53 protein-coding genes (2 of these 53 only partly in view) are annotated in these 56,854 nt (G+C 70.8%); 33 read left to right on the top strand and 20 right to left on the bottom strand.

Annotation, left to right across the window (positions count from 1 at the left end; translation table 11 throughout):
• The 5 genes from egtC to ABZ795_RS20570 form a co-directional block, all read left to right on the top strand.
• A protein-coding gene (gene egtC, locus ABZ795_RS20590; protein WP_357531527.1) for an ergothioneine biosynthesis protein EgtC crosses the window boundary here: on the top strand, positions 1-447 show its 3' portion. The gene continues 300 nt to the left of window position 1, outside the view; the window shows 447 of its 747 coding nt (coding positions 301-747); the start codon falls outside the window, past its left edge; it ends in the stop codon at positions 445-447.
• Positions 448-488: 41 nt separating this feature from the next.
• Positions 489-1,454 (top strand): L-histidine N(alpha)-methyltransferase, encoded by a 966-nt coding sequence (egtD, locus tag ABZ795_RS20585; protein ID WP_357531526.1) that lies wholly within the window; start codon positions 489-491, stop codon positions 1,452-1,454.
• 221 nt (positions 1,455-1,675) lie between these two features.
• Positions 1,676-2,263 (top strand): TMEM165/GDT1 family protein, encoded by a 588-nt coding sequence (locus tag ABZ795_RS20580; protein ID WP_357531525.1) that lies wholly within the window; start codon positions 1,676-1,678, stop codon positions 2,261-2,263.
• A 41-nt stretch (positions 2,264-2,304) separates the two neighbouring features.
• On the top strand, positions 2,305-2,670 hold the full coding sequence (locus tag ABZ795_RS20575; protein WP_357531524.1) for a DUF1622 domain-containing protein: 366 nt from the start codon (positions 2,305-2,307) through the stop codon (positions 2,668-2,670).
• Positions 2,667-2,948 (top strand): hypothetical protein, encoded by a 282-nt coding sequence (locus ABZ795_RS20570; RefSeq protein WP_357531523.1) that lies wholly within the window; start codon positions 2,667-2,669, stop codon positions 2,946-2,948. Before ABZ795_RS20575 ends, ABZ795_RS20570 begins: the two co-directional genes overlap by 4 nt.
• 4 nt (positions 2,949-2,952) lie before the next feature.
• On the opposite strand, the gene nhaA is transcribed toward ABZ795_RS20570, so the two are convergent.
• Positions 2,953-4,281, bottom strand: a complete 1,329-nt coding sequence (gene nhaA / locus ABZ795_RS20565; protein ID WP_357531522.1) for a Na+/H+ antiporter NhaA — start codon at positions 4,279-4,281, stop codon at positions 2,953-2,955.
• Positions 4,282-4,640: 359 nt separating this feature from the next.
• Between nhaA and ABZ795_RS20560 the strand changes: the two genes are divergently transcribed.
• A complete protein-coding gene (locus tag ABZ795_RS20560; protein WP_357531521.1) occupies positions 4,641-6,119 on the top strand; it encodes a polysaccharide biosynthesis tyrosine autokinase in 1,479 nt (492 codons plus the stop codon).
• Here the strand turns inward: ABZ795_RS20560 and ABZ795_RS20555 are convergent.
• Positions 6,100-6,654: a low molecular weight phosphatase family protein gene (locus tag ABZ795_RS20555; protein ID WP_357531520.1), complete on the bottom strand. Its 555-nt coding sequence runs from the start codon at positions 6,652-6,654 to the stop codon at positions 6,100-6,102. The genes ABZ795_RS20560 and ABZ795_RS20555 overlap by 20 nt on opposite strands.
• A gap of 159 nt (positions 6,655-6,813) precedes the next feature.
• On the opposite strand from ABZ795_RS20555, the gene ABZ795_RS20550 reads away from it, so the two are divergent.
• From ABZ795_RS20550 to ABZ795_RS20540, 3 genes are all read left to right on the top strand, one after another.
• The gene (locus tag ABZ795_RS20550) at positions 6,814-8,070 is read left to right on the top strand and encodes a glycosyltransferase family 4 protein (protein WP_357531519.1); all 1,257 of its coding nucleotides are present in this window, start codon (positions 6,814-6,816) and stop codon (positions 8,068-8,070) included.
• A gap of 291 nt (positions 8,071-8,361) precedes the next feature.
• Positions 8,362-9,255 carry a hypothetical protein gene (locus tag ABZ795_RS20545; protein WP_357531518.1) on the top strand — a complete coding sequence of 298 codons (894 nt, stop codon included), beginning with the start codon at positions 8,362-8,364 and terminating at the stop codon, positions 9,253-9,255.
• A 47-nt stretch (positions 9,256-9,302) separates the two neighbouring features.
• A complete protein-coding gene (locus ABZ795_RS20540; RefSeq protein ID WP_357531517.1) occupies positions 9,303-10,274 on the top strand; it encodes a pirin family protein in 972 nt (323 codons plus the stop codon).
• A gap of 229 nt (positions 10,275-10,503) precedes the next feature.
• Here the strand turns inward: ABZ795_RS20540 and ABZ795_RS20535 are convergent, their stop codons facing one another.
• A complete protein-coding gene (locus ABZ795_RS20535; protein ID WP_357531516.1) occupies positions 10,504-10,776 on the bottom strand; it encodes a DUF2795 domain-containing protein in 273 nt (90 codons plus the stop codon).
• Positions 10,777-10,920: 144 nt separating this feature from the next.
• Here ABZ795_RS20535 and ABZ795_RS20530 point away from each other — a divergent pair, with 144 nt between their 5' ends.
• The gene (locus tag ABZ795_RS20530) at positions 10,921-11,331 is read left to right on the top strand and encodes a DUF2267 domain-containing protein (RefSeq protein WP_327025443.1); all 411 of its coding nucleotides are present in this window, start codon (positions 10,921-10,923) and stop codon (positions 11,329-11,331) included.
• A 56-nt stretch (positions 11,332-11,387) separates the two neighbouring features.
• Here ABZ795_RS20530 and ABZ795_RS20525 read toward each other — a convergent pair whose 3' ends face one another.
• Positions 11,388-12,554, bottom strand: a complete 1,167-nt coding sequence (locus ABZ795_RS20525) for a CaiB/BaiF CoA-transferase family protein (RefSeq protein ID WP_357531515.1) — start codon at positions 12,552-12,554, stop codon at positions 11,388-11,390.
• 222 nt (positions 12,555-12,776) lie between these two features.
• Here ABZ795_RS20525 and ABZ795_RS20520 point away from each other — a divergent pair, with 222 nt between their 5' ends.
• Together ABZ795_RS20520 and ABZ795_RS20515 are read left to right on the top strand one after the other, a co-directional pair.
• Positions 12,777-13,793 carry a TerC/Alx family metal homeostasis membrane protein gene (locus ABZ795_RS20520; RefSeq protein ID WP_357531514.1) on the top strand — a complete coding sequence of 339 codons (1,017 nt, stop codon included), beginning with the start codon at positions 12,777-12,779 and terminating at the stop codon, positions 13,791-13,793.
• Between the two features lie 40 nt (positions 13,794-13,833).
• Complete coding sequence (locus ABZ795_RS20515) at positions 13,834-15,135, top strand: NAD(P)/FAD-dependent oxidoreductase (protein ID WP_357531513.1); 1,302 nt, start codon at positions 13,834-13,836, stop codon at positions 15,133-15,135.
• A gap of 194 nt (positions 15,136-15,329) precedes the next feature.
• Here ABZ795_RS20515 and ABZ795_RS20510 read toward each other — a convergent pair whose 3' ends face one another.
• Positions 15,330-16,310, bottom strand: a complete 981-nt coding sequence (locus ABZ795_RS20510) for a DUF2267 domain-containing protein (protein ID WP_327025447.1) — start codon at positions 16,308-16,310, stop codon at positions 15,330-15,332.
• 204 nt (positions 16,311-16,514) lie between these two features.
• Here ABZ795_RS20510 and ABZ795_RS20505 point away from each other — a divergent pair, with 204 nt between their 5' ends.
• Positions 16,515-16,808 carry a hypothetical protein gene (locus tag ABZ795_RS20505; RefSeq protein WP_327025448.1) on the top strand — a complete coding sequence of 98 codons (294 nt, stop codon included), beginning with the start codon at positions 16,515-16,517 and terminating at the stop codon, positions 16,806-16,808.
• A 67-nt stretch (positions 16,809-16,875) separates the two neighbouring features.
• On the opposite strand, the gene ABZ795_RS20500 is transcribed toward ABZ795_RS20505, so the two are convergent.
• Positions 16,876-17,220: an STAS domain-containing protein gene (locus ABZ795_RS20500; protein ID WP_327025449.1), complete on the bottom strand. Its 345-nt coding sequence runs from the start codon at positions 17,218-17,220 to the stop codon at positions 16,876-16,878.
• 106 nt (positions 17,221-17,326) lie between these two features.
• Positions 17,327-17,683 (bottom strand): STAS domain-containing protein, encoded by a 357-nt coding sequence (locus ABZ795_RS20495; protein WP_327025450.1) that lies wholly within the window; start codon positions 17,681-17,683, stop codon positions 17,327-17,329.
• A gap of 285 nt (positions 17,684-17,968) precedes the next feature.
• Between ABZ795_RS20495 and ABZ795_RS20490 the strand changes: the two genes are divergently transcribed.
• The 4 genes from ABZ795_RS20490 (at position 17,969) to ABZ795_RS20475 (ending at position 21,700) form a co-directional block, all read left to right on the top strand.
• On the top strand, positions 17,969-19,708 hold the full coding sequence (locus ABZ795_RS20490) for a GAF domain-containing SpoIIE family protein phosphatase (RefSeq protein WP_357531512.1): 1,740 nt from the start codon (positions 17,969-17,971) through the stop codon (positions 19,706-19,708).
• 2 nt (positions 19,709-19,710) lie between these two features.
• Entirely contained in the window at positions 19,711-20,763 is a 1,053-nt protein-coding gene (locus tag ABZ795_RS20485; protein WP_357531511.1) for a cobalamin-dependent protein, read from the top strand.
• 77 nt (positions 20,764-20,840) lie between these two features.
• Complete coding sequence (locus ABZ795_RS20480) at positions 20,841-21,194, top strand: STAS domain-containing protein (protein ID WP_327025453.1); 354 nt, start codon at positions 20,841-20,843, stop codon at positions 21,192-21,194.
• A 53-nt stretch (positions 21,195-21,247) separates the two neighbouring features.
• A complete protein-coding gene (locus ABZ795_RS20475; protein ID WP_357531510.1) occupies positions 21,248-21,700 on the top strand; it encodes a response regulator in 453 nt (150 codons plus the stop codon).
• Positions 21,701-21,707: 7 nt separating this feature from the next.
• Here the strand turns inward: ABZ795_RS20475 and ABZ795_RS20470 are convergent, their stop codons facing one another.
• The 3 genes from ABZ795_RS20470 to ABZ795_RS20460 form a co-directional block, all read right to left on the bottom strand.
• On the bottom strand, positions 21,708-22,568 hold the full coding sequence (locus ABZ795_RS20470; protein WP_357531509.1) for a hypothetical protein: 861 nt from the start codon (positions 22,566-22,568) through the stop codon (positions 21,708-21,710).
• Between the two features lie 348 nt (positions 22,569-22,916).
• A complete protein-coding gene (locus ABZ795_RS20465) occupies positions 22,917-23,336 on the bottom strand; it encodes an OsmC family protein (protein WP_327025456.1) in 420 nt (139 codons plus the stop codon).
• Between the two features lie 60 nt (positions 23,337-23,396).
• Entirely contained in the window at positions 23,397-24,344 is a 948-nt protein-coding gene (locus ABZ795_RS20460; protein ID WP_357531508.1) for a serine/threonine-protein kinase, read from the bottom strand.
• Between the two features lie 165 nt (positions 24,345-24,509).
• On the opposite strand from ABZ795_RS20460, the gene ABZ795_RS20455 reads away from it, so the two are divergent.
• The 4 genes from ABZ795_RS20455 to ABZ795_RS20440 all read left to right on the top strand — a co-directional run bounded on the left by ABZ795_RS20455 (position 24,510) and on the right by ABZ795_RS20440 (position 27,777).
• Positions 24,510-24,731 (top strand): hypothetical protein, encoded by a 222-nt coding sequence (locus ABZ795_RS20455; protein WP_357531507.1) that lies wholly within the window; start codon positions 24,510-24,512, stop codon positions 24,729-24,731.
• A 72-nt stretch (positions 24,732-24,803) separates the two neighbouring features.
• On the top strand, positions 24,804-25,550 hold the full coding sequence (locus tag ABZ795_RS20450; protein WP_327025459.1) for a response regulator transcription factor: 747 nt from the start codon (positions 24,804-24,806) through the stop codon (positions 25,548-25,550).
• A gap of 18 nt (positions 25,551-25,568) precedes the next feature.
• Positions 25,569-27,011 carry a HAMP domain-containing sensor histidine kinase gene (locus ABZ795_RS20445; protein WP_357531543.1) on the top strand — a complete coding sequence of 481 codons (1,443 nt, stop codon included), beginning with the start codon at positions 25,569-25,571 and terminating at the stop codon, positions 27,009-27,011.
• A 4-nt stretch (positions 27,012-27,015) separates the two neighbouring features.
• A complete protein-coding gene (locus tag ABZ795_RS20440) occupies positions 27,016-27,777 on the top strand; it encodes a helix-turn-helix domain-containing protein (RefSeq protein ID WP_357531506.1) in 762 nt (253 codons plus the stop codon).
• A 29-nt stretch (positions 27,778-27,806) separates the two neighbouring features.
• On the opposite strand, the gene ABZ795_RS20435 is transcribed toward ABZ795_RS20440, so the two are convergent.
• Entirely contained in the window at positions 27,807-28,211 is a 405-nt protein-coding gene (locus ABZ795_RS20435) for a VOC family protein (protein ID WP_357531505.1), read from the bottom strand.
• Positions 28,212-28,400: 189 nt separating this feature from the next.
• Between ABZ795_RS20435 and ABZ795_RS20430 the strand changes: the two genes are divergently transcribed.
• The 4 genes from ABZ795_RS20430 (at position 28,401) to ABZ795_RS20415 (ending at position 33,586) form a co-directional block, all read left to right on the top strand.
• The gene (locus ABZ795_RS20430) at positions 28,401-28,550 is read left to right on the top strand and encodes a hypothetical protein (RefSeq protein WP_171023063.1); all 150 of its coding nucleotides are present in this window, start codon (positions 28,401-28,403) and stop codon (positions 28,548-28,550) included.
• Between the two features lie 5 nt (positions 28,551-28,555).
• Entirely contained in the window at positions 28,556-30,034 is a 1,479-nt protein-coding gene (locus ABZ795_RS20425) for a class I SAM-dependent methyltransferase (RefSeq protein ID WP_357531504.1), read from the top strand.
• Positions 30,027-32,054 carry a sulfatase-like hydrolase/transferase gene (locus ABZ795_RS20420; RefSeq protein ID WP_357531503.1) on the top strand — a complete coding sequence of 676 codons (2,028 nt, stop codon included), beginning with the start codon at positions 30,027-30,029 and terminating at the stop codon, positions 32,052-32,054. Before ABZ795_RS20425 ends, ABZ795_RS20420 begins: the two co-directional genes overlap by 8 nt.
• A 248-nt stretch (positions 32,055-32,302) precedes the next feature.
• Complete coding sequence (locus tag ABZ795_RS20415; protein WP_357531502.1) at positions 32,303-33,586, top strand: citrate synthase; 1,284 nt, start codon at positions 32,303-32,305, stop codon at positions 33,584-33,586.
• 143 nt (positions 33,587-33,729) lie between these two features.
• Here ABZ795_RS20415 and ABZ795_RS20410 read toward each other — a convergent pair whose 3' ends face one another.
• The 4 genes from ABZ795_RS20410 to ABZ795_RS20395 form a co-directional block, all read right to left on the bottom strand.
• Positions 33,730-34,398 carry a fasciclin domain-containing protein gene (locus ABZ795_RS20410; RefSeq protein WP_357531501.1) on the bottom strand — a complete coding sequence of 223 codons (669 nt, stop codon included), beginning with the start codon at positions 34,396-34,398 and terminating at the stop codon, positions 33,730-33,732.
• Positions 34,399-34,487: 89 nt separating this feature from the next.
• The gene (locus tag ABZ795_RS20405) at positions 34,488-36,650 is read right to left on the bottom strand and encodes a M14 family metallocarboxypeptidase (protein ID WP_357531500.1); all 2,163 of its coding nucleotides are present in this window, start codon (positions 36,648-36,650) and stop codon (positions 34,488-34,490) included.
• Positions 36,651-36,774: 124 nt separating this feature from the next.
• Complete coding sequence (locus ABZ795_RS20400; RefSeq protein WP_327025467.1) at positions 36,775-37,437, bottom strand: response regulator transcription factor; 663 nt, start codon at positions 37,435-37,437, stop codon at positions 36,775-36,777.
• Between the two features lie 569 nt (positions 37,438-38,006).
• Positions 38,007-39,410, bottom strand: coding sequence for a glycosyltransferase family 4 protein (locus tag ABZ795_RS20395; protein WP_357531499.1), 1,404 nt, complete (start codon positions 39,408-39,410; stop codon positions 38,007-38,009).
• 309 nt (positions 39,411-39,719) lie between these two features.
• Here ABZ795_RS20395 and glgX point away from each other — a divergent pair, with 309 nt between their 5' ends.
• The 6 genes from glgX to ABZ795_RS20365 all read left to right on the top strand — a co-directional run bounded on the left by glgX (position 39,720) and on the right by ABZ795_RS20365 (position 50,103).
• Positions 39,720-41,837, top strand: a complete 2,118-nt coding sequence (gene glgX, locus ABZ795_RS20390) for a glycogen debranching protein GlgX (RefSeq protein WP_357531498.1) — start codon at positions 39,720-39,722, stop codon at positions 41,835-41,837.
• Position 41,838: 1 nt separating this feature from the next.
• Positions 41,839-44,124: a malto-oligosyltrehalose synthase gene (treY, locus tag ABZ795_RS20385; protein ID WP_357531497.1), complete on the top strand. Its 2,286-nt coding sequence runs from the start codon at positions 41,839-41,841 to the stop codon at positions 44,122-44,124.
• A 16-nt stretch (positions 44,125-44,140) separates the two neighbouring features.
• Positions 44,141-45,862: a malto-oligosyltrehalose trehalohydrolase gene (gene treZ / locus ABZ795_RS20380; RefSeq protein WP_357531496.1), complete on the top strand. Its 1,722-nt coding sequence runs from the start codon at positions 44,141-44,143 to the stop codon at positions 45,860-45,862.
• Between the two features lie 1,569 nt (positions 45,863-47,431).
• Positions 47,432-48,622, top strand: coding sequence for a helix-turn-helix domain-containing protein (locus ABZ795_RS20375; protein ID WP_357531542.1), 1,191 nt, complete (start codon positions 47,432-47,434; stop codon positions 48,620-48,622).
• 130 nt (positions 48,623-48,752) lie between these two features.
• Positions 48,753-48,923, top strand: coding sequence for a hypothetical protein (locus ABZ795_RS20370; protein ID WP_357531495.1), 171 nt, complete (start codon positions 48,753-48,755; stop codon positions 48,921-48,923).
• Complete coding sequence (locus ABZ795_RS20365) at positions 48,907-50,103, top strand: helix-turn-helix domain-containing protein (protein ID WP_357531494.1); 1,197 nt, start codon at positions 48,907-48,909, stop codon at positions 50,101-50,103. Before ABZ795_RS20370 ends, ABZ795_RS20365 begins: the two co-directional genes overlap by 17 nt.
• A gap of 155 nt (positions 50,104-50,258) precedes the next feature.
• Here ABZ795_RS20365 and ABZ795_RS20360 read toward each other — a convergent pair whose 3' ends face one another.
• The 3 genes from ABZ795_RS20360 to ABZ795_RS20350 all read right to left on the bottom strand — a co-directional run bounded on the left by ABZ795_RS20360 (position 50,259) and on the right by ABZ795_RS20350 (position 53,129).
• Complete coding sequence (locus ABZ795_RS20360) at positions 50,259-51,542, bottom strand: hypothetical protein (RefSeq protein WP_357531493.1); 1,284 nt, start codon at positions 51,540-51,542, stop codon at positions 50,259-50,261.
• Positions 51,488-52,366, bottom strand: a complete 879-nt coding sequence (locus tag ABZ795_RS20355; RefSeq protein ID WP_357531492.1) for an inositol monophosphatase family protein — start codon at positions 52,364-52,366, stop codon at positions 51,488-51,490. The genes ABZ795_RS20360 and ABZ795_RS20355 overlap by 55 nt, the downstream gene beginning before the upstream one ends.
• Before the next feature lie 211 nt (positions 52,367-52,577).
• Positions 52,578-53,129, bottom strand: a complete 552-nt coding sequence (locus tag ABZ795_RS20350) for a hypothetical protein (RefSeq protein ID WP_357531491.1) — start codon at positions 53,127-53,129, stop codon at positions 52,578-52,580.
• A gap of 100 nt (positions 53,130-53,229) precedes the next feature.
• On the opposite strand from ABZ795_RS20350, the gene ABZ795_RS20345 reads away from it, so the two are divergent.
• Positions 53,230-53,862, top strand: a complete 633-nt coding sequence (locus ABZ795_RS20345) for a hemerythrin domain-containing protein (RefSeq protein WP_357531490.1) — start codon at positions 53,230-53,232, stop codon at positions 53,860-53,862.
• A 118-nt stretch (positions 53,863-53,980) separates the two neighbouring features.
• Here ABZ795_RS20345 and ABZ795_RS20340 read toward each other — a convergent pair whose 3' ends face one another.
• Positions 53,981-54,979, bottom strand: coding sequence for a hypothetical protein (locus tag ABZ795_RS20340; protein WP_357531489.1), 999 nt, complete (start codon positions 54,977-54,979; stop codon positions 53,981-53,983).
• Between the two features lie 179 nt (positions 54,980-55,158).
• Between ABZ795_RS20340 and argG the strand changes: the two genes are divergently transcribed.
• Complete coding sequence (argG, locus tag ABZ795_RS20335; RefSeq protein ID WP_357531488.1) at positions 55,159-56,610, top strand: argininosuccinate synthase; 1,452 nt, start codon at positions 55,159-55,161, stop codon at positions 56,608-56,610.
• Positions 56,611-56,687: 77 nt separating this feature from the next.
• On the opposite strand, the gene ABZ795_RS20330 is transcribed toward argG, so the two are convergent.
• Positions 56,688-56,854, bottom strand: partial view of an NAD(P)-dependent alcohol dehydrogenase gene (locus ABZ795_RS20330; RefSeq protein ID WP_357531487.1) — the end only. Its footprint extends 811 nt past the window's final position; the window shows 167 of its 978 coding nt (coding positions 812-978); its start codon lies beyond the right edge, outside the window — the gene reads right to left on this strand; the stop codon is at positions 56,688-56,690.

Raw genomic sequence — 56,854 nt, 5'->3', positions numbered from 1 at the left:
GCCGCCGCCCCCTTCGCGGAGGGTCGGTGGCTGTTCAGCCACAACGGGGTGGTGCGCGGCTGGCCGGACTCGATGGTGCCCCTCGCCGCCGAACTGCCCGTACGTGACCTGCTGACCCTGGACGCGGCGACCGACTCGGCGCTGCTGTGGGCGCTGGTGCGTCACCGGCTGCGCGCCGGTGTAGCACCGGCGTCAGCGGTCGCCGAGACGGTCACCGCGGTGGCCGCCGCCGCCCCCGGGTCCCGGCTGAACCTGCTGCTCACCGACGGACACACCGCGGTCGCCACCACCACCGGGCACGCCCTGTCCCTGCGGGCCGGGCCCGACTCGGTGCTGCTGGCCTCCGAACCTCACGACGAGGACCCGGGCTGGCGGGAGGTGCCGGACGGTCACCTCGTGCAGGCCACCGCGACCAGCGTGCGGCAGTGGCCGCTGGCCGCCCCCTGAGCCGACCGCCGGCTTCGATCAGCACTAGCGAGAGGAAGCAGATGAGCGCGGAACCGCTGGAGATCCACCTGGACGAGCAGGACATCGCGGACAGTCTGCGTCGGGACGTACGGGTGGGCCTGAGCGCCGAGGCCAAGTGGCTGCCCCCGAAGTGGTTCTACGACGCCCGGGGCAGCGAGCTGTTCGACGAGATCACCCGGCTGCCGGAGTACTACCCCACCCGGGCGGAGCGGGCCGTCCTGGCCGCGCAGGCGGCCGAGATCGCCGAGGTGACCGGGGTGAAGACCCTCATCGAGCTGGGTTCCGGGTCCTCGGAGAAGACCCGGCTGCTGCTGGACGCCTTCGCCCGCCGGGGCGGTCTGGGCACCTTCGTCCCGCTGGACGTGTCCGTGAGCGCCCTGCGCGGATCCATCGCGGCCCTGGCCGCGGAGCACCCCGGTCTGCGGGTACGCGGCATCGTCGGTGACTTCACCCGGGACCTGCACCGGCTGCCCACCGGCGGACGGCGACTGGTGATCTTCCTGGGTGGCACCATCGGCAACCTGATGCCGGCCGAGCGGGCCGAGTTCCTGGCCCGGATGCGGGCCGCCCTGGAGGTGGGGGACTGGTTCCTGGTCGGCACCGACCTGGTCAAGGACCCCTCGGTGATCGTGCCCGCGTACGACGACGCGGCCGGGGTGACCGCGGAGTTCAACCGCAACGTGCTGCGGGTGCTCAACCGGGAACTCGGCGCGGACTTCGACCCGGAGGCCTTCGACCATGTCGCCGTCTGGGATCCGGCACAGGAGTGGATCGAGATGCGGCTGCGGGCGCGACGACCGATGCGGGTCCGGGTGCTGGACATGGCTGTCGATTTCGCCGCGGGTGAGCAGTTGCGCACCGAGGTGTCGGCGAAGTTCCGCCCCGAGGGGATCGCCGCCGAACTGGCCGCGGCCGGGTTGCCGGCGCAACGGTTCTGGACTGACCCGGACGGCCTGTTCGGGGTGACCCTGGCCCGAGCCGACTGACGGCCCCCTCCCCATCCGGTCGAGCCGGCCGTTCGGTGGTCGGCTAGGCTGGGCGCAGCGAAGGGGAGTAGCCCTCAACGTCGTGGTCGACATACTGGTGCCTCGCGCACCCGGCCACGAGGCCTCGTACTCCGAGGCGGGCGAGACCTTCGACCCAGGCTGTAGGCAGCCGGGTCGAGGGCACCCCCGTACCTCCTCCCGGCTTGATCCGGAAGGACGTCATGGAAGGGTTCCTCGTCGCGCTGGCCGTCAGCTTCGGCGTGATCTTCGTTGCGGAGCTGGGAGACAAATCCCAGCTCATGGCCCTGGCCTTCGCCACCAGATATCGCACCATGCCGATCCTGATCGGCATCACCGTGGCCACCGCCCTGGTGCACCTGGCCTCGGTGGCCATCGGGTACGGCCTGGGCTCCGCCCTGCCCACCGGCTGGATCTCGCTGCTGGCCGGGGTGGCCTTCATCGGTTTCGGACTGTGGACCCTGCGCGGTGACACCCTCACCGAGGATGAGAAGCGCAAGGCGGCCCGGGGCGGCAAGTCGGCCGTGCTCACCGTCGGTGTCGCCTTCTTCCTGGCCGAACTCGGCGACAAGACGATGCTCGCCACGATCACCCTGGCCACCCAGTACGGCTGGTTCGGCACCTGGATCGGTTCGACCATCGGCATGGTGGCCGCCGACGCGCTGGCCATCATCGTCGGCCGGCTGCTGGGCCGAAAACTGCCGGAGCGGACCATCAAGTACGGTGCCGCCGCACTGTTCGCGCTCAGCGGCATCTGGTTGATCGTGGACGCGGTCGCCGAACTGCTCTGAGCCGGCCGACTACCCGGAGGGTGGCCGGGTAAGGCGCCGGGGTGAACGTCGAGGAGGCCGTCGGCCGCGGTCACCAGCTGGTGGTGACCGCGGTCGAGCTGGTCGGTGTCGTGGTGATCGTCGCCGGGGTGGCCTGGGCGGTGCTGCGGTTCGTCGTCGACGGGCTGCGGTACCGCGACACCGCGGTGTTCACCCGGATCCGGCTGACCCTGGGCCGCTTCCTCGTGTTGGGCCTGGAGTTTCAACTGGCCGCGGACATCCTGCGGACCGCGCTGTCACCGACCTTCGCCCAGATCGGTCAGCTGGCCGCCGTCGCGGCCATCCGGACCGGCCTGAACTATGTCCTGCGCAAGGAGATCGAGCAGGAACAACGGCAGGTGGAGACGCCCCGGGAAGGGACGCGATGATCGAGACCCTGGCCGCGGTGGTCGGCGCCCTCGGGGTGTTCAGCGCCGGTATGGCGTTGCTGGCCACCCGGTCGGTGCCGACGGCTCTCGGGGTGCTGCTGGACCTGCTGGTCGCCGCCGGGTTGCTGCGGCTGGCCGCGGTGGCTTCCTGGTCGGCCCTGGTGGGGGTGGTCGTGATCGTGGCGGTACGGCAGATGCTGCGGGCCGGCCTGCTGGCCACCGAGCGCTGGCGGGCGTCGGCGAGCAGCAGCCCGGCCGGGCCGGCATCGAGCCGCTGAGACCTCAGCCGCCGGGCCGCTGGTAGACGTCCGGCACCCCGTCGCGGTCCAGGTCGACCTGTTCCTTCAACGCGATCAGCCGGTAGGCCCGATTGCGGCGGACCAGCACGAGGGTGGCCAGCAGCGCCGAGAGCAGCGAGCCGGTCAGCACGGCGGCCTTGACGTTGGCACCGGCCAGGCTGTCGGGGCCGAAGGCCAGTTCGCCGATCAGCAGGGAGACGGTGAACCCGATACCGGCCAGCAGCGACACCCCTACCAGGTCGGTCCAGGTGATGTCCTCGTCCAGCCGGGCGCGGGTGAACCGGGCCAGCAGGAAGGTGGAGCCGAAGATGCCGACGAACTTGCCGACCACCAGACCCAGCACGACACCGATGACGACCGGGTCGCTGACCACCGCACCCAGGTCGGCGCCGCGCAGCGAGACCCCGGCGGCGAAGAACGCGAAGACCGGTACGGCGAAGCCGGCCGAGATCGGCCGCCACTTGTGCTCCAGGTGCTCCGCCAGACCCGGCGCGGGGCGGCCGTCGCGACCCTTGCCGGCGAGCACCGGCACGGTGAAGCCGAGCAGCACCCCGGCCACGGTGGCGTGCACCCCGGAGGAGTGCACCAGGGTCCAGGCGACCAGCGCCAGCGGGATGAGCGCCCACCACCAGGTACGACGGCGCTGCACCAGCAGGCCGAACAGCGCGATCGGCACGACGGCTACCAGCAGCGGGAGCAGGGTGAAGTCGTCCGTGTAGAAGATCGCGATGATGGTGATCGCGAGCAGGTCGTCGACCACGGCCAGGGTGAGCAGGAAGGCGCGCAGCCCCTGCGGCAGGTACGCCCCGATGACCGCCAGGACGGCCAGGGCGAAGGCGATGTCCGTGGCGGTGGGGATGGCCCAGCCGCGTAGCCCCTCCCCGCCGGCGGACAGGTTGACGGCTACATAGATCAGCGCGGGTACTGCCATGCCGCCGACCGCCGCGACGACCGGCAGCACGGCCCGGCGGGGATCGCGCAGTTCCCCGGCGACGAACTCACGCTTGAGTTCCAGGCCGACCACGAAGAAGAAGATGGCCAGCAGTCCGTCGGCGGCCCAGGTGGCGAGATCCAGGTCCAGGTGCAGGGCCGAGCCGCCGGCCCAGGGCACCCATCGTCCCAGCTCGGTGTAGCCGTCCCCCCAGGGGGAGTTGGCCCAGATCAGGGCGATCACCGCACCGACCAGGAGGAGGGCGCCGCCGACGGTCTCCGTGCGCAGGACGTCGGCGAGGAAGCGGGCCTCCGGCCAGGAGGTGCGGGTGAAGAGGCGGCCTACCCCCCGGCGAGGTGGGGGCGGGTTGTGGTCGGTCATCGGCGGGTTCCACCTGTCGGTCGGATAGGAGCAGCGACATCGCCGACCAGACTTCCCGGCACACCGGCCATGACCTTATCCCCTGGCGGCGGTGGGCGCGAGGGCGGTGATCGGGCGGCGCCCGACCGGCATGGACTCCGCGACCTCCCGGTACGCCGAACCGCATCTTTCCGGCCGGAGGGCGATTCCGGCGGACGCCCGGTCCGGTTGGGCATTGCGGAGGCGCACCGCCCTCAGGAAACGCCTAACTCCGGACACAAGTCACATAAGCCGCTTTAATGGTTTCACGAGATTCAGTCGACCTTGGGGGTTTTCGTGAAGTTCTTTGGCGTTACCGGGTTGATCCGGAGGCGTGCCTGATGGACCTGTTGCGCCAGCTGCGTCTCGTGCGGCAGCACTGGTGGATCGTCCTGGTCACCGTCATGGTGGCCCTCGGCGTGACCGCCCTGATCACGGTCCGGGCGCAGCCTCGCTACGTCGCCTCGGTCACCTTCTTCGTCACCACCCCCAGCCAAGGGGTGACGGACGCCTACCAGGGTGGGCTCTTTCTCCAGCAACGGGTCAAGTCCTACGCCGAACTGCTGACCAGCGACCGGCTGGCCCAGAACGCCGCCGCCGATCGTGGGGTCGGGTTGACCGCGGAGGAGATTCAGCGTCGGGTCAGCACCTCCACCGAGAACGGCACCGTCCTGCTGCGGGCCTCGGTGACCGACACCGACCAGGCCCGCGCGCTGCGGGTCAGCGAGGCCCTGTCGGCGAACTTCGTGGAACTCGTGAAGAAGGTGGAGGCCAGACCGGACGGCAGCGCCGGGCCGATCAAGATCGAGGTGGTCAGTGGTCCGCGGGTGACCGCCAGCCCGGTCTCCCCCCAGCCGGTGCGCAACACCGTGATCGGGGCCCTGCTGGGCCTGCTGGCCGGGATCGGTCTGGCGGTGTTGCGCGGGATGGCCGATGTCCGGTTGCGTGACGCCGCCGCGCTGCGGCGGGTCACCGGCAGTCCGCTGCTCGGTGAGATCCCGCTGGACGGCAGCGCCCGGACGGCACCCCTGATCGTCGGGGAGGCCGCCACCTCGGCCCGCGCCGAGGCGATCCGCAAGCTGCGGACCAACCTGCGCTTCGTCGACGTGCACGAGCCGGCCCGGGTCATCGCCGTCACCAGTGCCCTCCAGGGAGAGGGCAAGACCACCCTGTCCTGCAACCTGGCGATCGCCCTGGCCGAGGCGGGCTGGCGGGTGCTGCTGGTCGACGCCGACCTGCGCCGCCCCAAGGTGGGCCACTACCTCGGTGTCGACTCCGGGGTGGGGCTGACCGACGTCCTCGTCGGCGACGTGCACGTCGGCGACGTGGTGCAGCGGTGGGGCGACAAGTCCCTGCTGGTGCTGCCCAGCGGATCGGCCCCGCCCAACCCGAGTGAGCTGCTCGGTTCCAAGGCCATGTCGGATCTGCTGCTGGCCCTACGGGAGTCCGCCGACATCGTGATCATCGACACCGCCCCGCTGCTGGCGGTCACCGACGGTGTGGTCGTCGCCGTGCAGGCCGACGGTGCGCTGCTGGTCAGCCAGCAGGGGCGGACCTCGCGTACCCAGGTGGCCACGGCCGCCCGGGCCCTGCACTCGGTCTCCGTCCGGCTGCTCGGGTGTGTGCTCAACATGGCGCGGGTGCCCAAGGCCGACGCCTACCAGTACGAGGCCTATCGGGTGGTGACCGAGACCGCCGCGGCCTCGGCGGGGCGGGCCGCTACCTCGGCGGGGCGGGCCGCGGCCGGCCGGCACGCCGACCGCGGCAGCACCGGAGCACCGGTCGACCACACCCAGGAACTCACCCGGCTGTCCCGATGAGCACCGCCAGGGGTCGCAGGGACCGTTCGATCTCCTCCGCACAGTGCCGGAAGTCCTCCGGGGTGCCCCCGACGGGGTCCGGCAGGTCGTCGGCGTCACCGAGGGCGGGCTGCAACCGGGCCCGAGCCAGGGTGGCGGCGGTGACCGCGGCGGCCAGCGGGTCCTCCTGCTCGGTCAGGGGCGGCTCGACGGCCGCGGCCAGCCGGCCGAACTGGCGCAGGGTGAAGGTCCGGTGCAGGGCCGCCGGGGCCAGCGCGGTGCAGACCGAGCGCTGGCGTCGGGTGGCGGTCAGCACCAGCACCGCCTCGGTGAGGTGCTCCGCCGCCAGCCGTCGGGTGCGGAAGGTCTCCGGATCGGCACCGGCCGCGGCGACGAGATCCGCCGCGTACGGGTGCATGGGCCGGCCGGCCACCGCGTCCGTGCCGGCGCTGGTCACGCTCACCGGACGCCCGGCGAGCATCCGACGCGCGGTGAACTCGGCCATCGGTGACCGGCACAGGTTGGCGTGGCAGACGAACAGAACTCCGTTGAGCATCGGGAACCCTCTCGACGAGGCGGCCGCCCACGGTGGCGCCGCGATCGGGGACGGTGCCCACCGGCGCCCGTCCCGCAAGGGGTTGGCGGCATCGTACGCGCACCCGGCGCCGGGTCAGGGTCACGCCGCGCCGGACCGGCCGAGGGTGGGGGTGTCCCGATGCGGGTCGGCATCCTGACGTATCACTTTCCGCCGGAGCCGGCCTTCATCCCCGGCAGCCTGGCCGAGGAGTTGGCCGCCCGGGGCCACGAGGTGCGGGTGCTGACCGGTTTTCCGGACTACCCCGGCGGACATGTCTACCCGGGCTGGCGGCAGCGCTGGCGGCACGAGACCCGCAGCCGAGGGTTGACGGTCCGCCGGGTGCCCCGATACAGCACCGGCGACGGGGCCGTGCGGCCCAGGATGGCCGCCTGGCTCTCCTTCGCCGCCAGCGCGGCCTTCGTCGGGCGGAGCTATCTGGCCGGTGTGGACGTGCTGTATGTCCATCAGCCGCCTGCGGCGGCCTTCGCCTCGGCGGCCCTGCTGCGGCTGCTCGGTCAGGTGCCGGTCGTGCTGCACGTGCCGGACGTCTGGGCGGAGCAGAGCGTGGAGGACACCGACGACGACCGGTGGGCCGCCCGGGTGCGGGCGGCGATGGCCAGGACCTACCGGTCCGCCAGCACGATCGCGGTCAGCGCACCCTCCCTGCGGGAGGCGGTGGTAGCCACCGGAGTGGAGGCCGACCGGGTGCCGGTGGTGCTCAACTGGACCGACGAGCGGATCTTCCGGCCCGCCCCGGCCGGGTCGGCCGCCCGGGGACTGGTCCGCCGCGACGATCGCTGTGTGGTGATGCACGCCGGCACCATCGGGGCACGCCAGGGTCTGGAGACGGCGGTACGCGCGGCGGCGGCCCTGGAGAACACCATGGACCTGGTCCTGGTGGGCTCGGGCGCCCAGGAGCGGCGGGTGCGGGGGCTCGCCGCCGAGTTGCGCGCCGACAACGTCCGGTTCGTCGAGCGACGGTCACCCCTGGACATGCCGGAGCTGTACGCCGCCGCCGACTACCAACTGGTCATGCTGCGGGATCTGCCCGCCCTGCGCGGCACCGTGCCGGGCAAGCTCCAGGCGGCCCTGTCCTGTGCGGCACCCGTGGTGGCCTCGACCGGCGGCGACACGGCCGCCCTGGTGGAACGAGCGCGGGCGGGGCTGTCCTGCCCGCCGGGGGACTGGGCCAGTCTGGCGGACCGGTTCTGGCTGGCCGCGCAGATACCCCCACCCGCGCGGGCCGAGATGGGCCGTCGGGGCCGCCAGGCGTACCTGCGGGAGATGTCGCTGTCGGCCGGGGTGGACCGGATCGAAGGGCTGCTGCGGGAGGCAGCGGCCAACCCACGCGAGAAGACGGACACCCCGGTACGGAAGTCCATATCCTCCGAATAGTTCTTCAAGCCCACAAAACAGCCCGTTGAAGGTCGGCGGCGGCCTGGTCGCCGCGGGTGCCGTGATGCTGCTCGGCACGATGCTCTGGCGGCGGCGCAACCGCTTCGGAGCGGGCCGGGCACGCTGATCCCGCCCCCGCGGGCCTGACCCGCACGCACCGCAGCCGGTGCGCGTCGGAACCCTCCGGCCGGCACCGGCATGCGCGCTGGCCGACATTCGAGGTACGGCGAACTGATCCGTCCCGCCTTCTGCTGCGTGTCTGCTGGTAGGGGACCATGGAAGGGACGTGGCATGGCTGATGCACCGCGGAGCGCTGACTGTCCGACAACCCCCCAGCCGGAGCCCGACCCGGCTCCCGAGGGATCCCCCACCGGCGGGCGGAGCTTCTCGGCCGGGGCGCGGTTGCTGGCCGCCGCCGCGGTGCTGGTACTGGGGTGCGGCGCGACCGCCGTGGTGGTGATCCTGTCCGACCCGCACCGCCTGGGTCGGGTCTTCACCGGCGAAGGCCCCCAGCCGCAGATCACCGCCGAGTCCAGCGGTGGGCTGGGGGGCGCGGCCCGGGCGGCTGCGGAGACCCCCCAGGAGGTACGGACCGCGCCGCTGGCCGGTCGGGAACGCGCCACCTTCGAGCTGATCGACGGGGTCACCCGGTTCGAGCTGCGGCTGGCGGACCTGGGGGAGCAGCTGTACCGGATCAGCAGCCCGGCCGACTCCGACGCCCGGCCCCGACCCGAGGTGGCCGCCGACCGGCTGCGGCTGCGGCTGGAACAGGTCGGGGACGGGCCCGGTGAGGTGGAGGTGCTGCTCAACGCCCGGGTGTCCTGGGACCTGCGGATCACCGGGGGAACCACCCAACGGCGACTCGATCTGACCGCCGGCCGAGTGTCCGGTCTGGAGTTCGCCGGTGGGGCCACCCGCACCGAGTTGCGGCTGCCGCGTACCCGGGGCGGGATGGTGGTCCGGGTGACCGGCGGGGTAAACGTCCTGGACGTCACCGTGGCCGGTGGGGCACCCGTGCGGGTGCGGGCCGCCGCCGGGGCCGGCGACGTGCGGGTGTACGACGAGCAGCACGGCGGAGTCCCCGCCGGCACGGTGCTCGGCTCCCCGGCCTGGGACCGCTCCGTCGATCGGATCTTCCTCGACCTGGTGGCCGGAGCGAACCTGGTAGCCGTACGTCGGGGATGACCTCCGGCGACGGCCACCGCCGGGCTGACGGCGCGTAGAGTCGGATCGTGGAGCGTACCGAGTCGATGCCGGCGCAGACCCGACCGCCCGGAGTGGCCACCACGGACCCCGGCAGTGTCCTGTTGCCCGGGCACGACGTGCCCCTGGGCCGCTACACCACCGTCCGGCGGTTGCTGCCCCAGCGCACCCGGCGGATGGTCGGGGCCTGGTGCTTCGTGGACCACTTCGGACCCGACGACGTGGCCCAGCGCCCCGGCATGGAGGTGCCGCCGCACCCGCACACCGGCCTGCAGACGGTGACCTGGCTGCTCGACGGGGAGATCCTGCACCGCGACAGCCTCGGCAACGTGCAGCCGATCCGTCCCGGCCAGCTCAACGTGATGACCTCGGGCCACGGCATCGCCCACTCCGAACGGTCACCGGCCGACCATCCGCCCCTGATGCACGGGGTGCAGCTGTGGGTGGCGCTACCGGATTCGGCTCGCGGCGGCCCGGCCGACTTCGCCCACCACGCGCAGCTGCCCCGCTGGGAAGAGGGGGCGCTGAGGGTGACCCTGCTGGTCGGGGAGTTGGGCGGGGAACGGTCCCCGGCCCGGGTGCACACCCCCCTGGTCGGCGCCCAGGTCGAGCTGACCGGTGCCGAGCAGGCGAGCCTGCCCCTGCGCCCCGACTTCGAGTACGCGCTGCTGGCCCTGGACGGCGGAGCGCAGGCCGACGGCGTACGGGTGGCACCCGGGGCGCTGCTCTGGCTGGGCACCGGACGCACCGGGCTCACCATCTCCGGGGAACCGGGCACCCGGCTGATGCTGCTCGGCGGCACCCCCTTCGAGGAGCCGTTGGTGATGTGGTGGAACTTCGTCGGGCGCAGCCACGAGGAGATCCTGACCGCCCGCGAGGACTGGATGGCCGGCCGGCGGTTCGGGACGGTAGCGGACGATCCGGATCCGCCGCTGCCCGCGCCGACCCTGCCGACGGTGCGCCTCAAGGCCCGCGACCGGGCCGGCCGCACCAGCTCCTAGGGACGGGTGTTGTCGACCACAATCGGTCGCCGGTTGACCCCCTGCTGACCGTTCGGACGATGGCCTGCCGTATGATCCTCGCGGTAGCAGCAGTCGCCCGGTTCGAGTGACTGTGGGCCGCCTGGTGGTCCCGACCGGTTCGGCGGTGCACCACCGGGGCAGGTGGCTACCCAGGGGCGCCTCCGGTCGCGGTTCGTGACCGGGGCGCCCTCCTGAAGGGGCCGACACCTCAGATGCTGCGCAGATGCTGCGAGACCCGCTGATGGCGCTTGTCGCGGCCGGCAGCGGCCCGCTGGGCGTCGTTCACCTCCGGAGCCGCCTCGATGCTCGCGGAGCGGGCCACCTCCCGGCCGTTGGCGTACTCGACCGGCGGCAGCGCCCGCAGGGCGTGCAGCACATCCGGCGGAGCCCCCTCGCGTTCCGCCTCGCGCACCACCTCGTCCCTGCCGGCGGGATAGTCCAAGCTGGACAGGTAGTGCAGTACCTCGGCGTAACTAGCCATGGTGTCGGCTCCTCCCGGCTTCGATCGGCCACGACCGGGCGCGGTTACCCATCCCGGCGGCGCTCACGCGCCGACGGCGGGAGAACCGGGGGAGGGGTTTTCGTCCCGGGACGGCGGGTAACCGCGCGCCGAGGGGGTACGCCGATGAACTACGACACCTTCGTCGACCAGGTGGCCCAGCGCACGGGCACCTCCACCCAGCGGGCGGTGGACCTGATCCAGGCCACCCTGGCGACCCTGGCCGACCGGTTGACCGGCGGTGAGGTGCTGGATCTGGCGGTGCAGCTGCCCGAGCCGCTGCGCCTGCCGCTGCGGCCGACACCGGACACCGAGGCCGCCGAGCGCTTCGGCGCCGGAGAGTTCGTCGCCCGGGTGGCCCGGCGTGCCCAGATCGAGGAACCGGCCGCCCGCGCCGTGATCGGCGCGGTGTTCACCACCATCCGCGAGGCGGTGACCGGCGGCGAGTTCGACGAACTGGTCGTCCAACTGCCCCGGGACTACCGGGACATCGTCGAGCCCGCGATGGCACCCGGCGCCACCCTGCGCCGCCGCTGACGGCGGTCTGGCGGCCCGGCGGGGCTGGACCGTGAGCCGTACACCGGGGGATTGCGCTAGGCCACCGTGCCGGCAGCCCGTAGCTCGGCCACCCGCTGCGCCGGGTAGCCGATCTCGTCGAGCACCTCGTCGGTGTGCTCGCCCGGCCAGGGCGGGGGGCGGCGCACCGAGGTCGGGCTGCCGGAGAAGCGGGGGGCCGGGGCCGGTTGGCGTACCCCCTCGTGGGTGACGAAACTCCGCCGCGCGGCCAGGTGCGGATGCTCGGGCGCCTCCTGCCAGTCGAGCACCGGGGCCAGGCAGGCGTCGGAGTCGGCCACCAGGGCCGCCCACTCGTCGCGGGTACGGGTGCGGAACAGCCGCGCCCAGGCCGCCCGCAGGGCCGGCCAGTTCGCCGGATCGTCACGGTCCAGGGCCTGGTCCGGCGGCAGCGGGAAACCGGTACGGCGCACCAGTTCCTCGTAGAACCTCGGCTCCAGGGCCCCGACGGCGACATACCGGCCGTCCGCGCACTCGTAGCTGTCGTAGAAGGGGGCACCCCCGTCCAGCAGGTTCACCCCCCGGGGGTCCTGCCACATGCCCAACCGGCGCAGGGCGTGGATCTGGGTGCTGAGCACGCTGACCCCGTCCACGATCGCCGCGTCGATCACCTGACCGGCCGCGCCGCCGCGCACCGCGTACAGGGCGGAGACCACCCCCAGGGCCAGCATCATGCCGCCACCTCCGAAGTCGCCCAGCAGGTTGAGCGGAGGCACCGGGGGCTGTCCGGCCCGGCCGATGCCGTGCAGGGCGCCGGTCAGGGCCAGGTAGTCGATGTCGTGCCCGGCGTACGGGGCGTTCGGGCCCTGCTGCCCCCAGCCGGTCATCCGGCCGTACACCAGCCGGGGGTTGATCTCCTGGCAGTCGGCCGGGCCGAGGCCCAGCCGTTCGGTCACCCCCGGGCGGAAGCCCTCGATCAGCACGTCGGCGTCGCGGACCAGGTCCAGGACCACCTGTCGGCCCTCGGCCGACTTGAGGTCCACCGCCAGGGAGCGGCGGCCCCGGTTGAGCAGGTCCGGATGCGGGGTGCCGAAACCGGTCGGATCCACCGCCTCGACCCGGTCCACCCGGATCACCTCGGCGCCCAGGTCGGCGAGCATCATCGCGGCGAAGGGGCAGGGTCCGATCCCGGCCAGTTCGATCACGCGTACGCCGGTCAGGGGGCCGCTCGACAGCTCTGCGCTCACCCCGGTCACGATAGGGGTACGCCCTGCGACCCGGTGAGACGAGACCGCATCCCCCCGCCTGGCGGGGTCCTGACGGCTGTCCTAACCTTGTCGGGACGAGGGGAGTACTTCCCACGAACCATACCGGTCAGTACGGCGCGCCCGGGGTGCGCCTCGGGTGGTTGCCCAGCGAATACTGGGTGAAGGAGACCTCGAACATGACACGGTGTTCGAGGAGGCCCCATGTCCGAAATGTCGTACGTAGCTGCCGGTTTTCAGTCCATCGGTACGCCCTCGCTCTGGGCGATCACCATCGCCGGGGTCATCGCGCTGCTGGTGCTCGACTTCGTGGTGACCCGACGCCCACATGAGGTGTCGCTGAAAGAGGCACTCGGCTGGTCGGCCTTCTACATAGCCCTGCCGTTGGCCTTCGGGGCCTGGGTCTGGTCCCGGTACGGCAGACAGGAGGGCATCGACTACCTGGCCGGCTACCTGGTCGAGAAGTCGCTGTCGGTCGACAACCTCTTCGTCTTCATGCTGCTGCTGGCCGCCTTCGCGGTGCCCAGCGTGCTCGCCCAGCGGGTGCTGCTGTTCGGCATCGCCGGTGCCCTGGTGCTGCGCGGCATCTTCATCGCCATCGGCGCCGCGGCCCTGCAGACCCTGGACTTCGCCTTCCTGATCTTCGCCCTGATCCTGCTGGTCACCGCCGCCAAGCTGATCCGGGACGCCTTCACCGGCCACGAACAGAGCGTCGACATCGCCAACATGCGCTCGGTTCGCCTGCTGCGCCGGTTCATGCCGGTGGTCAACGAGTACCACGGCACCAAGATGACCGTACGGGTCGACGGTCGACGGGCCCTGACCCCGCTGGCGCTGGTGGTGGTCGCCGTACTGGCCACCGACGTGGTCTTCGCGGTCGACTCCGTGCCGGCCGTCTACGGCATCACCGAGGACCCGTACCTGGTCTTCGCCACCAACGCCTTCGCCCTGCTGGGCCTGCGCGCTCTGTACTTCGTGCTGCACGCGGCGCTGAGCCGACTGGTGCACCTCACCTACGGGCTGGCGATCATCCTGGCCTTCATCGGGGTCAAGCTCGGCCTGCACTGGGCGCACGGCATCTGGGAGAGCGTCCCGGTGATCCCCACCGAGATCTCCCTGCTGGTCATCGTCGCCGTGCTGATCACCGTCACCATCACCAGCCTGCGGGCGACCCGCAATGTCGTACCGGGGTCGAAAGAGGTCATCACCGAACGGCGCTGACCTGACGTTTGTCCCGGCCGCCCACGGGAACCGGGCCAGGATGACGAAACCTCGTGTGGTGATCGTGGGAGCCGGGTTCGCCGGTTACCACGCGGCGAAGACATTGAGCCGGCTGGCCCGGGGCCGGGCCGAGATCGTCCTGCTCAACTCGACGGACTACTTCCTGTATCTGCCGCTGTTGCCCGAGGTGGCGGCGGGGGTGGTGGAGCCGGGCCGGATCGCCGTGCCGTTGACCGGCACCCTGGACGACGTCCGGGTGGTCGTCGGGGAGGCCGACCACGTCGACCTGCAAAATCGGTGGGTGGGCTTCACCCAGGCCGAGGGGGATCGCAACCGGCTGGCCTACGACCGGCTGGTCCTGTCCGTCGGCAGCGTCAACAAGCTGCTGCCCATCCCCGGGGTGACCGAGTACGCGCACGGCTTCCGTGGCCTGCCCGAGGCGGTCTACCTGCACGACCATGTGGTTCGGCAGGTGGAGTTGGCCGAGCAGGCGACCGACCCCACCGAGCAGCAGGCCCGGGCGACCTTCGTGGTGGTCGGCGCCGGCTACACCGGTACGGAGGTGGCCGCCCACGGCCAGCTGTTCACCGACGCCCTGGCCGCCCAACGCCCGCGACTGAAGATCCGCCCCAAGTGGATGCTGCTGGATGTCGCACCCCGGGTGCTGCCCGAGCTGGACCAGCGGATGTCCCGCACCGCGGACCGCGTGCTGCGCCGCCGCGGCGTGGACGTCCGGATGGGTACCTCCGTGGCGGTCGCCACCGCCGACGGGGTAAAACTCACCGACGGGGAGTACGTGCCCACCTGCTCCCTGGTCTGGTGCGTCGGGGTACGCCCCGACCCCTTCGTGGCACAGTTGGGTCTGCGTACCGAGAAGGGTCGGTTGGTCGTCGACGAGTACCTCAACGTCCCCGGCTTCCCCGAGGTGTACGCCTGCGGTGACGCCGCCGCCGTGCCCGACCTGACCCGGCCGGGCGAGATCTGCACCATGACCGCCCAGCACGCCCAACGGCAGGGCAGACTCGCCGCCCACAACATCGCCGCCTCCTACGGCCAGGGCCGGCGTCGCCCGTACAAGCACCACGACCTGGGCTGGGTGGTGGACCTCGGCGGCAAGCAGGCCGCCGCCAACCCGCTGAAGGTCCCGCTGTCCGGCCTGCCGGCCAAGGCGGTCACCCGCGGCTATCACCTGCTGGCCATCCCCGGCAACCGGGCCCGGATCGGCGCCGACTGGGCCCTGGACGCCGCCCTGCCCCGCTCGGCGGCCCAACTGGGCCTCGTCCCGGCCAACGCGGTACCACTGGAGAGCACGTCCCCGGAGATGCCGGCCTGGGCCCACTGACCACCCCGCTTGTCTCTTGCCCCAGGGCGGCCGGGCTGCCCCCTGATCCCGGGCCCGCTTGCTCTGCTTCAACCCACGCAACGGGAAGCAGATCCGACCCGTGCGCGGGGTGAAGCAGAGCAAAGGTGGTGTGGGCGCGGCGGGGGCCGCCCATCGTGCGGCTGGCCGACCGGTCGGCCCACACCCGGGTCGGCTCAGCCGGAGGACAGGCCCGCGCCCGCCTCGTCGATCGCGGCGTCCACCGCGTGGGCCAGGTCCACGTCCAGCTCGGTCACCCCACGGGCGCTGCCGGTGCTGACGCTGAGCACGGCCGTGCTCGGGTCCGCCCGGCCGATGCGGGGCCCTCGACCGATCTGGTCGCGGAGTTGATCGAGACGGTCCAGGACCCGGTCCAGGCTGTCCGCCGGTAGCACCAGGGTGCGGGTCAGGGCCTCGCCGTCGTCCGACCAGTACGGCAGGTCGGTCAGCGCGGCGCTACGTTGCGCACCGGTCAGGGGCGGCGTGGCGCTGCTGGCCCCGACCAGCCCACCACCGACGGCCGGCGGGTTGAGCAGTTCCCGCAGGTCGTCCGGCACGTGCAACGACTCGACCAGGTCGTGATCGTGTTCGGCGAGCGTCGCCAGGGTGGCCTCGACCTGGTAGCGGGCCTGCTCCGGGCTGCGGCCGCTGAGCCGTCCGACCTCGGACAGGAAGCCGGGCAGATCCGAGTGCCGTTCGACACCGTCGACCGGTACGACACTGTGCAGTGACGCCGGGACGGACTGGAGCAGGCGTTGTCGCTGTTCCGCGCCGAGGGCCCAGGCCAGGACCAGCACGGTGGACTCCACGCCCACCTTGGCGGTGCGGAAGTCGACGCCGGCCCGGCGACCGACCTCGGCGACGAGGTCCTGGTAGCCGATCGGCTCCACTCCGGCAGAGGTCGGGTCCATCTCGGGCAGGGGTCGCTGGGTCTGCGGGACAGCGGCCGGCGGCGGGGCCGGACCACCGCGTGTGGTGTTCGGTTTGTGCCGGCTACCGGCCGGCGGTGGGCCGTCGCGCCGGGCCTGGTCGAGATGGGTGAGCTGCTTTGACGAACTCAGGCTGGCCCCGGTGTCGGCGGCCTGGGTGCCGCGCTCGCGGGCCTGTCGGGCCAATGCCCGCCTACGTTGGTTGTCGCCCTCCATCTGCTTGCGCATGCTGACACCTCGCTTTCGCTGGTGTTCTGCTCCGGGCTCAGCGGTGGCCTTCCCGTCGCCGCCGGGCACGAAACGAGCGGCCGGACCGGGTCGGTGACGGTCGGCGACGCTTCATCCCCGCCGGGTGAGGGCCGCTCACCCGACCGGCGCAGATGATCGCCGTGGACCGGAGATCTTCCGATGGCATGCGGAGGGCAGGTCGTCATGAAGCGGATTGTCGAGATCGTCCCGGCCAGGCCCGGCTGGTACTCCCGATGGCTCCTGGCTCCGGAGAACACCCGCTGTTACCCGGTGAGCCTGTGGGCGCTGCTGGAGGAGACCGACGGCACCGGGCGGGAGGTGATCGGGGTCGACTGCGCGGGACAGTGGCCCGGCGACGACGACACGGATGCGGAGTTCGTCCGCTATCTGTTCCAGACGCCGGATTCCGGGGCCCCCGACGACGCGGAGTCGACCCCCGAGGCCCGCCGTGCCGGGCCGGTCGTCGCGGCCACCTGAGCATTCCTCCGGCCCCCGACCCCTGGTCCCAGGGTCGGGGGCACCCCCGAACCCGGTGGGCGCCCGGTCAGCCCGCCGCCTGCACGTCGTCGTCGCCGGCCGCGGACACCTGGAGCAGCTCGGCCAGACCGGTGCGGTCCAGCAGTTGGCGAAGGTTGGGGTTGACACCGGTCAGGCGGATCGGCACCGGGCTGCCCCGGTGGGCCACCACGAGAGCGCTGAGGCCCGAGGAGTCGCACAGACTCACTCCGGCCAGGTCGATGACCAGGTGCTGGTAGCCGTCCCGGCGTACCTGCTCGACGGCGGCGATCAGTTCCGGAGCGCTGTCGAAGTCCAGGTCACCGGTGAGCCGCAGCTCCGCATGTCCGACGTCGAACCGGCTGACCTCGATGACCAACAGCTGTGAGGACATGACTCCATGCTCCCAGCCCGACGAGGGAACGCAAGTCGCGGGGTACGTCTTTCGCGGTCCGCGCCACTGTCGACCCCCGTGCCGGGCCGCGGCGTAGGCCGGTCGCTCAGGCGGGGACGGTGGGTTGGCCGTCCGGTTCGGTGCTGACCGGCCCCTCGCCGCCGGTCGAGCGAGTCAGCAGGCCGGTCACCCCGGTCATGTCCAGGATGGTCGCCAGGAACCGGGGCACCGCGCGCAGCCGCAGGGTCACCCCGTCGCGCAGCCCTTCCCGCCAGGCGTGCACGATGATGCTGAGCCCGGTGCTGTCGATGAACTGAAGGTCGGCGAAGTCGAGTACGAGGGCGCGGGGACCGGCCCGCAGTTCCCGGTCGATCTCCGTACGCAGCGGCCCGGCCGTGGTGTAGGCGAGGTCGCCACCCACCCGGATCACCGGAATGTCGGGATCGGACCGGTCGACTGACACGCTCAACGGAGTGGTCTCGGGTCTTCGACCGTGGGACAGCAACGATCACGCCTTCCGCGGGGTGGCGGGCGGACGGGGGCGTCCGGATCGTAACAACCTTGACGGCGCCTCGCCTTACGGCAGTCGACCGGGCCGCTCACGGCCACCTGAGTGGCGGTCGAACGGGCTGCCCGACGGCCGCCTGGGTGGCGCGGCGACGACACCGGCGTACCCTGGGGGCGGGACAGCGACCAGGCACACCGCCGCTGCGTGGGTGCGGAATCGAGATGGAGTGGGGCTTATCTGGTGACTGGTGCCGACGTCAGGGACATCGACCCCGGCGACGGACGGTTCACGCCGAATGCCCCGCAGGAGCCGGCGTGGCGCACCGACCTGTCCGCAGCCGCACTGCCCGCCATCGATCCGTCGCTGAGCGCGGCCGACTGGCCGGTGGTCGTCGAGCACCTGCGGGAGGGCCTGGTGCTGTGCGGCCCGGACGGCATGGTGTGGCAGGTGAGCCCGGTCGCCGCGCGGTTGCTGCCGGAGATCGTCGTGGGCGGCAGCTGCGCCGAGTTCGAGGCCCTGCCCGGCCCGGTCGCCGAGATCACCCGGCACGGACGCCGGCTGCGGGTCCGCCGGGTGTCGTTATCCGCCGGGCGCAGCTGCTGGTACGTGGAAGACCTCAGCGAACACACGGGGCCGGTCGACGCCCTGGCGGCCGAGCGGGCCCGATCGGCCTTCCTGGCGATGGTGGGGGAGAAGCTCGGCAATCCGTTGCATCCCGACCGGGCCGCCGCCGCGGTGGTCCGGCTGGCCGTGCCGACCCTGGCCGAGACGGCGGTGCTGATTCTGGCCCCCCGCTCGGGACGCGCCCGGTGGTGGCGGGCCAGTCAGGCCGACGACGGGCAGTCCATCCTGGACCGAGGGGCGCTGCACACCGGTGAGATGCCCGCGGCCGTCGCCGAGAGCCTGCACGGGGTGCAGCCGCACACGGTCGACTGGTTGGCCGAGCAGGCGGTCGGGGCGGGCTGGCTGCCCGGGCACAACGCGGCCGAGGTCTGCGCCCGACTGGTGTCGTTGCCCGGTCGGGACGCCCCCGCAGGCGTACTGCTGGTGGCCCGTCCGGCGCCCCGGTGGTACACCGAGGACGATCTGGACCTGCTGCGGGCCTTCGCCGACCGGGCCGGGGCCGCGCTGACCACCGCCCTGCTCTACCGCAACCAGGCCGAGGTGGCCGACACCTTGCAGGCCAGCCTGCTGCCGGTGGAACCGGCGCAGGCGCCGGGGGTGCAGTGGGGCACGGCGTACCGGCCGGCGCAGGCCGGTCTGCGCATCGGTGGGGACTTCTACGGCGCACACCGGCTGCCCGACGGCGGCTCGGTGTTCTTCCTCGGTGACGTCTCCGGCAAGGGGGTCGAGGCTGCGGTCTTCACCGGTCAGCTGCGCCAGTGCCTGCACGCCCTGCACCGTATCGAGTCCCAACCGGCCCGGCTGCTGCGGCTGCTCAACGACGCGCTGCTGGAGACCACCCTGGCGCACGGGCAGGGCCGGTTCGCCACGATGGTCCTGGGAGTGGTCCGGCCGCACCGCGACGGTGGACTGTCGTTGACCCTGGCCGGCGGCGGTCATCTGCCTCCGCTGGTGGTGCGCGCCTCCGGCGAGGTGGAACAGCTCCCGCTCAGCGGGATGCTCATCGGGGTGGTCGCCGATCCCCGGGTCGATCAGGTCTCCACCCGACTGGCCCCCGGCGAGACCTGCCTGCTCTACAGCGACGGGGTGACCGAGGCCCGGGGTGGCCGGCGGGGAGTCGAGCAACTCGGCACCGACCGGTTGATGCAGGCGTTGACCGGCTGCCAGCGGATGCCGGCTCCGGCCCTGGCCGAACGAATCGAACAGGTCACCTGCGACTGGCTGGCCCAGCGTGACCACGACGACATCGCGGTGCTCGCGCTGCGTGCCGCCGGCGTCGGGGGCCGGCCGCACCGACACCTGCACGCGGTCCCCACTCCGACCGGGGTGGCTCGGGAAGGGGCGACGACACCGTGACCATGGCGACGACGGAAACCTCCCTCGCCGCACTCTATCCGCGGTACCTGCACTGCCTGGCCGAGGCCGACGAGTCGGCCGCCATCGAGGTGGCCCGGGAACTGCTCGAGGCGGGGGTGCCCGCCGACCGGGTGCTGCTGGACCTGGTCGCACCGGCCCAGGCCGAGGTGGGGGAGCGCTGGGCCCGCAACGAATGGAGTGTGGCCCAGGAACATGCGGCGACCCACGTCAGCGAGCGGGTGGTGGCGGCGGTAGCCGGGTACGCCAATGTCCGAGGCGACCGGGGTCGGATCGTGGTGGCCTGTATGGACGGTGAGTGGCACGCCCTGCCGGCCCGGTTGGTCGCCGAGGTGCTGCGGTTGCAGGGCTGGCAGGTGACCTTCCTGGGGGCCAGCGTGCCGGCCGCGCACCTGGTGTCGTACCTGCACCGGCATGACGCGTACGCGGTCGCCCTGGCCTGTGCGCTGCCGATGCGACTGCCGCAGGCGCATCGGATGATCGAGGCCTGCCGGCGTTCGGACGTGCCGGTAGTGGTCGGCGGCCGGGGTTTCGGCACGGACGGCCGGTGGGCGCGGCGGCTCGGGGTGGCCTGGGCGCCGGACGGGCCCACCGCCGCGGACCTGCTCGCCGACGAGCGGGCGCTGCGGGCCACCGCACCGGCCGCGCTGGCCCATCTGGCCGACGACGAGTACCCCAGCCTGGTCAGCCGTCGTGGCGAGCTGATCGACAGCGCCCTGGCCGACCTGACCCGGCGGATCCCGGCCACCCGGGACTACACCCCGGCCCAACTGGACTCCACGGTCAGCGACCTCGGCTACATCCTGGACTTCCTGGCCGCCGCCCTCTATGTCGACGACGGCTCACTGTTCACGGAGTTCGTCGACTGGCTGGTGACCATTCTGGCCAGTCGGGGAGTGCCGGCCACCGCGGTCGGGGCTACCCTGCGGCACTACGCGGTCACCCTGCACGATTTTCCGCGTGCGGCGGCCTTCCTGGCCGCCGGTGCGGCCTCGTTGCCGGCGGTCGGGCGGCCCGACCACCCACCGGCGGCGTAACTGCGGCCCGCCCGGCGGCGCGCTCTATACTTCGCCCACTGCAAGCATTCGTCCTCAGGCGGCGAGAGGGGATTGCCGTGACGTTGACCGTCACGTACGCCGGTCGTGACGCGGAAGGGCCGGCCCGCCTGTGTCTCGCCGGTGAGCTCGACATGAGCAGTGCCCCGGAGCTCAACGAGGCGATCGACCGGTTGGCCGCGGCGGGGCAGCGGCGCCTGCTGGTCGATCTGTCCGACCTGACCTTCTGTGACTCGACCGGGATCGCGGTCTTCGTCCGTGGTGACAACCGTGCCGCGGCGCAGGGTGGCTGGCTGCGGATCACCGGCGCCAGGGGTCGGGTGGAACGGGTGCTCAAGGTGACCGGACTGGCCGATGTGCTCGGGTACGGTACTGCCGACCCGGGGCCGGACGACAGTGCCGGAATGGGCTAGATTCCCGCCAGTATGGGATCGTCGATCCCGTCCTCGCCGACCTGAGGCAGGTAATGATGGCCGCTCGTACCCTTGACCCGGTTCGCATCCTCGTCGTGGACGACGACCCGGGTGATGTGCTCATGATCGAGGAAGCGTTGGCGACCTCGGACGTCGAAAAGGTCATCGACGTGGTCGGCGACGGCCAGGAGGCGATGGAGTTCCTGCGCCGGGAGGGTAGGCACAGTGGGGCCCACCGCCCGGACGTGATCCTGCTCGACCTGAACATGCCCCGGATGGACGGGCGCCAGGTGCTCGGCGAGGTGAAGGGCGACGCGGACCTGCGCAGCATCCCGATCGTCGTGCTGACCACCTCCAACGCCGACACCGACATCATCAGCAGCTACACCTTGCAGGCCAACGCGTACGTCACCAAGCCGATCGATCTCGACGACTTCAACGATGTGGTGCACCGCATCGACGAGTTCTTCGGCCGGGTGGTCGTACTGCCCAAGCAGCGGCCCTGACCGGCGCCTAGCTGAGCAGCGCCGCGACGATGGTCTCCGCCCGCTGCTCGTGCTGGGCGTAGGCGTAGGGGTACGCGGAGACCTGCACGGCCTGGGCCGCCAGGGTCACGGCCATCTGCTGCCAGCCGGGCACCTGGAGCAGGGCCTCGTAGAAGGCGCGGGACGCGTACGCGGGACGCATCAGGTCGCGTACGGTGCCCCAGCCGCTACTCGGACGCTGCTGGAACAGCCCGACGGAGTCGTGGTCCCAGCCGATGGCCTGGTGGGGGTAGTTCTGGGACTCCGGCAGCACTCCGCTGGCGTAGTTGAGCAGGGTGCTCTCCTGCATGGCGGTGGCCACGGCGACGACCAGGCCCTTGCGGGGGATCTTCATCTCGACCCCGACGTCCACGATCACCTTGGCGTTGTCCATCTGCACCTGGGTGAGCCCGGCGACCGGCTTGGGGCGGGGCGGTCGGGTCGGCTTGGCGGTGGTCTTCTTCGGCTTCGGGGTGGCTGACGGCTTGGCCGAGGGGGAGGCCGAAGGGCTGGGGCTGGCCGGTGGGGTGGGCGAGGGGCTGCGTGCCAGGGACCGGGAGGCCGCGCCCTCCTCGACGAGCCGGGCCCGGTCGGCCACCGCCTCGGCGACCTGTGCCCGCGGGCCTTCGTCGGTTGCGCGGACAGCCGCCACCGCCACCGCGGTCGCCCCAAGGCAGCAGGTCAGGCCGGTGGCCAGGGCCACCCGGAGCCGGGTACCACCCAGCCGGGCCCGGATGCCCGGGAGGGTGGCGCGGTGCCTGCCGGCCCGTTCGGATGATGCTCCGTCGGCCGATAGGCTCGCCGGTTGCTGTGGGGGCAGCGTCTGGTCGATGTCGTCGTCGGGGTGCATTCGCCGAGGTTAGAGAGCCCAGGGCGCGCTGGCATCGGGTGAGTTGATGGCATGCGTCACAATTTGCGGCTAACGGCCGGGTGAAACTCCATATCCGTTCCGGTAGCTCACAAATTACGCCAACCGGCTATTTCGGCAATGACCGTAATGTCACCAGTAACTGTCCGGAAAAGGTGATCTTGGGTCAATGAATGGTCCCCCTGATCGCCTCCACCGAACGGCCCACCCCGCTGTCGGCCCTGCGGAAGCCACTGATGGGGCGGTCGGCCCAGCCGCCACCCCGACCCACTCGCTGGAGGTGTCCGTCCGCAGCCGGTCCGGGCCGGACCGGCTGCGACACCCGATCGCCTAATGCCGCCCGTTCTCCGCCGGGCTGACCGTCAGCCGGTGTCGGCTGCCGTCCTCGCGGGAGAAGGGCCACAGCCGGTCGGCGTGCTCGACCAGCTCCGCCAGCTGCTGGCGGCTCAGCCCGGCCGAGGAGATCGAGGCGTGCACGTCGGCCCGGTACCGTCCGTCGTCGTCGCGGCCCAGCTTCGCCTCCGCGCGTACCTGCACGGTGTGTGCCTCGTCGGTGATCCCGCCGGCCGCCTCCACGGCGGCATGGTGCAGGCAGGACGCGTACGCGGCGGCCAGCAGCTGCGAGGGGGTAAGCCCGGTGCAGTGTCGTGCCAGTGGTGAGGCCAGGGCGGTGGACAGCGCCTCGTCGTCGGTGTGGATGTGGCCGCCCTCGGCGGTCACGGCGGCAACCTCGTTAAGCCAGGAACTCATCGCGTTCCTCCCGTCACTCACCGCCCGGCTACCCGAGCCGGACCCGGTGAAACCGGGAGGTCAGTCGCCGTGGCGGCTCCACTGCACCCCGACGGCCGCCTCGGTGGCCGCGGCGGCGGCCCGCTCCGTCCAGGGGCTCACCGGTGCCGGGCGCTGTCGAGGTAGCAGCGGCTCGTGCATCGGCACGTACACCCGGGCGTCCACCACCTCGGCCAACAGCAGCGCGGTGACCAGGCTGCTGGGCCGCCGGGAGGGCTCCTCGGCCAGGCAGCGCCGGCAGATGTCGGCCACCTCGGCGGGCAGCCCGGGCACCTCCGGCAGGGGCTGCGGGGGCTGCCGCCGGTCCGGCCCCAGCAACTGGGTGACACTGTCGGCCGCGTACGGCAGTCGCCCGGTCAGGCAGCAGTAGAGCAGTACCCCGAGGGCGTACATGTCGGCCGCCGGGGTGATGGGCGCCCGACGCAGCTGTTCCGGGGCCAGATAGGCCGGAGTGCCGACCACCATGCCCTCCGGCATGGTCTCGGTGGCACCGGCCGGGGTGGCGATACCGAAGTCGAGCACCTTGGCCCCGGAAGGGGTGAGCATCACGTTGGCCGGCTTCACGTCACGGTGCACGATGCCGTGCGCGTGCGCGGCGGCCAGGGCGGCGCTGACCTCCGCGCAGACCCGGGCCGCGATGCGCCAGTCCAGCGGGGCGACCCGCAGGTGGGCGGCGAGGGTCTCGCCCTGCACCAGCTCCATCACCAGGTACGGCGTCTCCCGGCCGGGGATGGTGGCGCAGGTGCCGAAGTCGTGCACGCTGGCGATGTTGGGATGCACCAGCCGGGCGGCGGAACGGGCCTCGGCCTGGATACGGGCCACCGAGGAGGCCCCGTCCGGCTGATCCGGTGACACCAGTTTGACCGCCACCGGCCGGTCCAGCACCGTGTCGTGGGCCTGCCACACCTCGGACATCCCACCGACGCCGATGCGCTGTTCGAGCCGGTACCGCCCGTCCAGCGTTCTCATCGACCGCCCCTTGCCCTTCGCCGGGTGCCTGCCCGGCTGCCGCACCCGCCTTCGGGCACCGGTACCCCACCTCCGATCAGGGCAAACCGGCTTCTGTCGGCGGTCAGTGCGTTAGCGTGCGAGCCGGGGAGCCGCGATACCAGGGAGTCTGGAGGGGAACGGGTGATGAGTGAGGTGACCGTACGCTTTGTCGGTGGCCCGGCCCATGACCTGGTGCGGGAACTACCCGCCGGTCCGGACGGTGCGCCGCCCCGGTTGTGGGTGCTGCGTCGCCCGGAGGCCGCGCCCACCCCGGCCGCCGATCATCTGTACGCCCGCCAGCGTCCCGACGGAACCGTCTGGACGATGCGTTTCGTGCGCACCGACCCGGTAGGGGTCAGCGAGTGAGCCGCCCGTACCCACAGCCGGCCCACAGGATCCGCACAGGTCGCCTCCCGCGTGCCGGACCACGATGAGGCCATGATGACCGAGAGGGAGAACGGGCCGGGTCGGGTGCCGTTGTGCCGGCCCGACGGCGAACCCGTCCGGGTGCTGGTGGTCGACGACGAGGCGACCCTGACCGACCTGCTGTCGATGGCCCTGCGCTACGAGGGCTGGCAGGTGCGGACGGCCGGGGACGGCACGGATGCCCTCCGACTGGCCCGACAGTTCCAGCCCGACGCCGTGATCCTCGACGTGATGCTGCCCGACTTCGACGGGTTCGAGGTGCTCCGCCGGCTGCGTGCGGACAACCCGTCGGTGCCGGTGCTCTTCCTGACCGCCCGGGACGCGGTGGAGGAGCGCATCGCCGGGCTGACCGTGGGCGGGGACGACTATGTGACCAAGCCGTTCAGCCTGGAGGAGGTGATCGCCCGGCTGCGGGCCCTGCTGCGCCGCTCCGGCTTCGCCGTCACCGCCCAACAGGAGTCCGTGCTGACCGTCGGGGACCTGACCCTGGACGAGGACAGCCACGAGGTACGCCGGGACGGCCAACTGATCACCCTGACCGCCACCGAGTTCGAACTGCTGCGGTACCTGATGCGCAACCCCCGTCGGGTGCTGAGCAAGGCGCAGATCCTCGACCGGGTGTGGCACTACGACTTCGGCGGCCAGGCCAACGTGGTCGAGCTGTACATCTCGTACCTGCGCAAGAAGATCGACGCCGGTCGGCAGCCGATGATCCACACCCTGCGGGGCGCCGGCTACCTGCTCAAACCGGCGGAGTGAGGGGTGCTGCGGCGCTGGCTGGCGGGCTGGTCCCTGCGTACCCGGCTGGTGGTCACCCTGGTGGCCCTGCTGGCCGTGGTCAGCCTGGCCATCGGCGGGATCACCACGGCGGCGCTGCGGGAGTTCCTGATCTCCCGGGTGGACGAGCAACTGCTGCCGATGACCGGTATGCGCGGCGGGCCGTCGGGGGAACCCGGACCGGGCACCCCGGCCTGGTCCGAGATTCGGGTGCCGCGCGGATTCCCGCCCGGCACCATCAACGCCCGGATCGTCGACGGGCAGGTAACCGAGGCGTGGACCCTGGCCGACCGGCAGGAGCAGGCGGTACCGGTCGAGGAGGTGGCCGCCCTGGCCACGGTGCCCGCCGACGGCCGCGCGCACAGCCGCGACCTCGGCGACCGGGGCAGCTACCGGCTGGTGGCCCGCACCTCCACCGCCGGCACCGTACGGGTGCTCGGGATACCGCTGGCCGGGGTCCAGGAGACCGTGGGATGGCTGGTGCTGGCCCAGGCCGGGATCACCGCCGTCGGGCTGCTGGTCGCCGGCACCGCCGCCACGCTGATCGTCCGGGCCACCCTGCGTCCGCTGCGCCGGGTGGCCGCCACCGCCGGTAGGGTCAGCGAACTGCGGCTGGACCGCGGCGAGGTGGCCCTCTCCGAGCGGGTGCCGGCCGCCGACACCGATCCCCGTACCGAGGTCGGGCAGGTCGGTGCCGCACTGAACCGGATGCTCGGGCATGTCGCCGCCGCGCTGGCCGCCCGTCAGGCCAGCGAGACCCGGGTACGCCAGTTCGTCGCGGACGCCAGCCACGAACTGCGTACCCCGCTGGCCGCGATCCGGGGTTACGCCGAGGTGGCCCGCCGAGGCCACGACCGGGTACCGGCCGACGTGGCCCACGCCCTGCGCCGGGTGGAGTCGGAGAGTACCCGGATGACCAACCTCGTCGACGACCTGCTGCTGCTGGCCCGGCTGGACTCCGGCCGCCCCCTGGCGGTGGAGTCGGTGGACCTCACCGCCCTGGTCATCGACGCGGTCAGCGACGCCCATGTCGCCGGCCCGGACCACCGCTGGCAGCTCGACCTGCCCGACCAGGTCATCCGGGTACCGGGTGATCCCGCCCGGCTGCACCAGGTGCTGACCAACCTGCTGGCCAACGCCCGGGTGCACACCCCGCCGGGCAGCACGGTCACCACCGGCCTGCGGCTGGTCGGCGAGGCCGCCGAACTCAGTGTCACCGACGACGGCCCCGGGGTTCCCCCCGAACTGCGGGACGAGGTGTTCGAACGGTTCGCCCGGGGGGACAGCTCCCGCTCCCGTACCCACGGCAGCACCGGCCTGGGCCTGGCCATCGTCGCCGCCGTGGTGGCCGCCCACCACGGCACTGTCGCCCTGGACAGCCGACCCGGCCGTACGGTGTTCACCGTCCGACTGCCGAACCCGACCCTCGGCGGGGCAGACTGACGGCGTGTACCGGGAAGGTCCGGCCGGGGTTGCCGGCGCAGTGTTGTGGAGCAGCTCCGCCCCGGCACAGCCGCGACCCGTGCGGGTGCTCCCGGACGGCTGCCTGGATCTGCTCTGGTCCAGCCGGGCCGGACTGCTGGTCGCCGGGCCGGACCGGACCGCCTACCTCAACCAGAGCGCGCCGGCCGAGGACTGGGTCGGGCTGCGCCTGCCACCCGGGGTCGGTCCGGCAGTGTTCGGGATCCCGGCCGTGGAGCTGCGGGACCGGCGGGTGCCCCTCGCCGACCTCTGGGGCGCCAGAGCGACCAGGGCCCTGGCCGACCGGGCCGCCGACGCCGCCGTGTCGAGGCCCGCCGGGTCACCGCCGGGCGGAGCGGCCGCCGCCGGCCTCGGCACCCCGGGTGCTGACGGGGTGGGCGCGGTCCTGGTGGCGGAGGCGGTGCGGCGACTGCGGGCCTGCGGTGGGCCGGATCCGCTGGGACGGCGGGTGTCCGCCGCCCTGGCCGCCGGGGCCACCGTGGCCGAGACCGCCGCCCGGGTCGGCCTGGACGCGCGCAGCCTGCTGCGACACAGCCGACACCTGTACGGGTACGGCCCGAAGACCCTGGCCCGGATCCTGCGGATGCGCCGGGCCCTGGCCCTGGCCCGGTCCGGGGTGTCCCTGGCCGAGGTGGCCACCCGGGCCGGCTACGCCGACCAGGCGCACCTGACCCGGGAGGTGCGGGCCCTGGCCGGTGTGGCCCCCACCGCGCTGCTCACCGACTGAACCGGGCCCACGCGGGGGAAGGCAGCTGCTCACCCCTCGGGGGTGGGGAGTGGGGCGAAGAGGTCGACGGCGTTGCCGTCGGGGTCGTGCACGACCGCGTACCGCTGCCCCCACACCGCGTCCCAGGGCGGCCGGTGACCGTGGGCCCCGGCGGCGGTGAGTTCGGCGTACCAGCGGTCCACCTCGGCGGGGTCGGCGCAGCGGAAGGCCAGGGCCACCCGCGTGCCACCGACCGGGGGAGTCCAGTCCGGATCGAAGGAGCGGATGGTGTCCAGGTCGTCCCAGGCCAGGCGCAGACCGCCGGGCAGCCGTACCTCCACATGGGGTTCCCGTTCCGCCTCGGGTGGGATGTCGAGGCCCAGCCGGCGGTAGAAGGCCAGGCTGCGGGCCAGGTCCGTGCTGACGATGCCGATGAGATCCAGTTCTGGGGTCATGGCCGCAGGCTACGGCCGAGCGGTGGTCACCGTCTTGAACGAAACGGACAGGGGATGTGGGCGTTCTGCCCGACAGGGCGGCGAAGCTCGGCGTACGGTGGCATAAGTCCGGCTCGACCAGCTAAATCCTGAATGTCAGCTTTCCTGGTCGGGGTGGCGATTCGACACGGCGAGGGGAAGGAGCGGTCGGTGAACCACTTGGCCTACCTGGACGCGGGATCCGGCAGCCTGATCGTGCAGGCGGTCATCGGCGGGGTCGCCGGGGTCGCGGTGGCCGCCAAGCTCTACTGGCGCAGACTGGTCAGCCGGTTCCGCCGCCAGCCCACCGACCAGAGCTGATCGGCATGGCGCTCCCGCACCTGCACCACCCCGCACCGCCCGACACCGACCGACCCGGCACCGCCTCCGCGCCGCCCGGCACCGGGCTGCGGGCCGAGCCCGGTTCCTTCCGGGACCCGGCCAACCAGGTCTTCCACGCCGGCGTCCAGGTGTTGCGCGGGCTCGACGAGACCGCTGCGGGACACTGGCGGGCCCTGAGCGGCACCGACTTCTTCCCGGCCCTGATGGCCGACGGCAAGGTCTGCGGCACCGAGGAGCTGCCGACCGCGAGCGCCCCCCAGGGGTGGGCGGCGGTCCTGCGACACGAACGCATCCCGTTCGTCTCCCACCCCTACGAGTGGTCCGTCACGATGCTGCGTGACGCCGCCCTGCTGCACCTGGAGATCCTCCGGGCGGCCCTGCCGGCGGGCTTCACCACCAAGGACGGTTCGGCGTACAACCTGCAATGGCGGGGCACCCGACCGGTCTTCATCGACGTGGGATCGTTCGCCCCGCTGGTCGAGGGGGAGCCCTGGGCCGGCTACCGGCAGTTCTGCCAGACCCTGCTCTACCCGCTGCTGCTCACCGCCCACCTGGGGGTCGACTTCCAGCCCTGGCTGCGGGCCCAGGTCGACGGCATAGCACCGGACCAGATGGGTCGGCTGTTCCGTGGGGTGCGCCGCCTGCTGCCCGGGGTGTTCACCCATGTGCACCTGCACGGCAGTGTGCAACGCCGCAACGCCGCCCGGACCACCACTGACGTCCGCGCCCAACTGCGCGACGCCGGGTACGGCCGGGAGCTGGCCCTGGCCACCGTACGCGGCATGGAGAAGCTGGTCCGGCGCCTGGATCACTCGCCGCCGACCAGCCACTGGGTGGACTACCAGCGCACCTGCGGCTACTCCGAGGCCGACCGGGCGGCCAAGGAAGGGTTCGTCACGGCCGCCCTGACCGGCGCCACCCGGCGGCGACTCGTGCTCGACCTGGGTGCCAACGACGGCCGGTACTCCCGGATCGCCGCCGCACACGCCGACTACGTCGTGGCGGTGGAACAGGACCCGGCCGTGGTGGACCGGCTCTACCGCACCCTGCGGGAGGAGGGGGAGGGTCGGGTGCTGCCACTGGTGATGGACCTGGCCGACCCGTCGCCCGGCGGCGGCTGGCGGGGGGTCGAACGGGCCTCCTTCGCCGCCCGCACCCGCGCGGACACCGTCCTGGCCCTGGCCCTGGTGCACCACCTGGCGATCGGCCGTAACGTGCCGCTGCCGCAGGTGGTGGAGTGCCTGACCGCCCTGGCCGCCCCGGACGGGCGGCTGGTGGTGGAGTTCGTCCACCCGCAGGACCCGATGGCCCGCCGGCTGCTGGCCAACAAACCCGACGGACTCTTCCCGGACTACCGGCGGGAGGCCTTCGAGGCCCTGCTGGCCGCGCACGGCACCGTCACCGACCGGCTGGAGCTGCCCTCGGGCACCCGCACCCTGTACCAGGTGGCCCTGGGTGGCTGACCAGCCCGGCACCGAGGCGCGGGCCCGCCGGTGGTGGGGGTGGGGCGGCTGGCGGAGCGAGGTCGCTCGGATGGTGGAGGTCGCGGCCCTGCTCGGCCTGGTGATCACCCAGCCGCTGCTGGACGTGCTCGGTCGCAGCCCGGACTTCTTCCTGTTCCACCGCGCCGACCGCCGGGAGATCCTGCTGCTGGTGGCCCTGATCGCGGTGCTGCCCACCATGGCGGTCGGGCTGCTCGGCCTGGTCAGCGGAGTGTTCGGTCTGCGGGTCCGCACGGCGACCCACTCCGTGCTGCTGGGCCTGCTGGTCGCCGCCCTGGCGGTGCAGGTCGGCCGGCAGCTGACCCCCCTGCGGGGGGTACCCCTGCTGGTGCTGGCCGGGGTGGTCGGTGCCGCCGGGGCGTACGCCCATCGCCGGTGGCGGGTCCCGAGCCGGATGCTGCGGGTGGCCGGCATCGGTCCGCTGATCTTCGTCGGGCTGTTCCTGTTCGCCTCACCGACCGGGCCGGTGGTGCTGCCCCGGGGTGAGGGCGGCGCGGCCGGCACCGCCACCGGCAACCTGCACCCGCCGGTGGTCATGCTGGTCCTCGACGAGCTGCCGCTGGTCTCCCTGCTCGGCCCGGACGGCGGGATCGACGCCGCCCGGTTCCCGCACTTCGCCGAGTTGGCCGCCGCCTCCACCTGGTACCGCAACGCGACCGGGGTGAGCGGCTGGACCCCGTACGCGCTGCCGGCCATGCTGACCGGCCGCTACCCGGCCCAGCCGTCCGCCCCGCACTACTCGCACTACCCGGACAACCTGTTCACCGCCTTCGGCGGCCTGTACGACATCCGCGCCGAGGAGAGCATCACCCGGCTCTGCCCGCCCAGCCGCTGTGAGCAGCCGGTCCTGCCGGAGCAGGGCCTGGGGGTGCTGGTCCGGGAGACCGGCCGGTTGCTGGGTCAGGTGACCGCCCCGCGGGACAGCCGGATCGACCCGGAGAACTCCTACCGGGAACGCACCGCCGAGGAAGTGGGCATCGACTCCGCCGAACCGGTGCCGGACGATCCGAAGTTCCGCTGGGACAGCCTGAACGTCCACCAGCCGGCCCGGTTCACCAGCTTCCTCAACGGTCTGACCCCGAGCGCCCGCCCCACCCTGCACTTCCTGCACCTGCTGATGCCGCACTCACCGTGGGCGTACCTGCCCTCCGGGGCCCGCTATCACGCTCCACAGGAGTTCCCCAACGAGGGCGAGGGCTGGGTGGACCTGGCCCGAGCCCGTCATCTGGCGCAGCTCGGCTACACCGACCGGTTGATCGGCGAGACCCTGCGGAAGCTGCGCGAGAGCGGCCTGTGGGATCAGGCCCTGGTGGTGGTCACCGCCGACCACGGGGTCAGCTTCACCAAGGGGGTGCAGGGGCGGGGCCTGGACTCGATCCGGGCCGCCCCGAACGAGGTGGCCTGGGTGCCGATGTTCCTCAAGACCCCGGGGCAGCGCGCCGGCCGGGTCGACGACCGCAACTGGGAGCATGTCGACCTGCTGCCCACGGTCGCCGAGGAGGCCGCCATCTCGCTGCCCTGGTCGGTGGACGGCCGCTCCGCCCGCCAGGCGCCGCGCGCCGAGGCCAAGGTGTTCTACGACCAGCCGGCCGAACCGCTCACCCTGCCCGGAGGGGTGCCGGACCCCCTGCCCCCGCCGGCCCCGCATCCGTTGGTCGGCACCGCCGTGGGCGAGGCCCCGATGGGCGGCACCGTACGCCTGGCCGGTCAGGACGGCTTCCGGGCGGTCGACCCGGACAGTGGCGAACTGCCGGCGCTGATCTGGGGCACCCTGCCCGAACAGGTGCCTGACGGCACCCTGCTGGCGGTGGCCGTCAACGGCACGGTGGCCTCGGTGGTGCCGGTGGTCGCCCCCGATCCGGGAGGTAGGCGCTTCGCCGCCCTGCTCGCCGACGACCGTTTCTTCCGGGCCGGGGCGAATCAGTTGGATTTGTACCTGGTCGATCCGGCCGGCACCCTCCGGCAGCTAGCCATCTCCTGAACCGTCGGAGCTGGCCAAACGGGTCTTGACTGAGTCCCCGCGCAGTGTTTTTCCGGCCGCCGATTTCCGTCTCAGAGGCGCTCTGCGTTCCTTTCTGTCCCGATGGTCGGGGTTTCCCTGCCGGCTGCTCGGGAAACGGGTGACGCATACCTCACCGCAGAACCACGGCGAGCGGTGTTGTCGCAACCGCAATTACGGTAGAAGCGAAGGCAATTCAACGTAGATCTGCCGGCGAAGCGAGGAAACACATGACGGAAGTCAAGCTCGATCACTCCGGCGGGCAGCTGTCGATGCCGGTACATTCCGCGGTCGAGGGCCCCGCCGGCATCGGTGTGGGCAAGCTCCTGAAGGAAACCGGACTGACGACGTACGATCCCGGTTTCGTCAACACCGCCGCCTGCTCGTCCGCGATCACCTACATCGACGGGGATGCGGGCATCCTGCGTTATCGGGGTTACCCGATCGAGCAGCTGGCCGAGAAGAGCTCCTTCCTGGAGGTCTCCTACCTGCTGATCTACGGTGAGCTGCCGACCAGCACGCAGCTTACCGAGTTCAGCGAGCGGATCCGGCGGCACTCGCTGCTGCACGAGGAGATGCGCCGGTTCTTCGACGGCTTCCCCCGGGACGCCCACCCGATGGCGGTGCTCTCCTCCGCGGTGAGCGCCATCTCCACCTTCTACCAGGACAGCCTGGACCCCTTCGACGCCCAGCACGTGGAGATGTCCACCGTGCGGCTGATGGCGAAGGTCCCGACCATCGCCTCGTACGCCTACAAGAAGTCCATCGGGCAGCCGCTGCTGTACCCGGAGAACTCCCTGGGCTACGTGGAGAACTTCCTGCGGATGACCTTCGGGGTGCCGGCCGAGCCGTACGAGGTCGACCCGGTGATGGCCCGGGTGCTGGACATGCTCTTCATCCTGCACGCCGACCACGAGCAGAACTGCTCCACCTCGACCGTACGCCTGGTCGGTTCCAGCAACGCCAACCTGTTCGCCTCGGTCTCCGCCGGGGTCAACGCCCTGTTCGGCCCGCTGCACGGCGGTGCCAACCAGGCCGTACTGGAGATGCTGGAGCGCATCCAGGCCGACGGCGGTGACGTGCAGTCCTTCGTCCGCAAGGTCAAGGACAAGCAGGACGGCGTCAAGCTGATGGGCTTCGGCCACCGGGTCTACAAGAACTACGACCCGCGGGCCGCGATCGTGAAGAAGGCCGCCCAGGACGTGCTCGGCCGGATGGCCAAGCCCGACCCGCTGCTGGACATCGCGATGCAGCTGGAGGAGATCGCCCTGGCCGACGACTTCTTCGTCTCCCGGCGCCTCTACCCGAACGTGGACTTCTACACCGGCCTGATCTACAAGGCCATGGGCTTCCCGACGAAGATGTTCACCGTGCTGTTCGCCCTGGGCCGGCTGCCCGGCTGGATCGCCCAGTGGCGCGAGATGATCAACGACCCGGAGACCAAGATCGGTCGGCCGCGCCAGGTCTACACCGGCGCCACCGAACGCGACTACCTCCCGCTCGACAACCGCTGACCGGTAAGGAAGGGCCCCTTCTTAACGCCTGGCGTAGAGAAGGGGCCCCTTCTTAACAAGCGACGACACAACACGACGGCCGCCGCCCCGATCCGGGGTCGGCGGCCGTCGTGGTCCGCGAGGAGGGGGTTTTGCCCCGCGGGCTAGTGGTACGGATGATCGTCCTCGCCACCGGCCGTGGTGGGCAGGGACCCGAGGACGTGGTCGATGACATGGATTCGGGCGTTCGTCGCCTGGTAGTCGGCACACAGGGTCTCCGCCTCGGTGCCGAACCGGGCCCCCGAACCCTGAGCGGTGACGGTGAGTTCGCCCTCGGCGAGGGTCCGCACGGTGCCGGCGGCGACCATCTCGGAGACCGACATCGGCCCGGTCACCAGGTGCTCGCGCAGCAACTCACGCAGCTCGTCGGTGTCGTGCAGCAGCAGTTCGTCGAGGTTGGTCCGGGAGAACTTCTCCGCGAACGCGTCGTCGGTGGGCGCCAACACGGTCACCCCGGTCAGCTCGCCGGCCATACCGGTGGCCCGGACCGCCGCGTCGAAGGTGGTCAGCACGGGAATCCACTGCACGGCCTGGTCGGCGGGCATGCCGGCGAGCGATTCCGGGTTCCCCGGCTCGGCGCCCGCCGGCAGCTCGGCGCAGAGTGGACCGGTGACGGTGAACGCGACGGGCGTGATCCCGTCGTCGCCCGTCGCGTTGTCACCGGTGCACCCCGTGACCGCCAGCAGCGTGGCCAGAGCCAACCCGGTGGCCGGGCCGGCCCGTCGGACCCGCCGTGGTGTCGGCCTCATGGTGTCGAGGAAGACGTCGGTCACGGTGTTCTCCACTCCGCACTTGGTGTACCGGCAGGCCGGGCGCGGAACCGGCCTGCCGGTACGTCTGTTACCGGTTGACGGTCAGCGGCTCAGAGGCGAGCGCACTGGCCGATCTTGAGGCCCCGAACGGTGTTGGGGGTCTCCAGGTTCACCGGCGTGACGGCGTTGCTGGTGCAGGTCAGCAGACCGGTGAGGTTGTTGCCCGCCACCAGCGGCGCCCCGATGACGCCGTTGGCCACGTCGGCCGGGCCGCTGGCCTTGGTGCCGTGCACCAGCACCGAGCCGTTGATCTTGTTGCCGACCATGATGACCGGGCCGGCGGTGTTGAGCACGTTGACCATCGCGTTGACCTTGCTGTCGGTCAGCACGAACCCGGCCGCGCGGTCAGCGTGGACCAGACCGTTGATCGTGCTGCCGGTGGCGATGAGCGTGGCACCCTTCTTCACCGTGATCGCGCCCCGCACGGTGGCGTCGGCGATGCAGGTGACACCGGAAACCGTCAGCGCACCCTTGCGGGTACCGGTCACGGTCGGCATGATCCGCTCGCCGGCGACCAGGCCGGCGACGGCCTGCTCGTCGAGCAGCAGCGGCACCAGGCCCCGCTGCGGCTGGGACAGCGGAACGATGTAACCGTCGGCGGTCTTGATGACCTTCCAGCCGTGCGCGGCGAGCCGCTGGGCCACCGTGGTGCCCTGGCCGCCCGGACCGTCGGTGCGGGCACCGTTGTACTGCTCCTCGGTGAGCTTGTACGCGCACGGCGCGTGCTGGAGGATGTTCTCCTCGCGCGGAGCGTCGACCGGCGGCGGAGCCTCACCCGGGTGCGGGGCGGGGTACGCCTTGATCTCCCGGGAACCCTCGAGGACGATCGGCCCGGTGTTCGCGGACTGGAACTTGATCGCGTCGGCCCGAGCCTTGTTGAGGTCCTTGAGGGCCGCCCCGTGGTACTGGAAGAACTGGTTGAAGGTCCAGAGCCCCGAGTAGGTCTTGCGGCGGCGGTTGGTGGCGGTGTTGGTCTCGCCCGGCCGGGTGGGGCCACCGGAGCTGCGCAGCTCCAGCAGCGAGTTGACCACGTTCTTCAGGCCGAGGGTGTTGCGCAGGATGGTCTCCTGACCCAGACCGACGGTGGCACCGGCGGTGCAGCCGTACGGGCAGGCCCACCAGCCGTCCTTGGCGCCCTCGGTGTACATGTGGCCTTCGATCATGTCCTGCGACTCGTCGAAGATGCCCTGGGCCACGTTGGCGTGCCGCGGCGACAGCATCGGCAGGTCACCGGTGTTGCTGTTGCCGTACTCGTGGCCGTCGTACCCGGCGATCGGCCGGTAGTCGCGGACCATCTCCGCGAAGGCCTGGGTCTCCGGCTGACGGATCAGCGAGTGGTCCCGGTTGAGGTCCTGACCGGTGGAGTTGCCCCGGCTGTTGGCCGCCCGGCCGTCCCCGTTGATCGTCGGGACGATCAGCACGGTGGTCTTCGACAGCAGGTCGAGCGTGCTCCGGTCCTGGGTGAAGGCCAGCTGGCGCGCCATGATGAAGCACGCCTCACGGTCGCCCGGCTCGTTGCCGTGCACGTTGCAGTTGACGACCAGCGGGCTGGTCGCGGCCACGGCCTCCGGGGTCGCCGGCGGCTTCGGGTAGCCGATGATGAACATGTTGATCGGCCGGTTGTGGACAGTGCGGCCGATCTCCGTCACGCGCACCCGGTCGCTCAGCTCGTCGATGGCCGCGGTGTACGCGTACTCGTTGACGTCGCTGGTGTACTGCGCGCCGAGGGTCTCCTCCCACTGGGTCCGCAGGTTCTGACCCGGGATGTTCGGGTCGCCCCAGTGCGGCTTGGTGGTAGCGGTGACCGCGGCCGAGTACGGCTGCGCCTCGGTGCCGAACCGCGCCCGGACCCGCCACTGGAAGCGGTCACCGGGAGCGAACCCGGCGTCGGCGAAGGTCGGCTTGTCGTTGTTGATCTGGCGGTTCGGCCGCCAGAGGCCGACGATCACGCCGTTGCCGGTCGCGGTGCCATCCTCCGCGACGGGCGTCCGCTCGATCTGGTAGTCGGTGGCCCCGTCGACGTGGGTCCAGGCCAGGGTCGCGTACCCGTCGCCCTGGACGACGCTCACGTTCTGAACCTGGTTCGGCTCCGCCTGGGTCTGAACGGCGGTGCCGGCCGACTGGCCGTGCGCCTGGGCGGGCAACGCCGTCACCGCGAGAACGGCGGCTAGCAGGCTGGAGAAGACACCGGCCCTTGTCCGTCTGTATCTCAAAAGGATCTCCAAACAGGAGGTATGGCTGGGTGTCGAACAGCACACCCGCCGTGGGCCTGTCGCGGGGTAGAGGGCTGGGAATCTTGAGGATGATCTGAGGTTGGCGGCAGCGGCCACCCTCGGCTCAGTCGACCCGCAGCCGATATCCGACCCCCCGTACGGTTTCCACCAGTCCGGCGTCGACCAGTTTGCCCCGCAGAGCTGCCACATGGACGTCCAGGTTGTGCCGGGTGGCCCAGGTGGTCTGCCACACCTCCAACTGCAACCGGTCCCGGGGCACCACCGTGCCGGCCTGCCGGGCCAGCGCCACCAGCAGATCGAACTCCTTGCGGGACAGCGCGATCTCGCGCTTGTCGATCCAGACCCGGCGGGCGTCGACATCGATGCGCAGCGGACCCACCTGAAGGGCGGTCGTGGCCCGCACGGTACGGCTGGTCCGGCGCATCACCGCGTCGATGCGGGCTTGCAACTCCACCATCGAGAACGGCTTCACCACGTAGTCGTCGGCACCGGCGCGCAGCCCGGCCACCCGGTCGTGTTCCTCGGCCCGGGCGGTGACCGCGATGATCGCGACCTCCTCGTTGTGCTGACGGATGCGCCGACACACCTCCAGACCGTCCCGGTCGGGCAGATTCATGTCGAGCAGAATGAGATCGACCGGCTCGGCCTCGGCCGCCTCGGCGGCCGTGAGCGCCTGCACCACCTCGTGCCCCCGTCGTCGCAGCGCCGAGGCCAGCCCCGCCGATACGCGCAGATCGTCTTCCACCAGGAGCACCCGCACTTGCATCCTCCTCGACCCGCCCCCGCTGGATGTACGCGAGTCTGTCGGATGTGAACGGCCGTTGACCAGTGCGGATGCAAGATCGTAACGACAGTTTCGGCTACCCGAACGGCCCCGAGGCCGCCTTCACGGCCACCGAGTCCCCGCTGACCGCACCCTGCCGCGCAGCCCCGCATCGACACCCGTGCCGTGAAGCCGTCCCGCCCTCAGCCCCGACGCCGTTACCGTCCGTACCGGTGCCGCCGCCCAACCACCCCACCTCCGTCCCCTTTGCTCTGCTTCAACCCACGCACAGGTCACCGACCGTGTTGGCGGTGGCGTCACCGCCCGCGCCCGTCCGCCGCATCCATGCAGCTCAAGGGCCGTTGCGTGGGTTGAAGCAGAGCAAAGGGGGAGCAGGGGAGTTCCTACTCCCGCCCGCCACATCACCCTCGGCACCGCCATGGCCGCAGGGCGACGCCAGAGACGGCAACCCCATGGCCGGCGACGCCGCAGGCAGCGACGTCGCCGGCAGGCAGTGCGCGGCGCGCGGAGGCAGGAACCCCGGGGGCGCGATGACCGGCGGGTGGGAGGGGTCAGCGCAGGCCGGCGGCGGCGAGCAGGTTGCCCTCCGGGACCGACGGGCGTGGCCGACCGTGGGCCATCTGCTGCGCCGCGCGTTCGGCGGCGACCGTGGGGGCCTGGGCGATGGCCGAGGCGTACGCGGAGGCGGTGCGGCTGGCGATCGCCGCCCACCCGTACTGCTCGTGCACCATCACCCGGGCCCGTCGAGCCAGGGTCCGGGCGTGCTCGGGGTCGGCCAGCAGGGTGTGCACGGCGTCGGTCAACGCCTGCGGGTCGTGGGGACGGAAGGTCACTCCGGTGACCCCCGGCTCGACGATCTCGGCGAGCCCGCCGGTCTCGGCCACCGCCAGCGGCGCACCGGCGGCGGCCCCCTCCAGGGCGACCATGCCGAACGGCTCGTAGATGCTGGGCACCACGAAGCAGTCCGAGGCGGCCATCACCGCCGGCAGATCCGTGCCACCGAGGAACCCGGGCAGGCTCACCGTGTCGGCCAGACCCAGCCGGTGCACGTCGGCCTCCAACTCGGCCCGGTACGGGCCGTCGCCGACGATCACCGCGCGCAGCCCGGGGTGCCGCTCCCGCAGCCGGGGCAGCCCGGCGAGCAGGTGCTGCACCCCCTTCTCGTACACCAGTCGGCCGGCGAAGGTGACCAGTGGACCCTCCCCGGCGAACCGGGCCCGGGCCTGCGCCACCGCGCTGGCCGGTACCCGCCAGCGGTGCGGCTCCACCCCGTTGGGCACCACGTCGACCCGACCGGCCGGCACCCCGAACAGGCCGGTCACCTCCTCGCGCATGTAACCGGAGCAGACCACCACCCGGGTGGACTCGCTGCCGAGCCACTGCTCGACCCCGTGGATGGTGCGGTTCATCTCGCCGGGCAACCAGCCCTGGTGCCGACCCGCCTCGGTGGCGTGGATGGTGCTGACCAGCGGCAGGTCGAGGTGATCGCACAGGGTCATCGCGGTGTGCGCGACCAGCCAGTCGTGGGCGTGGATGACGTCGTACCCGCCGGTCTGGGCGGCCCGCAGGGCGGCACGGGTGAGGGTGTGGTTGAACGCCATCGTCCAGGCCAGCAGGCTCTCCGTGGCCAGCGGAAAGGTCACCGGGTCCTCGGCGGCGCGGACTACCCGCACCCCGTCGACGTACTCCTCCAGCGGCGCGCCCTCGGCGTGACGGGTGACGACGGTGACCTCGTGCCCGGCGGCGACCAGGGCCACCGACAGGGCGTGCACATGCCGACCCAGTCCACCCACGAGCACCGGCGGGAACTCCCAGGACAGCATCAGGATGCGGTGGCCGCGCGGCGGTGTGGCCGGGCCGGACTGGGCCGGGAACTGGGCTCGTGAGATGAGGGTGGGCCGGTGGGACCGGTCCGTGGCGGTGGCGGTACGCCCGCCGATCCGCAGGGTCGTCACATCAGTCTCCGTCCGTGCAGGGAGGAACGCGCCGACTTCGGTGGCGGCGACAGAACAAACTGTGGGTTTTGGACGCGCGCAACAAGGAAACGTCATCTCTGCCGATTCCGCACCTTGAGGACGATCACAGTGACTGAGGGCACCATGCGGATTCACCCAGGGTCAGTCGGGCGGCCACCAGGCATTCATCCGATCGGATGGATTGGCGGCGGACCGGGCGGGGCATTACGCCGGCGCGCACCCGCCGGGTCCCCCGGACGGGTGGGTTCATGATGCGGGCGCGCTCATGATTCTTGCCTAAGGAGCGACATGCAGGTCTGGCCGGGCGAGCGGTACCCCCTCGGGGCGACCTACGACGGGATGGGCACCAACTTCGCGATCTTCTCCGAGGTGGCCGAGCGGATCGAGCTCTGCCTCTTCGACGAGTGGGACGTCGGCCATGAGCGCCGGGTCGAGCTGCGCGAGGTCGACGCGTACGTCTGGCACGCCTACATCCCCGGCCTCGGACCGGGGCAGCGGTACGGCTACCGGGTGCACGGCCCGTACGACCCCGCCAACGGGTTGCGCTGCAACCCGCACAAGCTGCTCATCGACCCGTACGCCAAGGCGATCGACTCCGACGTGCAGTGGGACCCGGCGGTCTACGACTACACCCTCGGTGAACCGGAGCGGATGAGCGAGACCGACTCGGCGCCCTTCATGCCGAAGTCGGTCGTGGTGAACCCCTACTTCGACTGGGGCAACGACGCCCCGCCGCGCATCCCGTACCACCGCTCGGTCATCTACGAGGCGCACGTACGGGGCCTGACCATGCGGCTGCCCGGCATCCCCCAGGAACTGCGCGGCACCTACGCCGGCATCGCCTCACCCCCGATGATCGAGCACCTGACCCGGCTGGGCGTGACCGCCATCGAACTGATGCCGGTGCACCAGTTCGTCCACGACCACCGCCTGGCCGATGAGGGGCTGCGCAACTACTGGGGCTACAACACCATCGGCTTCTTCGCCCCGCACCACGGCTACTCCGCCCTGGGCAACCTGGGCCAGCAGGTGCAGGAGTTCCGGGGCATGGTCAAGGCCCTGCACGCCGCCGGCATCGAGGTGATCCTCGACGTGGTCTACAACCACACCGCCGAGGGCAACCACCTGGGCCCGACGTTGAGCTTCAAGGGGGTCGACAATCCCAGCTACTACCGGCTGAGCGAGGAAGACCGGCGGTACTACGTCGACTACACCGGCACCGGCAACAGCCTGAACGTCCGCAACCCGCACTCCCTGCAACTGATCATGGATTCGTTGCGGTACTGGGTCACCGAGATGCACGTCGACGGGTTCCGCTTCGACCTGGCCGCCACCCTGGCCCGGGAGTTCTACGAGGTGGACCGGCTCTCCACCTTCTTCGAGGTGGTGCAGCAGGACCCGGTGGTCAGCCGGGTCAAACTGATCGCCGAGCCCTGGGACGTGGGCCCCGGCGGCTACCAGGTGGGCAACTTCCCGCCCCAGTGGACGGAGTGGAACGGCAAGTACCGGGACACCGTCCGCGACTTCTGGCGCGGCGAACCGGCCACCCTGGCCGAGTTCGCCTCCCGCATCTGCGGCTCCGCCGACCTGTACCAGGACGACGGGCGCCGCCCCTTCCACAGCATCAACTTCGTCACCTGCCACGACGGGTTCACCCTGGCCGACCTGGTGTCGTACAACGACAAGCACAACGAGGCCAACGGCGAGGAGAACCGGGACGGGGAGAGCCACAACCGGTCCTGGAACTGCGGGGTCGAGGGCGACACCGCAGACCCCGGGGTGCTGGCCCTGCGCGCCAGGCAGCGGCGCAACTTCATCGCCACCCTGCTGCTCTCCCAGGGGGTGCCGATGATCGGCCACGGCGACGAGTTGGGCCGCACCCAGCGCGGCAACAACAACGCCTACTGCCAGGACAGCGAGCTGGCCTGGGTCGACTGGGAGAACATCGACCACGACCTGCTCGACTTCACCCGCCGACTGGTCGCCTTCCGCCGCCGACACCAGGTGTTCCAGCGCCGCCGCTTCTTCACCGGCCTGCCGGTACGCGGCCGGGAGGTCGACGAACCCCTGCCCGACCTGGCCTGGTACACCCCGGACGGGCGGGAGATGACCGGTGAGGACTGGGGCAACGACTTCGGCCGCTCGGTGGCGTTGTTCGTCAACGGCGACGGCATCCGGGAACGCGGCCAGTACGGCCAACGTCACCACGACGCCTCCTTCTGGCTCTGCTTCAACGCCCACGACGCACCACTGGACTTCACCACACCGCCGGCCGAGTTCGGCCAACGGTGGGAGTTGGTCATCAGCACCGCCGAACCTGACCAGGACAAGGGCACCACCGTCGAGGCCGGCGCGACGATCTGCGTACCGGACCGGTCCCTGGTGGTGCTGGAGAGGGTCGCCTGAGATGACCGCGAAGCCCCTCGGCGCCACCTACCGGGTGCAGGTGCGCCCCGACTTCGACCTGGACGCCACCGCCGGCCTCGCCGGCTACCTGGCCGACCTCGGCGTCACCCACCTGTACAGCGCCCCGCTGCTGACCGCCGCCCCGGGCAGCACCCACGGCTACGACGTGGTCGACCACGGTCAGGTCAACCCGGAACTCGGCGGCGAACCCGCCCGGCAACGGCTGCTGCGGGCGCTGCGGTCCGTCGGGCTCGGCCTGGTCGTGGACATCGTGCCCAACCACGTAGGGGTAGCCGTACCGGCCGCCAACCCGGCCTGGTGGGACGTGCTGCGCCGAGGACGCGACTCGGCGTACGCGGACTGGTTCGACATCGACTGGGATCGTGGTCGCCTGCTGCTGCCGGTGCTCGCCGAGGACCCCGACGCGCTGGACGACCTAGCCATCGTCGACGGGGAACTGCGCTACCACGAGCACCGCTTCCCGATCGCCGAGGGCACCGGTGACGGCAGCCCACGGGAGGTGCACGACCGGCAGCACTACGAGCTGGTCTCCTGGCGGCGCGGCGACGCCGAGCTGACGTACCGCCGGTTCTTCGCCGTGGCCAGCCTGGCCGGGCTGCGGGTGGAGGATCCGACGGTGTTCGCCGCCACCCACGAGCTGATCCTGGCCTGGGCGGCGGCCGGCGAGATCGACGGCATCCGGGTGGACCACCCCGACGGGCTGCGCGACCCCGCCGCATACCTGGCCCGGTTGCGCGAGGCCGCCCCCGAGACCTGGCTGATCGTGGAGAAGATCCTGGAGTACGGCGAGGAACTGCCCGGCTGGCCGGTCGACGGCACCACCGGCTACGACGCCCTGGCGGCGGTCTGCGGACTCTTCGTCGACGGCGACGCCGAAGCCGACTTCACCGCCCTGGACACCCGGCTGACCGGCCGGGCCACCTCCTGGGCCGACCTGACCCACGACACCAAACTCGGCGCCGCCACCCGACTGCTGGCCGCCGAGCTGACCCGCCTGGCCGCCCTAGCCCCCGAGGTGGACCCGGACGCCGCCCGCGCCGCCCTGGCCGAGTTGGCCGCCGCCTTCCCGGTCTACCGCGGCTACCCGCCCGACGGGGTACGCCACCTGGCCAACGCCCGCGCCGAGGCCGGCCGCCGCCGCACCGACCTGACCGGGGCCTTGGACGCGGTCACCCGGCGGCTGCGGGACCCCGACGACGAACTGGCCCGCCGCTTCCCCCAGTTCACCGGCGCGGTGATGGCCAAGGGGGTGGAGGACACCGCCTACTACCGGTGGACCCGGTTCGTGGCCCTCAACGAGGTCGGTGGCAGCCCTGCCCACTTCGGCACCCTGCCCGGCCGGTTCCACCGCTTCGCCGTCGCCCGGCACGACCGCTGGCCGACCAGCATGACCACCCTGTCCACTCACGACACGAAACGCGGCGAAGACGTCCGCGCCCGGCTGGCCGTCCTGGCCGAAATGCCGCAGCGCTGGGCGCAACTGGTCACCGGCTGGATGGCGGCCGTGCCGCTGCCGGACACCGCCCTGGCCCACCTGCTGTGGCAGACCGCCGTCGGCGCCTGGCCCATCGAGCGCGAGCGCCTGCACGCGTACGCCGAGAAAGCCGCCCGGGAGGCCGCCGCCTCGACCGGTTGGACCGACCCCGACCCGGCCTTCGAACAGGCCATGCACGCCCTGGTCGACGCCATGTACGACGCCCCGACCGTCAGTTGCGAGCTGGCCGCCTTCGCCGCCGAGATCACCCCGGCCGGCTGGTCCAACTCGCTGGGGCAGAAGCTGATCCAACTCGCCATGCCCGGGGTGCCGGACACCTACCAGGGCACCGAGTTGTGGGACAACTCCCTGGTCGACCCGGACAACCGCCGCCCGGTCGACTTCGCCGTACGCCGGGAACTGCTGGCCCGGCTAGACGCCGGCTGGCAGCCGGCGGTGGACGCCACCGGCGCGGCCAAGCTGCTCGTGGTGTCCCGCACCCTGCGGGCCCGCCGGGACCGCCCGGAGCTGTTCGGCGACTACCAGCCGATGCTCGTGCACGGCCCGGCCGCCCGACACGCCGTGGCCTTCGACCGGGGTGGCGCGGTGGCCGTCGCCACCCGCCTGCCGCTGCGGCTGGCCGCCGAGGGCGGCTGGCGCGACACCACCCTGTCACTGCCCGTTAATCAGATGTCGTGCCTGTTCACCGGTCGGGTCTACAGTGATGGACGGGTCCGACTCGCGGACCTGTTGGCCACATATCCCGTCGCTCTGCTGGTGCCCACCACCTGACCCGGGAGGCTGCGTCATGTCCGAATTCACGGTCTGGGCGCCCGAGGCGAAACGGGTACGGCTACGCCTGCCCGACGCCGACCACGAAATGAGAGTAGGCCGGGACGGCTGGTGGCATGTCGAGGTGCCTGACGCCGCCACCGACTACGCCTACCTGCTGGATGACGACGACCAGGCCCTGCCCGACCCCCGCTCGGCGTGGCAGCCCTTCGGGGTGCACGGCCTCAGCCGCCGCTACGACCACTCGGCCTTCGCCTGGACCGACGGCACCTGGACCGGCCGGCAACTGCCCGGCAGCATCCTCTACGAACTGCACGTCGGCACCTTCACTCCCGAGGGCACCTTCGACGCCGCGATCGGCAAGCTCGACCACCTGGTCGACCTCGGGGTCGACATGATCGAACTGCTGCCGGTCAACGCCTTCAACGGCGAACACAACTGGGGGTACGACGGGGTCTGCTGGTTCGCCCCCCACGAACCCTACGGCGGCCCGGACGGGCTGAAACGGCTGGTCGACGCCGCCCACGCGCGCGGTTTGGGGGTGGTTCTCGACGTCGTCTACAACCATTTCGGGCCCTCCGGGGCCTACGCGCCGCGCTTCGCGCCGTACCTCAGCGACCGCACCACCCCCTGGGGGCAGGCCGTCAACCTGGACGGCCCGCACTCCGACGGGGTACGCCGCTTCATCCTCGACAGCGTGCTGATGTGGCTGCGCGACTACCACCTGGACGGGCTGCGCCTGGACGCCGTGCACGCCATGCCGGACACCCGCGCGGTGCACCTGCTGGAGGAGATCGCCGTCGAGGTCGAGAGTCTGTCGGTGCACCTGGGCCGCCCGCTGTCCCTGATCGCCGAATCCGACCTCAACGACCCTCGGCTGATCAGTCCACGTGAAGCCGGTGGCTACGGCCTGCAAGCCCAGTGGAACGACGACGCCCATCACGCCCTGCACACCCTGCTGACCGGGGAACGGCAGGGCTACTACGGCGACTTCGGCACCATGGAATGCCTGGCCGAGGTGCTGACCGGCGCCTTCTTCCACACCGGCACCTGGTCCAGCTTCCGCAACCGCCAACACGGCAGGCCCGTCGACCCGCGTACCCCCGGGCACCGCTTCGTGGCGTACCTGCAGAACCACGACCAGATCGGCAACCGGGCGGTCGGTGACCGCCTCTCGGCCTCCCTGTCGCCCGGGCTGCTCCGGGTGGGGGCGGTGCTGCTGATGGCCTCCCCCTTCACCCCGATGATCTTCATGGGGGAGGAGTGGGCCGCCTCGACCCCCTGGCAGTACTTCACCTCCCACCCCGAACCCGAGTTGGCCACCGCCGTGGTGCTCGGCCGCCGTCAGGAGTTCGCCACCCACGGCTGGTCCGCCGAGACGGTGCCGGACCCCCAGGACCGACAGACCTTCGTACGCTCCCGGTTGGACTGGGCCGAGCTGGACAAACCCGAACACCGGACGATGTACGACTTCTACCGGCGGCTGATCGCGCTGCGGAAGTCCCGGCCCGAGTTGTCCGATCCGCATCTGTTCGCCGTCGAGGTGCGGCACGGGGACCGGTTCCTGGTGATGCGCCGGGGCGGCTGCCTGGTGGCGGCGAACCTGGCCGACAAGCCGCAACGGGTGACGTTGCCGGGGGTGGCCCGCCGGGTGCTGCTGGCGACGGCCGAGGGAGTCACGGTGACCCGAGACCGCATCGACCTACCAGCAGAAACGGCCGCGATCGTGGCGCTGTGAGCAGGCGCAACAGGGGTTCCGAAGCGGGAAGCGGAGGCCAGGCGCGTTTCGTATGAGGAGTCGGCAGAGGGAGTAATCCCGAGCAGTCCTTGAGAGGACAGCGCAACTTTCGCTCCATCAGTCAGATATTCGACACTTGAGAGTGCTGCATGCCTGTATGGGGGATAATTCCGGCTCCTGAGCTTATGGGTCTTGGCGGAGGACTGCGAACCCATGAGGGATGGCCAAGAGTCGGTCGTAAGATTTGAGTTTTGCCAAGCTGCAACCTTGAGGTAAGTGAACCTAGCGGAGAGAGTGAATTGTCCCGAGCAAAGTCTGGAACGGCGCGGCAGTCGGTTCGAGGTCGCCAACCTTCTGAAAATCGACGGATCGCTCGATTAACGGTTATTGGAACGGTCGCGGCAGCGGCAATATCTGCCTGTGCCGCCATAGCTGTGGCCGTCATACCCCCACTTTTTACTGACGAGTCGAAAGATGTTGAGGATTCCGGTAAGGGGGAGGTTGAAGTTGTAGCGACTGCAAATGCAAATGGTAGCCAAGCTCCACTGACTATAGCCGTGCAGCAGTCTGACGAGTATTGCCGAGAAGGGTGGGTCGTTCCGGGTGATTCGAAACTCCTCGCGGAGCCACTCCCGGCCAGTGAATACATTGATTGGCCATCTTGGGCCCGGCGGGAAGGGGCGGTCCGAAGCAATAGACATGAAGTTGTGCTGACTGTTCAGGGGACTTCCCAGGCCAGGGTCGTGATCGACCGCATTCGGGTGGCTGTGCTTGAGCCTCGTCGCCTTCCGATTCGTGGCACCCAAGTCCGTGTGCTCTGTGGAGAGCCATTTGAGTATCGATACTTGGAGGCGAACCTAGATAAGAATCCACCTACCGTTACGTCGAAGACAACCGGCAGTATTAGTGGCGAGGCGGACGTTCGCCTCGATCCCGCCAAATTCCCGTATCAAGTGGCGATCGATGAAGCGGAGAGCTTTGTCATCTCGAGCGTTGTGTCGAAGTATGACGTCGACTGGCGGATCGAGGTAGATTGGTCATCGCAAGGCCAAACTGGGACGATGGTGGTGGATGACAATGGTCAGCCATTTCGTACGAGCAGCACATCGAATGCGCTGGCCAAATGCGTTTGGGCGGATGCTGGGGGATTGATTTCGGACTTGTCCTCGAACTGTAGCCGGTAAAGATGCTCAGCCACGAGTAGGGCTGCCGGTATCTGTCAATGGCATCTGGGCTCGGAGCGAGCAGCCTGAATCGTCCATCGACCTTCGGGTCGACGCGCTCACTCGATGTATGTCAATACTTCAGCCGGGGTCCGGTCATGGCTGGGCGTGGGCAGCGGCAGCCGAGCGACGAGAGTAGGAAGCCTCCGATGTTCCTTGTCGCCCGCTAATCGCACTTCCATGCGCCTGCCAGTGTGTTTGCCTGGGGCTATCTCCGGAGGGTCCGGAGCTGGCGTCGTTCCGTGTGAGCATCAATGGCATGTGGGCAGGCAGAGTACCGTCCAGTAAGTAGGCACGCGAATCGTTCGATGTTGGCCGAATCGGCGACATGGAAGTGGGTGCAGCCATGGTCCAGAATGCGGACACCGTAGGGGCGAGGATCCGCTACTGGCGGATGCGCCGGGGCGGGATGTCTCAGGCCGTCCTCGCTGGGCTCGCTGGCGTCAGTCAGCCTTATGTCTCACAGATCGAGTCGGGTCGGAAGACCATCGACCGGCGATCTACTCTCGTGTCCTTCGCCGCAGCACTACAGGTCACCGTGGCTGATCTGCTCGGACAGGGCACGGAGCCGGGCGATCCGGCCCGCGAGGGTGCCGCCGAGTGCGTACCGGCGATCTGGTCCGCGCTGATCGAGATCGAGGATGGCGAACGTCGGCCGCCGACTCGTTCGCAGGAGCAGTTGACGGCAGACCTGGCGCGCACTGATCAGCTTCGCAACCTCTGCAACTACCCGGCGATGGCGCGGATGCTTCCCGATCTGTTGCTGGAGTCTGCTGCCGTGGGCGGCACCGTGCTCGCTCAATCGGCCTACCAGGCTGCGACATGTCTGCGGCACCTCGGATACCGCCATCTGGCGCTGAATGCGGCTCGCGTCGCCGTATCCGCGGCCGAGGAAGCCGAGCATCCCGCGTGGCTCGGTGCGGCACGGTTCGCGTACGTGCAGAGCCTGCCGATCGAGTCCGCTTCGCTCGCTGTCCGGGCCGCAGGCCGATCGCTTGTCGAGTTGCAGAACGACGCTGGTGATGAGCGGGTGCGGCAGATGCTCGGCCAGCTTCACCTGTCGGCGGCCCTGACCTCGACGGTGGACGGCCGGGCCGACGTCGCCCGGGACCACCTTGCCGAGGCGAGCCGTGAGGCGGCGAGCCTCGGGGATCCGGCGGACGGTGGCGGCTTCAACGGGTGCGGGTTCGGTCCGACCAATGTGGGTCTCTGGAGGATGTCCATCGCCGCAGAGCAAGGCGAGATGGGCAAGGTGATCGAACTGTCCCGGACGGTACGGCCTCAGATCCTCGCGGCCACCAATCGCCAACTGTCGTACTGGCTCGACCTGGGTCGGGCGTACGCCGACACCGGCCGTCGGGATGCCGAAGCGCTGGGCGCCTTCGTGCAAGCCGAGCGGGTCGCACCCATACCGTTTGCACTGAACCCGCTTGCCCGCGATGCCGTGGTGACCCTTGCCCAGCGGGCGAGGCGTCGGGCTGTCTCGGATGATCTGCGGCTGCTTGCTGGCCGGATGGGCATTCGCCTGGCTGTATAGCTGCTGGTAATCATGTAATTACCGCATTGCCCTAACGTCCGGTTCGGGAAGGCGTCGCCTTTTTCGGCCAGATGAGACGGCGAGCAGCCCCTGATCACTATCTCCACGGCCGAGTCTGTTGGAGGTCGGGATGCCAGGTCGGGACAACGAGTCGGTCAGCAGGGGTGAGCAGATTCAGGCGGCGGAGCGGGAGGCGGCGAAGCGGCGGCTGTTGGAGCAGGCCGAGGCGGAGCGCGTACCGATGGAGGAGACCACTCGGGCGGTGCCGGATCGGCGGTGGCGGCGTGACCGGCCGCAGTGAGGTGCCGATCGGCCGCCGGGTGGCGCAGTGGCGGATGCGGCGGCGGATGACGCAGCAGGGCCTCGCTGACCGGCTGGGCAAGTCCAAGAGCTGGGTGGACAAGGTGGAGCGGGGTGCCCGTCGACTCGACAGGTTCTCGGTGATCCAGGCTATCGCCGAGGTGCTGCGCATCGATCCGGCGGTGCTGCTTGGCCAGCATTCGCCGTCGGTCGGTGCCGACGTACGCGATGGGTTTGACGGGGTACGAGCGGCGCTCGCGCGGTACGGGGTCTTCGAGGCGTCGGCGTGTCAGGTGCCGGTGGCGGAGCTGCGTCGGCGGGTGGGACACGCCTGGTTGAGCTTTCAGCATGGGCAGTACGCCCAGGTGGTGCGGGCGCTGCCCGGACTGCTGGACGCCGTGCAACTGTCGTCGGGGTCGGAGCACGGCGAGTTGCCGGTGCAGGCGTACCGGGTCGCCTCCTCGGTGCTGGTGAAGCTGGGTGAGGCCGACCTCGGGTGGCTGACCGCCGACCGGGCGGTGGCGGCGGCCGGCGAGGATGCGGTGTTGGCGGGTACGGCGGCCATCTCGATCGGGCAGGCGCTGCGGCTCGCCGGTCGGCAGCGGCTGGCGCTGGCGGCCACCGTTGCCGCCGCGCAGCGGCTGACCAGCGCTGCGACCCGACCTGAGGTGTCGTCGGGTCGGCGGGCGCAGGAGTTGGCGGTGGGTGGGACGCTGCTGCTCCAGGCCGCTCTCGCCGCTGCGGGCTGCGGCGATCCTGGGCAGGCCGGGGTGCTGCTCGACCAGGCCGCAGCGGTGGCGAGCCGGGCCGAGGTCGCCGACGATCCGTACGGTACGAGTTTCGGGCCGGTCGCCGTGGAGTTGGCGCGGGTGGTGGTGGCGGTCGAGCGGGGTGCTGCGGCCGAGGCGGTCGGTCGGCACGAGCTGTTGATCCGGCGGGACGGGTGGCGGCGGTTGTCGGCCGAGTACCGGGGCGCCTACCTGGTGGACGCCGCGCGGGCGTACCTGCTGCACGGTGACCTGGCCGGGGCTGGCCGGATGCTGGTCGCGGCGGATGGTGTCGCGCCCGCTGAGGTCCGGTTGCGCCCCTCCGCGCATACCCTCCTCGCCGAGCTTGCCCGGGGTCGCCCCGCCCCACCCGGCGTGACCCGCCTGGCTACCCTCGTCGGCCTAACCCGCTGACCATCCCACCGCCCCCACCGCCGTGACGCTCGCAAGATCACGCTCGATGTGGGATCGAGTGGTCTCGTTGCGTAAGTGAGGCCACTCGATCCCGGATCGAGCGTGATCATGAACGTGATGCGGCGACCAACGACGCTCGTCACTCCGATGCTGGTTCAGCGGCCGGCGCGTTTCCAGGCGCGGTAGAACTCCTTGTAGAGGAAGCGCTGCACCGGCGTGCCCGTGGCGGAGACCTGCTTGCCGAGCGCCCGTGCTCCGATCCACATGCCGGCCACCTTGGGGACACCAGGCACCGATTCGGTCACCGAGGCTACTCCGTTGACCAGTTCCTGCTCTACCGGCGAAAGCACAACCTTGCGCAGGCCGAGTCGTTCGAGTAGCTGCCGCTTCGCGCCGTTGATGTCGCGGGCGAGGCGGAGGTAGTCCTCGTCGGTGACACAGCGGGCGACAGCAGCGCGCAGGTCGGCGGCCTTGTCGCGATATTCGGCGATGCGGGCGACAACGAGGTCGACCCAGGCGCGTTCGCTCAGCTGGCCGGTTTCGTCCTGCTGCCAGAGCCGGCCACCGAGCAGTGGTAATTCGAGTTCGAGAAGCTGCACCCGGTGGGTGTCGCTGTCGTCCGCCGCCGTGACGAGCGACTGGTGGATGCCGCGGATTGCCTTGATGACGTCGAGCACCACAGTCTCGGTGGCACCCTCGGTGGACAGGTCAAAGGTCAGCAGGAAATCGCGTCGGACGGGATGTGCCTGGTAGGAGAGGCTGGTGGCATCGGCACGCGCCTGATATTTGAGCCCGCGCGCCAGGGTCGCCGCGACGTAGACCTCCTCGCCGGAGGGTGCCATGGACTGAAGGGGCCCTCGCAGCACGATCGATGCCGCTCTCGCCCAAGCGCCGAAAGGGTCGTCCTCCACCCCGTCGGGTGTGGCGATGCGATCCGAGTGGTGGCCGACCACGCGGACATTGGCTGCCTGGAAAGCACACCAGCCGTGGATACGCTTCGACAGTGAGTTGCGCTGATCAGGCAGGGCATCGTCGCAGGCGACCGCCTGTTCGATGAACTGGCTGAGGACCTTGTGGCCGCGCCAACTCTGCAACTCGTGCAGCGCCATGTCCTCGGCGTCGCGCACCCGACTGGTCTCGTGGACGTCCAACTGCAATGGATGTAGCAGCCCAGCGTCGGCCAACGCCCGGAGGAGGTGCGGCTTTCCACCGAAATCGGCGGCCGAAGGGCGGGCGAGCACCGGGTGGGCCACCCATACCCGTTCCATGAAGATCAGGGATTGGATCAGCTCGACAAACGCTTGGCGGGCGAACGGATCGTCAGGCCGGCTGACCCGGTTCTGCGCAACGACGAAGTCCTCGGCACTGATGATCGATGTGACGTCTACGAGGACTTCCGTATTGCGGTGGGGGAGCCCTGCGCCTGCTCTACGAACCACTTGACGGCCTCCGGGCGACCCATCACGGTGCTGGCGAACGTCGGCTCTGGTTGGGCAAGTGTTGCCATGGATACGGGGAGATGCCGAACCCCTTTCGCATCCGTGGACATTAGACCGACGATCTCACCGACACACAAGCCTGCGAGACCGTCCCAGACCTTCTGTCGAGGACGGTAGAAGAGGTCGAAGCGCGGCGCATCGGCCGCGAAATCGGTGAGATCCACGGCGGTACGCAGCATGTCCAGCGTCTGTGATGTGGTCCGCGTCTTCAGGGTGTAGCCAGCCGCAGCCATAGCGGTCTCGTGTGGTGGGGCTTCGGAACGAGCGCTACGAGTCAGGGATGCGACACGAACCGGTTCGTTGATGTGTCTCGCCGGTCTGCCGTTGACCGTGATCGTGCACTCAGCCTGGGACGCGACCACCACGATCGGTGTGCGGTCGGTCCCCAACTCGGGTGCGACGATGAGCGTGGCGACCGGTTCCCGTCGTTCTAGCAGGCAGATCACGGAACAGAACTCCGCGCTGCTGGGATTGACGAACTCGGCTGTGCCGTCGATCGGGTCGATCACCCAGATCCGCTCGGGCTCCTCGTCCTCACCGGGCCGCCAGGTACCGCTGCCGGACTCCTCCGCCAGCACCCGAGCAACCGGATCCAGGGCCCGGATTCGGTTGATAATCAACTCTTCAACCGCTAGATCGGCCTCGGTGAGCAGGGTTTGGTCGGCCTTCTCCTGCACGTCCAAGTCGGCCACCCGCGACCGGTACGCCGCGAGTACGCCCAACAGTTCTGTGGCTAGGTCGGTCCACAGCTTGTCAAGATTCATCGGCTCGACTCTCCTCGCGACCGGCTCGACGGGGCCACTCGATCGATGGGGTCATCATTCCACTCTGGCGCTGATCCGCTGAGTGACAGATGAGGGTCACAGCTCAGCACATTCACCATCGCGCCGGATTGCCTGCCGGTGTCGGCCCCGGCACACGATCATCGACGTGGCCTTTCCAGGGACACCCGGCGTCGGGCCACCCTGGTCTGCCTCACCCGCTGACCGGCCACGATGCCTCTAGGGACTCCCGCGCTATGGTGACGAAGGCGTCGCGTCGCTCTGTGCGGGATCGGAGGGCAGCGAGGTGCTCGGCATGGTTGCTTTCCGCCAACGGGCCGCTCTCGTCAGCACCCTCCCGGCGCAGTCGGCGCTGGTCGGCGTACTCCTTGTTGATGCTGCGCACCGTGTGCCCGGCGGCCTGCGCCACCAGGTTCGGACCGACCAGCAGCACCAGGTTGTACGCCTCGTCGAGGGCGCGCAGCGCCGGGTACGGCAGCACCTCGCCCGGTGCGGTTTCCGGCCCGACCCATCCGGTGTCCAACGCCCGGTAGGCGCGGTCGCAGGCGGCCAGGAAGCTGACGTAGGTGTCCCGCCGCTCCTGGTTCCGGCGCAGTGCGCGCTGGTCTGCGCGCTCCTCCCGGGCCGCAGCGAGTTGGCCGGCGGCCTGGCGTCGCACGGTCAGCGCGGTGACCAGGCCGGTGAGGCCGGCGGCCGTCAGGGTGGACAGCGATGTGATCAGGGCGATGGCGACCGTCTCCCGCATGTCGCGTGATCTTGCCGCAAGATCGTGCTCGATGTGGGATCGAGTGGCCTGGGGACGCTACATGACCACTCGATCCCACATCGAGCGTGACCATGACCGCGTGTGGGCTCGTCCAGGTCGGGTAGAGGGGGACGACAAGGACGAGTTCGACAAGCGGAGGTTGATGATGACCGCAACCAAGCCGGAGCAGGATGTCATTGATCTGCTCGTTGAGCAGCACGAGCAGATCAAGTCGCTGTTCGCGGAGGTCAGGGAGAGCGAGGGGGAGGCCAAGCAGCAGGCATTCCAGGATCTCGTACGCCTGCTGGCCGTGCACGAGAGCGCCGAGGAGCAGGTGGTCCATCCGGCGGCGCGGGCCGATGCCGGGGACGCGGTGGTCGACGCGCGGCTGCGCGAGGAGAGTGAGGCCAAGCGCGAGCTGTCCGAGCTGTACGACATGGGTACCGCGGCACCGGGGTTCGACGCCCGGTTCGCCGCGTTCGAGCAGGCGGTGCTGGCGCATGCGCGGCATGAGGAGCAGGAGGAGTTCCCGCAGTTGCGGCGGGACACCGATCCGCAGCGGCTGCGTCAGATGGCTGGTGCCGTGCGGGCCGCCGAGGCGGTCTCACCCACCCGGCCCCACCCGGCGGCCGGTGAGTCGCCGGTGGGCAACATGCTGCTCGGGCCGCCGGTGGCGGTGTTCGACCGGATGCGCGACGCGGTCCGCGACTGGCGTCAGTCGCACGAAAGGTGACCCGAGGCCCAGCTGTACCAGGGCAAGATCGTGCTCGATCCCGGATCGAGTGGCATCTCACGGAGGCTAGGCCACTCGATCCGGGATCGAGCGTGATCATGTGAGGGCCAGGGAGGAATCAGACCCAGGGGGCGGTCGGGTACCAGGGGATGATCTCCCGGCGGGCGAGCAGGCGGACGTCCCAGTAGAGGAACATGAAGGCGCCCGCGATGATGAACGCCACCGCGATGGTGGTGGCCATTCGGGTCGGCTTGGCGGCGAACCAGCGCTGGAGTCGGCTACCGGCGAACCAGGTCAGCAGCAGGAACAGGATCGCCATGACGACGATGTTGCCGATCGACTGGAGGGTGAACGCCGCCGCGCCGTACAGCGGGTTGCCGCTCTCCGCGGCGTCGCGGAACATCTGCCGGAACAGCGGGAAGGGCCGTCCGATCAGGAACCCGCCGATGAGGACCCCCATGAAGACCAGCGGGGCGTTGGGGTAGCGCTGGGAGATCCGGGCGAAGGGGTCCGGTACCACCTTCAACGCGGCCAGCCCCAGGTAGATCATGACCAGGCCGATGATGCCGTAGACCACCATGGACTGGATGCTGCGTGGCGACAGTGAGCCGGGCACGTTCGGGGCGGTGGAGAACTGCGGCATCGCCGTACCGACCAGACCGACGATCACCCCGTACAGGGCGGAGATCGCGATCATGCCGACCGCCATCCAGCCCAGCGGGCGCAGCGGCGCCACGGCCCGGCTCAGCCGGCTGTCGGAGGAGCCGGTCAGCGGTGCCAGAGCGCCGAAGGCGGCGATGTTGCAGGCGGTGAAGGTGCCGGCTACCCCGGAGACGAACGCGAAGATCACGCCCGCCACGGCCCCGCTGATCGGGGTCTCCTTGGCGTCGTGGCCCAGCAGGGTGTTGGCCACGTTGTCGCCGATGGTCGAGTCCACGAACTCCGCCGACCAGACGACGGTGAGCAGGAAGCCGCCCAGCAGGCTGAGCAGGATGATCAACCCGCGGCGGCGGGGGACCTCTCCGGGGGCGAACAGGGAGGTGGCGCGGGAGTCGGAGGGCAGCCGGAGGGTGTCGGCGGCCCGGGGAGGGCGAGAACGGCGATCGGCCTGCGTCACGGAAAGACTCCTCAGCATCACAGAGGGTGAGAAATTGATGATGCTGGATTATCCGCGTGTGCCTTTCTCCTCGATTGCGCTATGTAATGCCGGAACGACCGATGGTGAGGGCTGGTCGGAGTGGCGACATCACCCACCCCGGCTTGCATGGGTATACGGCGTGGTGCATACTCTTCCTTGTGTCCAAGGTTCTGACCTCCCTGCCCATCGGTGAACGTGTCGGCATCGCCTTCTCCGGCGGCCTCGACACCTCGGTCGCGGTCGCGTGGATGCGCGACAAGGGGGCGATCCCCTGCGCCTACACGGCCGACATCGGCCAGTACGACGAGCCCGACATCGCCTCCGTGCCCGGCCGCGCCCTCAACTACGGCGCCGAGCTGGCCCGGCTGGTCGACTGCCGGGCCGCCCTGGTCGAGGAAGGGCTGGCGGCGCTGACCTGCGGGGCCTTCCACATTCGCTCGGGCGGGCGGGCCTACTTCAACACCACTCCGCTGGGCCGGGCGGTCACCGGGACCCTGCTGGTGCGGGCCATGGTCGAGGACGACGTCCAGATCTGGGGTGACGGCTCCACCTTCAAGGGCAACGACATCGAGCGGTTCTACCGCTACGGCCTGCTGGCCAACCCGCAGCTGCGGATCTACAAGCCGTGGCTGGACGCCGACTTCGTCACCGAACTCGGCGGGCGCAAGGAGATGTCGGAGTGGCTGCTGGAACGCGGCCTGCCCTACCGGGACAGCACCGAGAAGGCGTACTCCACCGACGCCAACATCTGGGGCGCCACCCATGAGGCGAAGACCCTGGAGCACCTGGACACCGGCATCGAGACGGTCAACCCGATCATGGGGGTCCGGTTCTGGGACCTGTCGGTGGAGATCCCCACCGAGGACGTCACCATCGGCTTCGACCAGGGCCGCCCGGTGACCATCAACGGCAAGGAGTTCGCCAGCGCGGTCGACCTGGTGCTGGAGGCCAACGCCATCGGGGGTCGGCACGGGCTGGGCATGTCCGACCAGATCGAGAACCGGATCATCGAGGCCAAGAGCCGGGGCATCTACGAGGCCCCCGGCATGGCGCTGCTGCACGCCGCGTACGAGCGGCTGGTCAACGCCATCCACAACGAGGACACCCTGGCCAACTACCACAACGAGGGTCGCCGCCTGGGCCGGCTGATGTACGAGGGCCGCTGGCTGGACCCCCAGGCGCTGATGCTGCGCGAGTCGTTGCAGCGCTGGGTGGGCACGGCGGTCACCGGGGAGGTGACGCTGCGGCTGCGCCGGGGCGAGGACTATTCGATCCTGGACACCACCGGCCCGGCCTTCAGCTACCACCCGGACAAGCTGTCGATGGAGCGTACGGAGGACTCGGCCTTCGGCCCCTCCGACCGCATCGGCCAGCTCACCATGCGCAACCTGGACATCGCCGACTCGCGGGCCAAGCTGGAGCAGTACGCGAACCTCGGCATGGTCGGCGGCGGCTCCCCGCAGCGGATGGTCGGCGCCGCCCAGGCGGCCTCGACCGGGCTGATCGGCGCGATGCCGCAGGGTGGCGCGGAGGCCATCGCCTCCCGGGGCGTGGCCCCGGCGGAGGACGCGGCCCTCGACCGCGCCGCCATGGAGTTCGGCGTCGACTGACCGTCCCTGCCGGGACCGACTCGCCACCGGCCAGCCCTGTAGCGGCTGGCCGGTGCAGTCGCCGGTGAACCAGACCGTCAGATGGTGACCACGATCTTGCCCGCCGGGTGCCCGGAGCGCAGGTGGCGGAGGGCGTCGGCCGCCTCGGCCAGCGGATAGCAGCGGTCGACCGGCGGGGTGAGCGCGCCCGAGGTGATCAGGTCGCGCAGTTCGTCGAGGTCCTCACTGCGCTCCATCGCACTGA

The organism is Micromonospora sp. NPDC047134, assembly GCF_040643455.1.
In the GTDB taxonomy this organism is placed as follows: domain Bacteria; phylum Actinomycetota; class Actinomycetes; order Mycobacteriales; family Micromonosporaceae; genus Micromonospora.
This window is presented reverse-complemented; position numbering and strand designations above follow the sequence as displayed.

Bases quoted from the DNA above. Each gene is read 5' to 3' on its own strand.
- egtD (WP_357531526.1), top strand. From the start codon at position 489: ATGAGCGCGGAACCGCTGGAGATCCACCTGGACGAGCAGGACATCGCG.
- ABZ795_RS20465 (WP_327025456.1), bottom strand. From the start codon at position 23,336: ATGAGTTCCTGGCTTAACGAGGTTGCCGCCGTGACCGCCGAGGGCGGC.
- ABZ795_RS20485 (WP_357531511.1), top strand. From the start codon at position 19,711: ATGGCGACGACGGAAACCTCCCTCGCCGCACTCTATCCGCGGTACCTG.
- ABZ795_RS20530 (WP_327025443.1), top strand. From the start codon at position 10,921: ATGAACTACGACACCTTCGTCGACCAGGTGGCCCAGCGCACGGGCACC.
- ABZ795_RS20535 (WP_357531516.1), bottom strand. From the start codon at position 10,776: ATGGCTAGTTACGCCGAGGTACTGCACTACCTGTCCAGCTTGGACTAT.
- glgX (WP_357531498.1), top strand. From the start codon at position 39,720: ATGCAGGTCTGGCCGGGCGAGCGGTACCCCCTCGGGGCGACCTACGAC.
- nhaA (WP_357531522.1), bottom strand. From the start codon at position 4,281: ATGACCGACCACAACCCGCCCCCACCTCGCCGGGGGGTAGGCCGCCTC.
- ABZ795_RS20570 (WP_357531523.1), top strand. From the start codon at position 2,667: ATGATCGAGACCCTGGCCGCGGTGGTCGGCGCCCTCGGGGTGTTCAGC.
- ABZ795_RS20460 (WP_357531508.1), bottom strand. From the start codon at position 24,344: ATGAGAACGCTGGACGGGCGGTACCGGCTCGAACAGCGCATCGGCGTC.
- ABZ795_RS20550 (WP_357531519.1), top strand. From the start codon at position 6,814: ATGCGGGTCGGCATCCTGACGTATCACTTTCCGCCGGAGCCGGCCTTC.
- ABZ795_RS20475 (WP_357531510.1), top strand. From the start codon at position 21,248: ATGATGGCCGCTCGTACCCTTGACCCGGTTCGCATCCTCGTCGTGGAC.
- ABZ795_RS20455 (WP_357531507.1), top strand. From the start codon at position 24,510: ATGAGTGAGGTGACCGTACGCTTTGTCGGTGGCCCGGCCCATGACCTG.
- ABZ795_RS20400 (WP_327025467.1), bottom strand. From the start codon at position 37,437: ATGCAAGTGCGGGTGCTCCTGGTGGAAGACGATCTGCGCGTATCGGCG.
- ABZ795_RS20355 (WP_357531492.1), bottom strand. From the start codon at position 52,366: ATGAATCTTGACAAGCTGTGGACCGACCTAGCCACAGAACTGTTGGGC.
- ABZ795_RS20415 (WP_357531502.1), top strand. From the start codon at position 32,303: ATGACGGAAGTCAAGCTCGATCACTCCGGCGGGCAGCTGTCGATGCCG.
- treY (WP_357531497.1), top strand. From the start codon at position 41,839: ATGACCGCGAAGCCCCTCGGCGCCACCTACCGGGTGCAGGTGCGCCCC.
- ABZ795_RS20350 (WP_357531491.1), bottom strand. From the start codon at position 53,129: ATGCGGGAGACGGTCGCCATCGCCCTGATCACATCGCTGTCCACCCTG.
- ABZ795_RS20370 (WP_357531495.1), top strand. From the start codon at position 48,753: ATGCCAGGTCGGGACAACGAGTCGGTCAGCAGGGGTGAGCAGATTCAG.
- ABZ795_RS20545 (WP_357531518.1), top strand. From the start codon at position 8,362: ATGGCTGATGCACCGCGGAGCGCTGACTGTCCGACAACCCCCCAGCCG.
- ABZ795_RS20515 (WP_357531513.1), top strand. From the start codon at position 13,834: ATGACGAAACCTCGTGTGGTGATCGTGGGAGCCGGGTTCGCCGGTTAC.
- ABZ795_RS20505 (WP_327025448.1), top strand. From the start codon at position 16,515: ATGAAGCGGATTGTCGAGATCGTCCCGGCCAGGCCCGGCTGGTACTCC.
- ABZ795_RS20520 (WP_357531514.1), top strand. From the start codon at position 12,777: ATGTCCGAAATGTCGTACGTAGCTGCCGGTTTTCAGTCCATCGGTACG.
- ABZ795_RS20500 (WP_327025449.1), bottom strand. From the start codon at position 17,220: ATGTCCTCACAGCTGTTGGTCATCGAGGTCAGCCGGTTCGACGTCGGA.
- ABZ795_RS20375 (WP_357531542.1), top strand. From the start codon at position 47,432: ATGGTCCAGAATGCGGACACCGTAGGGGCGAGGATCCGCTACTGGCGG.
- ABZ795_RS20580 (WP_357531525.1), top strand. From the start codon at position 1,676: ATGGAAGGGTTCCTCGTCGCGCTGGCCGTCAGCTTCGGCGTGATCTTC.
- ABZ795_RS20450 (WP_327025459.1), top strand. From the start codon at position 24,804: ATGATGACCGAGAGGGAGAACGGGCCGGGTCGGGTGCCGTTGTGCCGG.
- treZ (WP_357531496.1), top strand. From the start codon at position 44,141: ATGTCCGAATTCACGGTCTGGGCGCCCGAGGCGAAACGGGTACGGCTA.
- ABZ795_RS20560 (WP_357531521.1), top strand. From the start codon at position 4,641: ATGGACCTGTTGCGCCAGCTGCGTCTCGTGCGGCAGCACTGGTGGATC.
- ABZ795_RS20435 (WP_357531505.1), bottom strand. From the start codon at position 28,211: ATGACCCCAGAACTGGATCTCATCGGCATCGTCAGCACGGACCTGGCC.
- ABZ795_RS20510 (WP_327025447.1), bottom strand. From the start codon at position 16,310: ATGCGCAAGCAGATGGAGGGCGACAACCAACGTAGGCGGGCATTGGCC.
- ABZ795_RS20470 (WP_357531509.1), bottom strand. From the start codon at position 22,568: ATGCACCCCGACGACGACATCGACCAGACGCTGCCCCCACAGCAACCG.
- ABZ795_RS20425 (WP_357531504.1), top strand. From the start codon at position 28,556: ATGGCGCTCCCGCACCTGCACCACCCCGCACCGCCCGACACCGACCGA.
- ABZ795_RS20555 (WP_357531520.1), bottom strand. From the start codon at position 6,654: ATGCTCAACGGAGTTCTGTTCGTCTGCCACGCCAACCTGTGCCGGTCA.